We start from the raw sequence: 57,671 nt of genomic DNA on the forward strand, positions 1-57,671 counted from the left end.
CCGTTGTCACAACGAATAGAGTGCGGCTTACCACGCCATTCAATGATCTGGTCTAGCGCCCGGATAACTCGTTCAGTAGGCAACGAGATGTCTACTTCGATACCAAGACCTTCTCGGTTAAAGTCGTCGATCACATTCAGTAGACGGTAGCGACGACCGTCGCTCAGTTGGTCATGCATAAAATCCATAGACCAGCTGTCATTAATCGTTTCAGGCACCGCTAAAGGTTCAGGCTTCTCGCGGATTAACCGTTTCTTCGGTTTGATCCGAAGATTCAGCTCCAACTCTCGGTAAATCCGGTAGACCCGCTTATGGTTCCAACGAAAGCCTTTCACATTACGTAGGTGCAGGAAGCACAAGCCAAAGCCCCAGTTTCTCTGGTTATGCGTCAGCGTGATCAACCAGTCGGCGATTTGATCGTTCTCGCCGCGGAGCTTCGCTTGGTATCGATAGCAATTTTCACTGATGCTAAACATCCAGCAGGCTAGGCGGATGCTGACGTGCTTTTCCATGACGGCTTTCTGCGCCATCTCACGGCGACGAGACGGCTTCACCACTTTTTTTCGATGGCTTCCTTGAGGATATCCGCTTTCAATCGTTCCTCGGCATACATCTTCTTGAGCCGTCGGTTTTCATCCTCTAGCTCTTTTAGCCGTGCCATCATGGACGCATCCATACCACCGAATTTAGCTCGCCACTTATAGAAGGTCGCGCTGCTCATACCGTGCTCACGACATAGCTCCGGAACCGGGGCACCGCCTTCGGCTTGCTTGAGGATTGACAGTATTTGGCTGTCAGAAAAACGTGATTTTTTCATGCAGAATCTCCCTGCGTTTAGCTTACGGAAAATTCTACTTTTGAGCACCCTGGTTTTTCGGGGGGATTACCCCAATTCCTTGTAACATTCGCCATATCCTCATAATCCTTAATGAACGTCTAAAGAGTGATATCCGGCATGTCGTGCTCGGCGCCGTTGTCCTTGGCCTGTTTTCTAGTATCACCGGTTGGCGGGAAAATCGCCCCCTGGAGATAGTAAATAATGTTGGCAGAAATTGGGCTTTAAGTTTCCTGACTATAATGTCCTCCTGTTCTTGGTAGGAGCAGCAGGCTACTCACTGACAATAGGAGCCAGCCCCTATTCCTGCAAGCGTAGCCGTGTCGACGGCTCTCAGAATCAACGCCCCCTACCGTTCTGCGTCTGCTTACGATGATAAAGCTTGGCAAACGGCGCCGCCGTCACACCGTGAGTAAGAATCGAGGTAAAGACGATCAGGCTGCCGACCACCCAGGCGATATCATGTCCGGTGCGGCTCGAGATCAGGACGGCATAGAACAGGGCCGACACGCCGATCGGCCCAAACCAGCCCATGACAAATGAAATCCGCTTTTCTCTGACCGGTGGCAAGAGTGGTCTTAGCAGCAGGATTACCGGCAAACGACGCAGCAACAACACAAGAACGGCCAGCAGCACTCCGCTCCAGCCAAGCGCTACCCACTCGGACCAAGGGGCAATCAACCCGAACAGCACGAAAACAGGCAAGGTAAAGAAGAGGTTTACCGCCTCCTGAACATTCTCCTCCTCACTACGTTCCTGGCCGCCAACCACTTGGTCAAAGGCCAGCCCGGCGACAAATACTGCTAGGATACTATTGGTGCCCAGTAGCTTGCCTACACCAAGCACAAGAATCGTCAGCGCCAATGTAATCGCAAGAAAAGAGGGCTGATCGAGATAACTCCTGGCTTCGGCCCACTCCAGCGCACGACCGCTTGCCCAGCCAAGCAGGCCGCCGATAACGATGCTGCCGCCCACCTCCCATAACCAGGTCTTGACGAACCATTCAGACCAGGCCGTTTCCATAGGCACGGTCAGCAATAAAATGGGTAACAGCACCAGCGGATAAGCCAAGCCATCGTTGGCGCCGGACTCAGTAGACAGCAGGTGCCTGAATGGGTCGGGCAGATTTTCCTTTGCCACACCCCCAGTCACGATGGACGAGGCAATGACAGGGTCCGTGGCGCAGATACTGGCCCCAACCAACATCGCTATCAGCCAGGGTAACCCCAGCGTCCAGTAGGTCAGCAATGCACTGATCAGGAACATGGCAGGCATGGCGATCGCCAGCAATACCATCACCGAGCGCCAGTGGGTCAGAGGGAATTTCGAGGGCAGACGCAGAGCAATCCCCATCAGGCTAATTCCCAGCGTCAAGCGCGCTACCTCTTCAAGTATCGCCTGGGTATTGCCCCACTCTTGAGGATGCAACCACCCCAAGCCATCGGGGCTTAGTAGTACGCCCAGCAAGAATGCCAGCAAGGGAGGAGAAAGCCAGGAGCGATCAACGGGACGCGACAACAGGCCCAGCAAGACAATTAACCCTCCCACCGCTGCCAGGGCGACGTTGATATCCTTCATGCTCCGACTCCATATTGTTGTATTGGCTGTCCTCCGTACACCATAGACAAAAGACTCCTAGCCTGCCTTCCCGTTTTCAAAAGGCATGTTAATTACTCAGTGGGCTCTTATAGAGCGCAGTCAGATAAGGCGACCTATACAAGGAAGCGCTAGCGGGCTATTTCCCAAGAGCTAAGTGCCTGCACTGCTAAGCGGCCGTTATGAGTAGTACCACTATAAAAACGACTAAATAACTATTAATTCGTGCAACTTTGTCCGCTGTCACCTACGTTAGAATTTAGAATTCAACTAGAAAATAAAAGACATCAGATTTACTAACGAGATTAAACAGCTGTTCGATAAAATACCGTATCGAGCGTAAACATTGATCTAGTCGACTGGGTAAGCTGGCCTCGTTATTAGTATTGAATAAGCCATGATAGTAGCCCTAATGGGGCTTCTAACACGGCTACGTTAGATAATAAATTTTCTTTTAAATACAAACATAGAGAAATGTGAAAACGCGTTAATGCAAAACGGGCTGCTAATCTAGGAATGAGGTGATACTCATGTACAACAAGGCCTAAATCTTTAGCTTTGGTATATAAGGCTTACTTATGTGGTTTCAGATAATTTTTGTAATTGGATTGGCTATCGTCCACCTTACTGCAGGCAATATTCGCTTTCTTCAAGCCTGGCCGCGCAGTGCCTGGCTCTCATTTGCCGGTGGGATAGCGGTTTCGTATGTGTTCGTGCATGTCTTTCCCGAACTTGAAGAAGCACAGCAAGCCATTGGTGGGCACGGTACTGTGGCTTTTTTGGAGCACCACGCTTATTTAATAGCTCTAGTGGGCCTGATCTTATTTTATGGTCTCGAACATTGGGTCTCGCAGAATAAAGCGCAAACTAGCCCACCTAATACAGAAGCCCATGCCTTGCCGGGCAAACGTATGTTCTGGCTACACATTGGAACATTTGCGCTTTATAACGCTCTAGTTGGCTATCTTTTGGTCTATCGAGAGTCATCATTACATGAATTGGCCTTATATGCTCTGGCCATGGCCTTCCACTTTCTCGTCAATGATTACGGGTTAGTGGCCCGTCATCGCGAGTATTATCTGCGTAAGGGACGTTGGGTGTTGGCGGTAGCGGTCATCATTGGCTGGTGTGCTGGGCAGTGGATTGAAGTAGAAGAGGCTGCGACGAGCATGCTATTCGCCTTCTTGGCAGGAGGAGTCGTACTTAACGTTCTTAAGGAGGAATTACCTGAGGAGCGACAGAGTCGACTATGGCCTTTTGTTCTAGGCGCGGTCCTTTACTCTTTACTCTTACTGGTAATTTAAGTAGAGATTTAGCCCGCAAGGAGGTACTGCATGGTAAACCAAGGTGAGGCTGAGAAGCTGGCGCTATCGCACTAAACAATTCTGTCTTAACGGCACCTGGTTGGTAGGCTGTAGGATGGGAAAATAAAAAAAACCAGCCATAAGGGCTGGTTTTTTAAATTCTGTGGCGGAGAGGGAGGGATTCGAACCCTCGAAGCCTTTCGACTTACACACTTTCCAGGCGTGCTCCTTCGACCACTCGGACACCTCTCCACATTTTGGTTCAATCACATAGGCTGTGCCTTTCGCGACAGAACGGCGCATATACTAGGGTTTAAGCGGCCAAATAGCAAGCCTTTTTCAGAATCAGTGGCTTGCTGATGCTAATCGCTGCCTGGCAGTACGGCATAACTGCCGTGAGCTTCCAGGCAAAGCGCATCACCACAGTAGAGCTGCTGGGTTAGCGCAATGCGGCCTTTGCCGCGTTCGGCAAGTTTTTGGGTGAGTTGTTCAATGCCATCAGGCTCTTCTGGCGTGCATATCAGGCGGTAGTCGCCAGTTACTGGGGCCAGGAAGCGCTGAGTGGCTTGGGCCACTACCACATCACGCGCCATGCCCTGCCCGCGCAGCCAGAGCGTTACCCAGCACCAGCCTTGTAGCGTGGTTTGCGCACTTAGCGCGCCACCAAAGCCGGTGCCTTTGTCATTCAAGTTAGGCATCAAGGCTAGCTGCCAGGTGAGCGACTGGTTATGCAGCGACATGCTTTCAATTCCCAGTGAGCCCACCATGGGAATTGCTTCGCCTAGCCACTTTTGAAAGGCGACCAAATCTTCCTGGCCTTCAGGGAGTGGCAAACGTGGATGCGGCACACCGGGCTGTCGCATGACTATTGCCCCCTTACGTCCAACGTTCTACAAAATCGGCCACGTTGTGCTGGGGCAGCGGCTTATGGCGTCCGCCCAGGTTACCCAGATAGATAAAGGCGACCACTTCATCGTCTTCATCCAGGGAAAGCCCTTTGCGCACAACGGGGTCAAAGGCGTACTTACCGCTACGCCACATGGCACCTAACTCCTGCGCGTGGGCCGCCAGCAAAATGCCGTGGGCGGCGCAGCCTGCGGAAATTACCTGCTCCATCTTGGGAACTTTGGGAAGATCCGGCGTTACCTTGGCGATCACGGCGATAATCATCGGTGCGCGCAGCGGCTTTTTACGCGCTGAATTCAACGTGTCGTCGTCGGCACTGGGGTCTTCCTGGAACTCAGCTTCGGCAAACAGCTCACCCAAGCGCGTACGCCCTTCCCCGGTGAACTCAATAAACCGCCAGGGGCGCAGCTCTTTGTGGTCTGGGGCCCGCAGGGCCGCCTGGTAAATGGCGTCCATCTGCTCGGCAGTGGGTGCAGGATCAGTGAGCTTGCCCATTGAGCTGCGTTCATGAAGAAGCGTGAGTGCATCCATTTGGGTTCCATCCAATCAATCAGTTAGGCACTACTGTAGCGCAGTCGCTTACTGCCTTGCCAGACGCAGCGGGCTTGGCGGCGTAAAGCCTGGCGTAGCGCGCCAGGGGCTGATGTCCAGCCCGCCCCGGCGCACGTAGCGTGCGAGCACCAAAAGCTCGCTGGGTTGGGCGTGCTGCATCAGGTCAGTGAAGATATGCTCAACGCAGTGCTCATGAAAATCCTGGTGCTGGCGATAGCCGATCAGGTAGCGCAGCAGGCCTTCGCGATCAAGCTTCGGGCCTTTATAGCGAATCATTACGCTGCCCCAGTCGGGCTGGCCGGTGACCGGGCAATTGGATTTGAGCAGATGCGAGTGCAGGGTTTCTTCGACCACCTCGTCGCTTACCGCTAGATGGGCGGCACTGGGTGTGTAATCGCTTACTTCGATATCCAGGTCGTCCAGGCAATCACCGGGTAGCGGCTGAGGGGTAAGCTCGGTGTCTTCTACACCTAACAGCTCAACGCTGACCGGGGCACCGGCAGCCGCGCTCAAGTCACGCTTCAATGTTTCAATCACTTCCTCGCGGCTTTCCATACGTGTCTGGTTAAAGCTATTGAGGTAGAGCTTCCAGGATTTGGACTCGATCAGGCTGGGTGACTCAGCGGGCAGGCGAAAACGGGCCACGGCCACGATGGGCTTGCCACGGGCGTTAAGCCAGGAAACCTCAAAGGCGTGCCATTCATCCTCACCCACGAAAGGCAGCTTGCCCTCTTCAATCCCCAGCGGCGCCCGATTGGCGGCGCGGGGGATGGGGAACAAAAGCCCCGCATCGTACTGCTCGGGATAGGCGGAATCGCGCCCCAGGGGCGCGTGCTCTAAGGTATCGGGGCGATGTGCCATAAGGCGGTGCTCTCTTTATAAACGGTATCTTGATAAATGGTAATACGGTTAACTGCGAATGCCTTTGCCACGCTCCAGCATGGTAAGCGCAACGAAAAATAGCACAATGATAAACGCAAAGATGGCCGTCAGCGCCCAACCTACTGGAATATCCGATACGCCCAGGAACCCGTAACGGAAGACGTTAACCATGTATAGGATGGGGTTGAGCATCGATACGCCCTGCCAGAAATTGGGCAGCATGGAGATGGAGTAGAACACGCCTCCCAGGTAGGTCAGCGGGGTCAGAATAAACGTCGGCACGATGGAAATATCGTCGAACTTGTTGGCCATCAGTGCATTGATAAAGCCCCCAAGGGAGAACAGTGCCGAGGTTAATACCACTACCAGCACGGTCAACAAGGGGTGCTCAACGGTTAATCGCGTGAAGAACAGCGATACAATCGTGACGATCAGTCCCACGCCCAAACCACGCGCCATGCCGCCTAGAATAAACCCGGATAGAATTACCCAGTTCGGCATGGGCGATACCATCAGCTCTTCCACCGAGCGCTGAAACTTGTTAGAGAAAAAGCTTGAGGCCACGTTGGAGTAGCTGTTAGTTATCACCGACATCATGATCAGGCCGGGGACGATAAAGTCCATGTAGGAGAAACCGTCCATATCCCCAATGCGCGAGCCGATAAGGTTACCAAAGATGATGAAGTACATCGCCATGGTGATAGACGGCGGCAGCAGCGTTTGCGGCCAGATGCGCGTAAAGCGCTTGATCTCTTTAAGCACCAGCGTCCATAGTGCAACGAGTGTTTGCGTCGCATTCATGCCTGCGCCTCCTTATTCAGTTCGGCGCGCTTATCTATAGCGTTGTTGCCTGCCTCTACCATTGATACGAACATCTCTTCCAGCCGGTTGGCGCGGTTGCGCATGGAAACCACCTGCATCCCCTGCTCGCTTAATACACTGAACACATCGTTCAACTGCTGGCCGCGATGAATCACCAGCGCCAGCTGCGAAGGCTCAACCTGGGTAATTTCAAACCCTTCGATGACGGGTGGTTGGCTAACCGGCTCCGCCAGGTCGAGCAGAAAGGTTTCTGTATCAAGCTCGGCGAGCAGTTCACGTACGCTGGTGTTCCGAACAATTTCGCCATGATTGATGATGGCGATATTGCGGCACAGGCTTTCCGCTTCTTCCAGATAGTGGGTAGTCAGAATGATCGTGGTGCCTTCATCCTGATTGATGCGGCGCATGTATTCCCACATGCTGCGGCGCAGTTCAATATCCACACCTGCCGTGGGCTCATCCAGAATTAACAGCTTGGGGCGATGCATCAGCGCCCGGGCAATCATCAGGCGGCGTTTCATCCCGCCGGAAAGCATGCGCGCGTTGCCATTGCGCTTGTCCCACAGGCCAAGGTCGCGCAGTAGCTGCTCAGCACGTGGCAGCGCTTCGCGGCGGGTCATGCCGTAGTAGCCCGCCTGCGCCAGCACGATATCGAGCACCTTCTCGAACTGGTTAAAGTTGAATTCTTGGGGCACCACGCCCAACTGATACTTGGCCTTGGCGAAGTCTTTATCGATGTCGATACCAAAAATTGACACCTTGCCTTCCGACTTCTGCACCAGTGAACACACAACACCCAAGGTGGTAGATTTACCCGCACCGTTAGGGCCCAGCAACGCAAAAAAATCGCCCTGCTGGACGTCAAGATCGATACCTTTTAACGCTTGAAAGCCGTTGCCATACACCTTGGTAAGGCCACGGATAGACAATGCCGGTTCGGCCATAAAGATGTCCTGTCAGCAAAATAGGGGCACAAAAAATGCGTGAGAAGCAATGATATCGGGGCGTTTACGTAATTTTTCAAGCCAGGTCTGCAAGGCGGAAAAACTTACCTTCTTATCCCCTACGATATTTAGATTCCATGTATTTCTTCAGTAGCATTAGATAATACATAGGCATACATATAGTACTTTAGTATTATCTGTATGCCTTAGTGTTATCAACACTTTGGCATACAAGGGAACAAACACTTATAAATGAGAAAATCACTTAATGAGCACGATCACGCCCTACACTCCAGTCGCTTTAACGAAGCAACCTGTTACCGAAAGCCCACCCACCCAGCCCAAGCGAGGCTTGGCAGCCCTGTCCTTACGCCGCCAACGGCTTATTGGCGTTGCCGTTTTATGGCTCATACTCGCGATTATGATTGCAGTAAACGCCTGGCAAAGCCGAGCGCTGCTTTATCACGAGCGTGAGCAACGTATGGTCACTGCTGTGGATATTGCGATTTCCACTCTGGAGCATTTCGATGAACTCGCCCAACAAGGCGAAATGACCCAGGAAGAAGCGCAAACCCTTGCTTTCGATTCCATTCGTAATGTCCGTTTTGGCAAAGATGATAACTACTTGTTCGCGCTGACGGGTGACTTAAAGATGCTTGCTCACCCAAGCCGCGCAAGAGGTGACGATTTATCAAACGTCACCGACCCACAAGGAACCCTTATCTTCCAGTCCATTCTAGATAGTGCCCAGGCGACAGGCCAAGGCTTTACAGAGTATTACTCCAACTTCGCCCGGGGTAACGATGCAATGCCTTTGGTGCGCACTTATACCGAAGCCTATGCCCCCTGGAATGTATACGTTGCCAGCGGCGTATTTATAGGGGACGTAAGCCAAGCCATCATGAGTCAGCTGATTAAAACCATCATGGTTGGCTTGCTGGCAGGTGCATTAGTCACTCTGGCGTTCTGGGGAATGATTTCCCTGATATTGCGTCGCCTAGGCGGCGAGCCTAGCTATGCAGCGAGCGTTGTCGGGCGTATTGCTCAGGGCGATCTAACCGCGGAGGTCAAGCTAAGCACCAACGATACCAGCAGCCTGCTTTACGATATCCAGCAGATGCGTGACAAACTGCATGCAACGATGCAGGAAATTCATACAACTAGCGCAGCGGTAGATCAAAACTCTGGCGATATTGCGGCAGGTAATCAGGAGCTTTCATCACGCACCGAGCAACAGGCCGCCGCCCTTCAACAAACTTCCGCCAGCATGGAAGAAGTCACCGCTACCGTGCGCCAAAATGCTGAGAACGTTGAACAAGCCAAGGAACTGGTGCGAAGCGCCGGTGACACCTCACAAGTTGGCCAGCAGGCCATTGGCGAGGCCGTTACTTCCATGCAGGAAATCAGTGCCGAAGCGGCCAAAATTTCCGATATTGTTACGCTGATCGACAGTATTGCCTTCCAGACCAACATTCTGGCGCTCAATGCGTCTGTCGAAGCCGCACGAGCCGGTGAGCATGGCCGAGGCTTTGCCGTGGTAGCAGGTGAAGTGCGCCAGCTGGCTAACCGTTCGGCAACGGCCGCTCACGAGATTAAAACGCTAATCAACACATCCAATGCGCAAGTAGATAACGGCGCCTCGCTAGTAACCACCGCCAAAGAGCGCATGCAGCATATCGACCAGCAGATTCAGCGCATCAACGACCTGTTTGCGGACATTACGGCCGCAACCCACGAGCAAACCCAGGGTATCGAGCAGATCAATGTGGCTATCGCCCAGCTTGATCAGTCCACCCAAGATAACGCATCCATGGTTCAGCAGACCGCCAACTCCGCGCACGATCTAAAACAGCGCTCCCAATCGCTTAACAGCATCGTCAATCACTTCACGCTTAATTAAAAGTCAAGCATCACTCCCTACGTTCAGGCAGTTGGGCTGCCTGAACGTAGGCACCCATCAACACATGCATATAAAACACACGCACAGCAAAATGCCGTCAACATGGACGGTAGATAGCGATATATTTTAAATAGAAGGATAAAACGAGAAGAATAACGGAATGAAGCTGTTTACTTGGGCGGGAAAATAGAGCTAACGGGGTTGCCTTGAGACGGGCTGGCGTTCCAACTGTCGACCCTTGCCATACTGGCTAACGCTGTTTACGTGGAGCGGGAAAAGAGATTCGAACTCTCGACCCTCGCCTTGGCAAGGCGATGCTCTACCACTGAGCTATTCCCGCACTCCGATACCCTAACGATGTAATTGGCGTCCCATAAGGGGTTCGAACCCTTGTTACCGCCGTGAAAGGGCGGTGTCCTAGACCACTAGACGAATGGGACGTTTCGTTGCCTCGTCGAGGTGGCGCGTATATTACTCAACGCCTACTTTCATGTCAAGCATCTCTGATTCGATTTAACTCTTTGATAATACCCTACCTTCGATATTGGTTTTGTATATTCACAATGCTCCATAACGGGGCAAATCTAGAACACCCCGCCCTACCACGGTGCAAGGAGCAATTCTTCGCCCCAAAGCTAACGGCTAATTTAATTCATTTTCTTGAAAGCTTGCTTATATAAACGCTCACTTAAGAGAGCTCAATAATTGGCACACTTATTGCTTAACTCCGGCATTCAAACTTTTAAGGATGAATTCATGCCCCTTACACGCCGCTCATTTTTAACCACCGCCGCCACGTCTGCGGCGGGTTTAACGCTTGGCATGCCAAACATTGCCAGCGCCCAGAATACGACCACGTCAAACAACCAAACAACCGGCGCATCGGCTACTCCTTTTCAACCGGGTGATGGCTTCAATACCCAACGCAGTTATGGCGGTGGCAGCTGCGTGGCTCCCCACCATTTAGCGGCCAACGCCGGGCGCGACATTCTCAAGCAAGGCGGCAATGCGGTAGAGGCGATGGTTGCCGCCGCAGCGGCGATTGCGGTGGTCTACCCACATATGAACTCTATAGGCGGCGACGGCTTCTGGTTGATTCACGAGCCCGGCAAGGCCCCGGTGGCGATCGACGCCTGCGGCCCCGCCGCGCGCATGGCTACCCCCGCCTTCTATGAAGGGCAAACGCAGATTCCCGAACGCGGCCCCACTGCGGCCTTAACGATGGCGGGAACAATCGGCGGCTGGCAGGAAGCCCTTAATGTTGCCAAATCGTGGGGCACAGCGCTTCCGCTTTCTACTCTTTTTGAAGATGCCATTCGCTATGGCGAGCAGGGTGTTGCCATCTCGCGCAGTCAGGAGGCCCTAACCCGCCAGCATCTAGAACGCCTTTCTCAAAGCCCAGGCTTCAGCGATACCTTTCTGAGAAACGGCGAAGTCCCTCAGCAAGGCACACGCCTGCAACAGCCACGTCTGGCCGCCACCCTACGTCGCCTGGCCGATGCAGGCCTGGACGATTTTTACCGCGGCGAACTGGCTCAGAGCATGGCGCGAGATTTAAGTACGCTGGGTAGTCCGCTGCGCCTAGAAGATTTCAATGCCTATCGTGCCCAGCGTGTCACTCCGCTTGAAGTCGCCCTGCAAGACGTCACGCTCTATAACCTACCCGCGCCGACCCAAGGCATGGCCTCGCTGATGATTCTTGGTCTTTACGAGCGCTTGGGAGTGGGCGAAGGTGAAAGTTTTGCCCATCTGCACGGCTTGATAGAGGCTACCAAGCGCGCCTTTTTACTGCGTGACCGCTATATCACCGACCCCAACCGGGTCAATATCGACCTTCAAGAACTGCTCAGCGCGGCGCGCCTTGACCGCGAGGCAGCACAGATCAACCCCGCTCGCGCCCTACCCTGGCCACATACCCCTGAGCCCGGGGATACTATCTGGATGGGCACGGTTGATAGCCAGGGCCGTTCGGTAAGCTTTATTCAGAGCGTCTACTGGGAGTTTGGTAGCGGCGTAGTACTGCCTGAAAGCGGCGTGTTGTGGCAAAACCGTGGGATTAGCTTCTCGTTGGACGAGAACAGCCTACGCGGCCTGGCCCCTGGGCGTAAACCGTTTCATACCCTTAACCCGGCACTTGCCAACTTCAACGATGGCCGCACCATGGTCTACGGCACCATGGGCGGGGAAGGTCAGCCGCAAACCCAGGCGGCGCTCTTTTCGCGCTACGCCTTCCACGGTATGCCATTGCAGCACGCGGTGGCCGCCCCGCGCTGGCTTTTGGGCCGCACCTGGGGGGAAAACAGCACCAATTTAAAGCTAGAGTCGCGTATAGACCCAACCATAGCGGCAGAGCTGCGCGCGGCGGGTCACGATGTTGAAGTGCTGGACGCTGCCTACAGCGACACCATGGGCCACGCTGGCGCCATTGTGCGTCACCCAGATGGCCTGATCGAGAGCGCCCACGACCCACGAAGCGACGGCGGCGCGGCCAGCGTATAATTGCCCGTTTGGGTACCGGGCGCTTATGGCCTAAACTGAACCTCATACCGCCGCAGGTGGTCTTTAATGAGCCTTGCCCGAGCGGCAGGGTCTGCTGTCAAACACCATTTAAGGAGGCGCCCATGGCCAAAATCGAAAAATCGCCCGAGCAGTGGCGTGAACAGCTTACCCCCGAGCAGTACCGGGTAGCGCGCGAGAAAGGCACCGAACGCCCCTTCACCGGCGATTATCAGGTTCGCGACGAGCAGGGTATTTACCACTGCATTTGCTGCCATGCGCCACTGTTTGAGAACGAGCACAAGTTTGATGCCGGCTGCGGCTGGCCAAGCTTTGACAGGCCGCTTGGCCGCCACAGTGTCGAAGAGCATCAGGACACCTCCCACGGCATGGTGCGCACGGAAGTGGTGTGCTCCCATTGCGATGCCCATTTAGGGCACGTGTTTCCTGACGGGCCGCCGGAATCTACAGGGCTACGTTACTGCATCAACTCCGTGTCGCTTGAGTTCCATCCTGACGAGTAAGCGATACGGCATAAACGTATAACGAACCCCGGCAAGGCGAGCACCATCTGGTAGAATGGTTGCTCGCTTTTTTATGCCCGTTTTTTTGTGCTTGTAGGAGAAACTCATGCTCGGCTGGTTCCCCGGACATATGAACAAGGCCCGCCGCCAGATAAAGGATGCGCTGCCGGAAATTGACGTGGTCATTGAAGTATTGGACGCACGCCTGCCCTATTCCAGCGCCAACCCGATGCTGGCCGAGCTGACCCGGCACAAGCCGGTGCTGAAAATTCTTTCCCGGGCGGACCTGGCAGACCCCGAGCGCACCGCCGAATGGGTAGCCTTTTTCGATGCCCAGGAAGATACCCGGGCGCTCGCCATCACCACAACCAATACCCGTGAGCTAAAGAAGATCCCCAAGCTTTGTCATGAGTTGGCCGGTGCCGTGCGTGCCGACCGCGACGTTCGGGTGATGGTGATGGGCATTCCCAACGTGGGCAAATCTACCCTGATCAATGGCCTGGCCGGGCGCAAGATTGCCAAAACCGGCAACGAGCCGGCCGTTACCAAGCGCCAGCAAAAGGTGCGTATTGATGGCCGTGTGGCGCTGATCGACACACCCGGGGTGCTGTGGCCCAAGATTGAAGATCAGGCAAGTGCCTACCGGCTGGCGGCAAGCGGCGCAATTCGCGATACCGCCATTGAATACACCGATGTGGGGATTGTTGCCAGTGCTGAACTTGCCAAGCGCTACCCGGCCGAACTTACCGCTCGCTATAAGCTGAAGGCGCTACCCACCTATGAAGCACCTGTGAATACGGATGTTGACGCCGACGGGCCGCAGAGGCCGGATTTCCTTGCCATTGCCGGATTTGACGGTCACGCCATCTTGAAAGAGATTGCCAGTAAACGGGGCGGTCTTCGCCCTGGCGGCGAGGTGGATTTGCACCGCGGCGCAGAAGTGCTGCTTCACGAGCTTCGTGATGGCAAGCTTGGCCGCCTGACACTAGAAACGCCTGACGATATTCCGCCGCCAATTATGCATGATGACGAAGACAATCAAACGCTTTCCGACGCATAATGGATTCATCACCCGGCGCCGTCGTACGGCCATTGGACATCTTTGGATAAATCACTCATGGAAACCTCTCAGCTTCAAACGCCCACTGAGCTTCAGGGTGCACAGCAAGACACTCAGCTTCAACGTCCTGAGCTCAGGAAATCCCATAAGCTGCATAACGTGTGTTATGACATTCGCGGCCCGGTACTCGATCACGCCAAGCGCCTGGAAGATGAAGGCCAGCGAATTCTAAAGCTGAATATTGGCAACCCCGCACCGTTTGGGTTTGAAGCACCTGAAGAGATTTTGCAGGATGTGATGCGCAACTTGCCCACGGCGCAAGGCTACTGCGATTCAAAGGGCCTTTACTCGGCGCGCAAAGCCATTATGCAGGAGTGCCAGCGCAAGGAGATCCCGGGCGTTGGCATTGAGGATATCTATATCGGCAACGGCGTATCAGAGCTGATCGTGATGTGCATGCAGGCGTTATTGAACGATGGCGACGAAGTGCTGATTCCCGCCCCCGACTATCCGCTCTGGACGGCAGCGGCGCATCTTTCCGGCGGCCACGGGGTGCATTACCTGTGCGACGAGCAGGCGGACTGGACCCCGGACATTGCCGATATCCGCACCAAGATCACCAGCCGCACTCGCGCGATTGTATTGATCAACCCCAACAACCCGACCGGAGCAGTGTACCCCCCCGCCGTGGTGCGCGATGTGCTGGCGGTAGCCAAAGAGCACAACCTGGTGGTGTTCTCGGATGAGATCTACGACAAGATTCTTTATGACGGCGTAGAACATACCGCCACCGGCGCGTTAGCAGACGATGACCAGTTAGTGATCACCATGAACGGGCTGTCCAAGAGCTACCGCTGTGCGGGCTTTCGTTCAGGCTGGATGACCATTTCCGGCACGATTGCCAAACAGCGCGCCAAGGATTTCATTCAGGGGCTGACCATGCTGGCCTCCATGCGCTTGTGCGCCAATGTTCCCGCGCAGCACGCCATTCAAACGGCCTTGGGCGGTTATCAGTCGATTAATGATTTAATTCTGCCTGGCGGTCGCCTGCTAGCCCAGCGCGATATCACGGTAGAGAAACTCAACGCCATTCCCGGGGTATCCTGCGTCAAGCCTAAAGGCGCGCTCTATGCGTTTCCACGCCTGGACCCCAGGGTATTCAATATCCAGGACGACCAGAAGTTGGTGCTTGACCTGCTCCTCCAAGAGAAAATCCTGCTGGTTCAGGGCACCGCGTTCAACTGGCCGGAGCCGGATCACGTGCGTATCGTGACGCTCCCCTGGGCAGACCAGTTGGGTGATGCCTTGGACCGGTTTGCCAACTTTCTGTCGCGCTACCGTCAATAACGCGCGAGGCGGCTTGAAACTGCTTTTATGCGTACGTATCTAACCCGTATTCCAGTAACGCATTGATGACCTCTTAGGGAGAACCTGCAACATGATGCGAATAGTGCTGTTTTTAGCCACCAACCTGGCGGTGCTGCTTGTCGCCAGTATTACACTGCGCCTGTTTGGCGTTGAGGGTTACTTACGCAGCCAAGGGATCAACTTTACTAGCCTGTTGATCTTCTGTTTTATCTTCGGCATGGTTGGCTCGCTGATCTCGCTGTTTATCTCCAAGTGGATGGCCAAGCGCAGCACCGGCACGGTGATTATCGAAGTGCCCTCCAACTCCACTGAGCAGTGGCTGGTTGATACGGTGGCCGAACTTTCCCGCGAGGCTGGTATTAAAACGCCCGAAGTGGGCATTTTTCCCGCCCAACAGTCAAACGCCTTTGCTACAGGCTGGAACAAAGATGACGCGCTGGTGGCGGTTTCTGCCGGGCTTTTAAACCGCATGCGCCCTGAAGAAGTGCGCGCTGTCCTGGCTCACGAAATTGGCCACGTGGCGAATGGCGACATGGTAACGCTGGCGCTGATTCAAGGCGTGGTGAATACTTTTGTCATGTTCTTTGCCCGCGTAGTGGCGCACTTGGTGGATGGTTTTCTCAAGAGCCGCAGTGATGGTGAAGGCGGCCTGGGTTTTATGGGTTATTTCGCGGTAGTGATGGTTGCGGAAATCGTCTTCGGCATTGTGGCCTCGGCCATTGTGGCGTGGTTCTCACGCTACCGTGAATATCGCGCCGATGAAGCAGGCGCCCGGCTTGCAGGAACAGGTGCGATGGTCAATGCTCTGGCCCGCCTGAAGGCCGAAACCGAAATGCCGGATCAAATGCCTGACACCTTGCGCGCCATGGCGATCACTAAAGGCCAAACGCGCTCGCTGGTAGAGCAGCTGTTTGCCAGCCACCCGCCGCTGGATGACCGTATCCGCGCACTAAAAGAAGCCGCCTACCGTCAGTAAGTAACACCTCGCGGCATATCAAACCGATCAGGCCCGCGCAAGCGGGCCTGATCGTATCTATAGGCATGTAGGCGTATGGTGCGTCATGACACTCGCGAGACGCAAAAGCCCGCCGCGCTTAGCGGCGCTTCAAGCGCCACCGCATTGCCCGATAGCTGTACATTCAGCGTGGCAAACTCGCGGCGCAAGGGGTAATTCGCCCGGCAGTCGTCAAACCCCTGACGGATGCCCTGCAGAAGCACCTGGCGCTGCAGGCTGTCGTGATCGCGACGTACATCATAAACCGCACGCATACACAGGCGCAGCGCATCCTCAACCGGCAGTGCCTCCTGCACATGAAGCGACGCCAGCACCGGTAACGGGCAAATATCGGCAAACGTGTTTTGTATGGGTCGTTCAGCGTGGCGTGCCAGTGCCTGCTGGATCATCCAAGTGCCGCGCAGCTTGCCATCCAAGCTGTGCCCGGCAATATGCGGCGTAGCCAGGGCGACCAGGTCACGCAAGCTGGCATCGATACCCGGCTCGTTCTCCCACACATCCAACACGGCGGTAATGTCGCCCTTACCCATCAGACGCCCGCGCAGGGCCATTTCATCAATACAGTCACCCCGGCCAGCGTTGAGCAACACAGTGCCTGGCGCAAGCTCATTGATTCGTTGGGCATTAAGCAGTTGATAAGTGGCATGAGGGCCATCCTTCACCAGCGGCGTATGCAGGCAGAGAATATCGCAGCGGTCAATCAGCGTATCCAGCGCTACAAAGCCCTGCCCACCCTCCTGCTCGGCTCTAGGCGGGTCGCACACAAGCGCATTCACCCCCAGCGCGTTCAAGCGAGCCAGCAAGCGGCTGCCCACATTTCCCGCTCCAACCACCCCTACCGTTCGCGAAAGAAGCGGCCAACCAGCGCGCTCAGCCAGCGTTAACAGGCTGCTCAATACGTAATCCACTACGGCTTCAGCGTTGCAGCCAGGGGCACTGGCAAACGCAATATTGCGTGCCGCCAGCGCCGCGTGGTCAATGTGGTCGGTGCCAATGGTGCAAGTACCCACAAAGCGTATCGAACTATTGGCCAGCAGCGCTTCATTGACCTGCGTGATGGAGCGCACAATCAGGGCATCGGCATCCTTGACGTGCTCTGCGTTTATCTCGCGCCCGGGTAGGCGGGTAATCGAGCCAAAATCACCAAAGCAACGCTCGGCGGCGGGTATATTGGCGTCCACAATCAGCTTCACAGCGGTATCCTTTTAGCGATAATGAGCTTTACAATACCGCTCGCCGAGCAGAATTGGAAAAGGCTATTCAAGGCTTTGAAGGGTGGCATCAAAGCGCCTGTACATGAGTAGACCGGCAACAGGACAAATCGTGGGAGTAGGCTTGTGATCGTAAGGTGGGAAACTGACCACGACTATGTGTTGGTCCATATTCATCAGGACATGTTCGGCGACTGGATATTTAGCCGCGCCTGGGGACAAATCGGCACACAGTTTGGCGGACTAAAGCATCAGTTGGCCGACACCCTTGAGCAGGCGCAGATGTGGCTTGAAGACGAAACGACCATTCAGGCATCACGCGGGTTTCGCAAGGTACTGGATGTGGCCGACAACACGCCGGAAGGCCAAGAAGCCATGCGGCAGCTTTCACTGCTTGACCTTTTGTAGGGCTAGGCAGGTAAAGCTCGACAAGCATGCGCTACCCCAGAAAACGCCGCCCGTTGCGCTGATAGGCGTCCTTCGGCGGCGACTCCAGCGCTTCTTCTACTAGCGCTGCAAGCGCGTGCTCATCAAGCCAGCCGCGCTCTCGCAGCCAACCCGCAAGGCGCTCAATTTCAAAGCCCTGCGCAAGCTGGCTGCCCTGGCTATCCACCACAACCGGTATGTATCTGCCGTAACGCTCGATTAATTCATCGTTCTCGCTGATTTCGATGCGCTCGAGCGCGACGTCCTGGTTGGCAAGCGCCGTCAGCAGCGCCTCCACCTGGGTGCACAAGTGACAACCCAGGGTAGTGTAAAGCACCAGCGAAATCACACCGACAGCACCAGGCGCCTAGCCACGATGGCGCAGCAGGAACACGTGGTGCATGTTGGTGCGCCGCTGGAAGTCGGGGTCAAAGGTGCGTGAGGTAATTTCCTCGACCGCATAGCGCTCGCTCAATGTCTCATCAAGCTTGAAGCGCCGCTGATTGTTGGAAAATACCAGTGTCCCGCCAGGAGCAAGCCGGGCCATAGCGAGTTCCACTAGGCGCGAATGGTCGCGCTGCACGTCGAGCGTATCGCGCATCTTCTTGGAGTTAGAGAACGTCGGCGGGTCCATGAAGATCAGGTCAAACTCGGCGCTGGCGGTTTCCAGCCAACGGAAGCAATCATCGCGGGTAACGCGGTGAAGTCTGGGGTCGAGCTTGTTCAAAGCAAAGTTGTCCTTTGCCCACTCAAGATAGGTGTTGGACATATCTACGCTAACGCTGTCGCTGGCCCCGCCCAAGGCGGCCTGAACGGTAGCCGTGGCGGTATAGCAGAACAGGTTCAAGAAGCGCTTGCCACGGGCCATTTCCCCCAGCATACGGCGTACCGGACGGTGGTCCAGAAAGAGCCCGGTATCCAGATAGTCGCGCAGGTTCACCCATAGCCGCGCCTCCCCTTCACGCACTTCAAAGCGCTCGCCACTGGCCTCGCGCTTCTGATACTGGGCGCTGCCCACTTGACGCTCACGGCGTTTGATGTAGACCTTGCTGGCATCGACGCCCAGCGCTTCAGGCAGTACTTCAAGCGCATCGAACAAACGCTTTTGTGCCTGGGCGGGGTTAACAGAGCTAGGGGCGGCGTACTCCTGCACGTGCACGCGGTCGCCATAGCGGTCTACCGCCAAGGCGAATTCGGGCATGTCGGCGTCATACACCCGATAGCAGCTCTCACCGCTCTGTTTCAACCATTTTTTAAGACGTTTCTGGTTTTTAGCCAGCCGGTTGGCAAACATCTGTGCGTTTTCAGATACGTTGGAAGACGCCTTTTGGGGCGCTCCGGCGTCCTGCGTATCCGCCTGCTTCTCAGGCGTGGCATTCTGAACGCCGATATCCATAAGCAGTAGCTTGGCATCCAGGGCGCCGTTCTTGAGCGCGTACTGCTTGTGCGCCCGCAGCCCCAACCGGTGACCCAGATCCGGGTTGCCGGTAAATAGTGCCAACGTCCAGCCAGGGAACAACGCCTTGGCCTTTTCACCTAGCTGTGAATAAAGGCGCACAAGCTCGGGAAGCTCACCCAAACGCTCACCGTAGGGCGGGTTGGTAATCAGCAGCCCGTTCGTTTCCGTAAGCGTTTCTGGCCGGGTTAGCTGGCCAAGGCTCTGGCCGTGCAGGGTAATCAGTGCTGGAATTCCCGCCCGCATGGCATTGGTCTTGGCCGCTGATAACGCTGCCGGGCTTTGATCAAACCCGAGCAGTTGATTCTTGCACCGCTTGCGGCCAATGGAGGCACGTGCTTGTGCCTCGCGCCTCAGCTCAAGCCAAATTGCCTCATCGTGCCCACTCCATCCCTTGAAGCCAAACCGCTCGCGGTCCAGGTTCGGCGCTTGGTCGGCGGCCATTAACGCGGCTTCAATCAGCAGCGTGCCCGCCCCGCATAGCGGGTCAATCAATGGCTCCCCGGCCTTGGCGCGTTCTGGCCAGCCCGCGCGCACCAGCAGTGCGGCCGCCAGGTTCTCCTTGAGCGGCGCGTGCCCTACATCTCGTCGATAACCGCGCCGGTGCAGGCTATCACCTGAAAGATCAATACCCAGTGTCAGGTTGGCGCGGTGCAAATGGGCGTACAGGCGCAGATCCGGCAGCTTGGTATCAATAGAAGGGCGCTCCTGCCCGGCAAGCTGCAGGGAGTCCACCACCCCATCCTTCACCGTTTGTGCACCAAACCGGGTGTGGCGGATATGGTCGCTTCGGCCATGGAAATCCACCGCCAGCGTCTTGCCAACGCTCAAATGCTGTGTCCAGGCAATGCGGGCGACGGCGTCGCGCAACTGCTCGGGGGTTTCGATCATTGATTCCCGGGCTAATAGCAGAATCACGCGGTTGGCAAGGCGCGACCACAGACATACACGGTAGGCAGTGGCTTGGCTTGCGGTGAAATACACACCGGCTACGGTGGTTTTTCCTGGGGTGGCGCCTAACGCTGCCAGCTCATCAGCCAATAGGCCTTCGATGCCCTTCGGGCAGGTGGCCAGCAAGTTCAGGGGGGCATTTTGACTCGTTTCGGTCATAGTCATGGCAGCGCGTAACCGCGCAATATTCCTATATATGGCAAATGTATTTACATCTTATGACAATTTGGGGGTCGACAAGTGCCCCCATCATGATCTAAGAATAAAAGGGTAGCTACATAAAAACGCATGCGTTGCTTGTCTAGGTCATTACTTGACCTAAGGCTTGTTAAGGTTACCACCCGACCGGTTCAGCACGTGAGTGCTAAACATGAGCGTCTGGCGGTTGACCTGCTCTTGAAGTCAGCTCTCGAAGTAGGGCTTATCCATGTCGATTACGCTATGAAGCCATGGATAAAGCGTTCTATTTCTTTTTAAAGGCTTTCATGAAAAGAGGTTAGCCAATGAAACGACAAAAGCGTGACCGCTTCCAGCGGGCCTATGTCCACGGGTACAAGGCAGGTGTTACAGGCCGCTCCCGTGATGATTGTCCCAGTCAAGATATCAATTTACGCGAATACTGGATGAGCGGTTGGCGTGAAGGTCGCGGAGACCAATGGGATGGAATGACCGGCGTTTCCGGTATTCATAAAAACCCATCGGTTATGACCTAACCAGTTATATATTCCTTAATTTTACATTTTGGAACATGAAGCCCGCTTTTTAGCGGGCTTTTTAGTTTTCAAGCCTACTCGCTTTTAAATCCGGCTTAGCGTGCCTTTAATGCGTTGGCACATACATTGACCAGCTTGGGCCCTTGGTAGATAAGCCCTGAATAGAGCTGAACCAGATTTGCACCTGCCGCTATCTTGGCCTTGGCGGTTTCTGCGCTATCAATACCGCCTACACCGATAATCGGAAGCTCAGGCAGGTGCTGGCGTAACAGGCGTATTATCACATTGGAAGGCTCAAACACCGGCTTGCCGGAAAGCCCGCCCGCTTCTTTAGCCTGAGAGTCACTCTGCACCGCATCGCGGGAGACCGTGGTGTTGGTGGCAATCACACCATCGAGCTCGTTGCGGGCAATGCTTTGGGCCACGAGCGCTACTTCGTGCTCGCTCATATCCGGAGCAATTTTGATCAGCAAAGGCACTTTGCGCCTCGCCTCGGTATCCAATCTCCGGCTCTGCGCGCGAATGGGACCAAGCAGGGCATCCAGCTGTTCGCCAAACTGCAGCGTGCGTAGCCCTGGCGTATTGGGCGAAGAAATATTGACGGTGATATAGTCCGCCACTGGATGAACTTCATCTAGGCAGGCCAGGTAATCATCCAGGGCATTGTCTACCGAGGTCGTCAGGTTCTTGCCAATATTGATACCCACGATGCCGTTATAGTGGCGTTTTTTTACCTGAGCCACTAAATGTTTCACCCCTTTGTTATTGAACCCAAAGCGGTTAATGATGGCCTCGTGCCCCGCCAAGCGAAACAGTCGCGGCTTGGGGTTACCCGGCTGGGCCTTGGGGGTTACCGTGCCCACCTCCACAAACCCGAAGCCCAGTGCGCCCAGCGCATCCAGGTGGTCGGCATTTTTATCCAGCCCCGCCGCCAAGCCCACCCGGTTGGCAAACCGCAGCCCCATCAACTCGACAGGATCATCGACGGCTTTACCTACCAAAGGCGTTACGCCCCCTACCCGATGCAACGCATCTAACGTGCCCAAGGCCATGCCGTGCGAGGCTTCGGGGTCAATACGAAAGAGCAGCGAGCGGGCAAGTGAGTACATCAACGAGGTCTCTCTTAAAAGGTGGGCAGTGCTGAGCGGCGCAAAGTATAGCGCAAACTCCCTACCCAACGCACCGCAACAGACGCTTATCAGTAGTTCGCCTATACCAAACGACAGCCCGCCTGTATAAAAAACCGCGCCTGGCAGGCTCCAGGCGCGGTTATCTTTAGCAACGCTTTGGTTAAAACAGAGCGCGTCAGGCTTCGCTATCACTCTCCGCCAAGTCAACCAGTTCACGTACAGCCACCGCGAACAGCGCAAATCCACCTTCGCTACCGCCGCGCACTTCGTTGATCAAATGACACCAGCGGCGGTGTAACTGGTTATGCTGTTCAAGCCACTGGTCAACGCGTTCCGGCGTATCACGGCTACCGGCTTCCAGCTTGAGTACGCTGGTGGTCAGCGCCAGTTGCTGGCGATCGATATCGTCCCGGAAGGTTTCCCGTGCCTGCACTTGCCAGCCATCGCGCACTTCAAGCTGGGTAACCTGCTGGATCATCCAGGGTAACTCGAGGCGACTGCCGATTTCGTAGAACACTTCGGCCACGCGCTGGGGCTTCTCGTTGGTGGCACGTGCGGCCTGGATAATCCCAAGACCGGCATACAGGCTGGGTGCTGCGGCAACGGTAGAGGCCAGCGCCTCCGGCACGCCAGCCTGTTGCAACTCATCACGCCGCTGCGTCCAGGCATCAAGTTCTTCACCGCTTAACAGCTCACCCATCTCCTCCTGCAGCTGGGCCAAGCGCGGGGCAAAGTACTCAATCGTATCCTGGGTGGAAAGATTTAAATGCTGACGCAGGAACCAGCGCGTGGCCCGGCGGATCAGGCGCATCAGATCAAGCATCATCGTGTGCTGTACTTCGCTGGATACCTGATTGTCCAGCGCTTCGATCTGCGCCCACAACGAGGGTAGATTAAAGCTATCCCGCGCGATCACGTAGTTACGTGCGATAGCCGCCCGTCCGGCGCCGGTTGAATCCATCAAGCGGCGTATAAATACGATGCCCATGTGATCGACCAGATCGTTGGCGACCTGGGTAGCCACGATTTCACGCTTCAGGCGGTGCTCGTACATCTCGGTCTGATAGCGCTCGGTCAATACCGAGGGGAAAAGGCGCTCCAAGTGGCGATGAACGTAGGTATCATCGGGCACGTCAGAGTTAATCAAATCGCCTTTCAGGGTGCTCTTGGCGTATGAAATGAGTACGGAAAGCTCAGGTAAGCGCATGCCCTGCTGGTTACTTGCCCGCTCTTTCAGCACCTCATCAGAAGGCAGGAACTCAAGCTCGCGGTCAATCTGCCCGGCTGATTCCAGCTCGCTGATAAACCGGCGGTAAGGACCAATTCCCTGGTGAGAGAGAATTTCTGAAAGATCCAGCGCTTGCGCCTGACGGTAGTTATCCAGGATAACCAGATCAGCCACTTCGTCGGTCATTTCCGCCAGCAGCTCATTGCGCTGCTTGTCGGTCATGTCACCGCGCTTGACCACGTCGTCGATCAATATCTTGATATTGACCTCGTGGTCAGAGCAGTTAACTCCGCCTGCGTTATCGATAAAGTCGGTATAAACGCGCACGCCCTTGGCGGCCGCTTCCATCCGTCCACGCTGGGTCAGGCCCAGGTTACCGCCCTCGCCTACCACTCGGCAGTTAAGGTCAGCACCGTTAATGCGCAGCGCATCGTTGGCTTTGTCGCCAACGTCGGCATCGGTTTCCTCGGAGCTTTTCACGTAGGTGCCGATACCGCCGTTCCAGATCAGATCCACGTGGGATTGCAGCATGGCGCGAATCAGTTCGTTGGGCGATAGGCGCTCTTCCTGAATGCCAAACACCTGCTGCATTTCCGGCGTAATCGAGATCGATTTGGCGCTACGGCTAAAGATGCCACCGCCCTGGGAAATCAGCTCGCGGCTGTAGTCTTCCCAGCTGGAACGCGGCAGGTCAAACAGCCGCTTACGCTCGGCAAAGGCCGCCTCGGCATCTGGGTTTGGGTCAATAAAGATATGTAGGTGGTTGAAAGCTCCCACCAGTTGAATCTTGTCGGACAGCAGCATGCCATTACCGAACACGTCGCCGGCCATGTCACCAATGCCCACCACGCTGAACAGATCTTGCTGAGTGTCCACGCCCAGGTTCTTGAAGTGGCGCTTGACCGACTGCCAGGCACCGCGTGCGGTAATGCCCATTTTCTTGTGGTCGTAACCGTTAGCCCCGCCGGAAGCAAACGCATCGCCCAGCCAGTGGCCGTATTCAATGGAAATCTCGTTGGCGATATCCGAGAACGTGGCCGTGCCTTTATCGGCTGCTACCACCAGGTAGACATCGTCTTCATCATGACGTACCACATTTACTGGCGGCACGACGTCGCCGCCATCCAGATTATCCGTCACGTCTAACAGCGCTCGGATAAAGATTTTATAGCAGGCGATGCCTTCTTTTTGCTGCGTTTCACGGTCGGCATTTTCCGGCATGCGTTTGCATACAAAGCCGCCCTTGGCGCCTACCGGTACGATAACCGCATTCTTGACCTGCTGTGCTTTTACCAGCCCCAGCACTTCGGTGCGGAAGTCTTCATGACGGTCAGACCAGCGCAGACCACCGCGTGCGACCTTGCCACCACGCAGGTGAACGCCCTCCACCCGCGGCGAGCAGACAAAAATCTCGAACATGGGCCGTGGTTTGGGCATGCCCGTTACTTTGGAAGGTTCAAGTTTAAAGGCGATATAGTCTTTAAAACGACCGTTGTCGGCACGCTGGTAGTAGTTGGTTCGCAGCGTCGCTTGAATAAGCTCCATAAAGCGGCGCAGCAGCTGGTCGTCGTTCAGGCTCGCGACCGCTTCCAGATGCTCGTTGATCCGCGCCACACACTCATCCGTGTCATGAGACCCAAGCGCAGGATCAAAGCGCAGGCGGAACATTTCCACCAGCTCCTGGGTGATGGCCGGATAGTTGGCGAGTGTCGCGGCGATATAGTCTTGCGACATGCCAAAGCGGATCTGCTTTAAGTAGCGTGCATAGCCACGCAGCATGGCCACTTCACGCCAATCAAGACCGGCTGCGATAATCAGTCGGTTGAAAGAGTCGTTATCGGCCTCGCCCGCCCAGATACGCTTGAAGGCTTCGCCAAAGGTGTCGCGCATTTCGCCCAGGCTGACATCCTTGTTACTGTGTTCAAGCTCAAAGTCATGTATCCAGTAACGCTGATGGTGGGCATTGATTTCGTAGGGATGCTCGCCGATAACCCGCAGCCCCAGGTTTTCCATCATGGGCAGCACATCGGAAAGCGGTATCTGGGCGGCGCGATGGTAAAGTTTGAGGTTAACGCCGCTACCCTGCTCTTCAAGAGGCCGGTAAAGCGACAACGACAGGTCATCGCCATTATCCAGTGTCAGCAGGTGCTGCACATCAAATACGGCGGTGCGCGCGTTAAACTCGTCACGATAGCTTGCCGAGAACGCGTCCTGGAACCGCTCCATCTGATGGTTGGCGCGCTCTTCTCCAAAGCCTTCAATCATCGCGGCCATCAGGTCATCGCGCCAGCTCCGTGATAGGCGGGCCACTTTGCTTTCCAGCCGCTTGAGATCGAACTGGCTCGGCGCATCGCCGTTAAAGCGCAGAATCAGCTGAATGCGCGCCAGCACTGACTCAGACAGATAGGTGTTGAAGTCACCAAAATGGGCATCAAGCTCGTCGCATAGCAGGTTCTGAATGCGCTGGCGCAGGTCGGTCGAGAACACATCGCGCGGTACGAATACCAGACAGGAGTAGAACTTGCCGCTAACATCGGCACGGATAAACAGGCGCACCTGACGGCGCTCACGAATATTGAGAATACCCAGCGCGGTCTGGGCCAGTGAATCTGTACTGATCTGGAACAGATCGTCACGAGGATAGACTTCAAGTACCTGCAACAGCTGCTTGCCGTTATGGCCTTGCGGGTTGAACCCGGCAATGTCCATGATCGCTTTGAGCTTGCGACGCAGCACTGGAATATTACGCGGCGACTCGTTATACACCGTTGAGGTAAACAAGCCGAAGAAGCGGCGCTCACCAATCACATTGCCGTCATCGTCATAGCGGTCTACGGTAATGTAGTCAGGGTAGGTGGGGCGATGCACACGCGAGTGATGGGCACTTTTGGCAAACGAGAGCAGCTGAGGCACGAGCTCATAGTTGCCCTGCTCGTTGATGCCTTCCTCGGTGCGGATGCGCTCATCGTAGCGCGGATCATCGAGACGAAATACGCCCAGCAGGCTGTTGGGATCGCGCTGCAGCTCATTGCCTTCAAGCAGGTATTCGTCGTAGCCCAAGAAGGTGAAGTTATCCTTCACCAGCCACTCTAGAAAGGCGATAGCCTCTTCGTGGTCGTCGGGATCAATCTGAGGCGGGCAGTTCTTTTCAAGCTCCTGAATGGCGGCGGTGATCCGGCCACAGATAGCATCGTAATCGTCAACGGCGGTGCGCACATCACGCAACACCTGATGAAGTTTTTTCTCAATATTGGAAAGCGCTTCGGGGTCGGTGTGGCGGTCAACCTCGATCACAATCAGCGACTCGCGCGCTTCAGGCGCATCAGCATCACGCGGTGAGACCAATGTCTGCAGCAGGTGCTGGTCGTTGCGGGCTACGGCAAATACCGAGTTCTGGATTGCATGTACGGTGAGGCCTCGGCGATTAAGCTCGATGCGCACCGAGTCGACCAGAAACGGCATATCTTCATGCAGCACGGCCACGAAGGTATGGGTGGACTGCCAACCGTGCTCTTCAAAATCTGGATTAAAGACGCGCACCTTGGGACGCTTGGTGTCGTGGTGCTGAAGGAACTGCCAAATGGATAGCGTGGCGCCATATAGATCATCCAAACGACGGTCTATTAAATCCTCTACCGGCACGGTCGCATAAAAGCGTCGTGCAAACGCTTCTATCGCCGTTGCTCGGTCCGGTTCCAGCCGCGCCTCCAAGCGCTCAAACAGCTGCTTCAAAAGGTCTTGCCGACTCTCTTCACTCGCAACGTAATGCATCCATCACCTCGACTGCCGGGGCCACATTTGGCCAAAAAAACGTAGGACAATAGGCCTTTAGGCCACTATGACGACTAGCTTACGCTACCCATAATCGCCACTCTATTCATCTGACATGTTCTTCATGGAGTATGCCGCTTTCGCATCATGCGCCCTATTGACCAATCTCGCGCCGCGTGAGCCATACACCACACTCACAATGGTCGGTGAACGGGAACTGGTCAAATAACGCGAAACGCTCTATCTGATGCGTCTTGGTAAGTTGAAGCAAATTTTCGGCAAGCGTTGCCGGGTTGCATGAAATATAGACGATCTGGTCATATTCACTGATTTGCTGGCAGCTCTGCTCATCCAGCCCCGCCCGGGGCGGGTCAACCAGCACCGTGGAGAAGCGGTAATCATCCAGCGCCATTTCGGCGACGCGCCGCCCGCCCTTTTCGCCTTTAAGCGCCAGGGCAAACTCCTCGGCGGACATCCGCGCAATATGGGCATTGGTTACCTTATTGGCTTCTAGGTTCACGTTGGCGCTGGCAACTGACGTGCGCGATATTTCTGTGGCCAGCACACGGCGAAAGTTATCCGCCAGAGCGATGGTGAAATTGCCATTGCCGCAGTAAAGCTCTACCAGATCCTCTGCCTGACGGCCGGCGGTAACTTCGCGTGCCCAGCCCAGCATTTTCTGGCAGATATGCGCATTCGGCTGGGTAAAGCTGTTTTCAACCTGCTGGTAATCGAGCGTTTTTCCGTCGACCGTGAGCTGCTCCCACACGTGGTCGCGGGTAAGCACCAGCCGTTGCTTTCGCGAGCGGCCAATGATCATGATGCCAAGTTCGGCTTCCAAGGCACGCGCCTCTTGCTCCCAGGCTTCACCTAACGGGCGGTGATAGATCAGCGTGACCAGCGCCTCACCTGAAAGCGTGGTCAGAAACTCGACCTGAAACAGTCGCCGACGCAGCTCGTCACTTTTCAGAAAAGCCTCACGCAGGCGCGGCATCAGCGCATTGATCGATTCGCTGGCCACGGCAAACTGGTCCAGGCGCACTACCTGCTTTTCTTTAGGGTTGGCGGGGTTCACCTCAAACATTGCATAGAACAGGTCGTCGCCTTCATGCCAAATGCGAAACTCGCAGCGCTGGCGATAGTGGCTCGGCGGCGACTCGAACACTTCAAGCGCTGGCGGATTGAACGGCGCAAAGGTGCTTTCCAGGTAAGCGCGTTTTTGGGCCAGCTGCTCGTCATAACGTTCGGGTTGAATATCAGGAATAGCCAAGTCGGCTCCTCTCTCAATAAAGGTATCAATAGCGGTATCAATATGAGTATCAGTTTAGTCTGGAAAAGGCGGGCACTAGGCGCTTAACTCCAACCGACCAGGTATGCAAAAACCATATTGCACGAAGCCCTCACCCAGCGCATCAGCAGAAGCAGTTGTGAAAAAGCGGCCATCCTGCCCGTTTTTTAACGCCGGCGCGATCTGGCCTACGCGCCGGGCGATGGCATCGCCGGAATCAATCCAGTTCACAGGCATTGGGGAAAGCGCTTCAAGCCAAGGTTTCAGCAAAGGAAAGTGGGTGCAGCCCAGCACAACGGTATCCACGGGAGACTGAGTGCTCGCCATTTGCCAAAGGGGCGTCAGAGCCTGCTGAATATGTTCACTGTTGGGAGAAATACCGCTAAGCAGTGCTTCGGCCTCCAGCACTAGCGCATCTGCTGCGACCCGGGTAATGATGCAGTCGCTGGCAAAGTTCTCGATAAGCTTTTGCGTGTAGGGTCTGCCCACGGTAGCCCGAGTGGCCAGCAGACCAATGTGACGCGTCTGACTGATGGCAGCTGCGGGCTTGATGGCGGGCACCGTGCCGACCACGGGAATCGCAAGCGCCTTTCTCAGGCCATCGAGTGCAAGCGTGCTGGCAGTATTGCAGGCCACGACCAGAATGCTTGGCTGACAGGCCTGAACGGCGGCCTGGCAAACGGCCACGATACGCGCAGAAAGCGTAATGTCATCGCGTAGCCCGTAAGGCATCCACGCGTTATCGCAGGCGTAGCACATGGCTGTATCAGGATAATGCTGGCGCAGCGATCGGGCCACGGAAAGCCCACCCACGCCGGAGTCAAAAATCAGCACGGGGCCTGCCATTACTGCCCCTTCGCCTTTTGCTTTGATAGGTACACCTGTTTCTCCTTCAGCCGCTCATTCACGGGGCGCCAGTTTAACACGCCCCGCTCGACGCTGAAGGAACACGCTCCAGGCTAAACCGCGGGCACCTCCGCCCCGCGCAGCTCGGCGTAAAGCTCCGGGTAAGCCAGCTGCAGGCGCTCAAGCTCCTGCTCGGCGCCTTCCGGCAGTGCTTGCAGCAACTCCTGCATATCTTCCTGGCTGAAATATTGATCGATAAGCGGGAAGAGACCTTCACGCTCCTGGCGAAGATACGCCCGGTGCGCATCCAGATAATCCTTTAAATCTTCGGCAAAGCGATCCATGGGCAGAACACTGTCCATCAAAATCATGTCGATATTGTCTGAAAGCTGCTGAAGGCGCGGCTTGAGTTCCAGGTAGTCGCTGGCCATTTTCTCCATGAGTTCGATATGTTCGGGCGCCTGGGTTTCCAGACGGTCGACACAGATACGTTCCAAAGGCGCGGCAAAACCTTCCATATAGGACAGAATGTAGTCCACAACTTCACGCATCAGCTGAAAATTGGGGCGCTCGCCCTGAGCTAGGGTCTTTTGCTTAAGCTGCAAGACATGGAGCATTCGCGCCATGTTGGCATGATCTAGACGCAGTTGGTTTAACATCGTGCCGTCTCCTTTGTGGGTCGTGCTGGCCGCTTTCCTTAGGATGATGCAAATACGCAATCATATGCGGACATCACTACACTAAAGCCAGATTATGTGATTCAGTTGATGACACTTTATTGACGCCTTTATATGGCGCTATTTTTTGATTCAGCTCTATCACTAAATTTTTTTATCAATTGCCACGGCCGTGTTTCACCATGCCCTTTGATTATTACTCTAGCAAGTCCATGGTGTTTGAAAGGGACTTTTTTTAAGCAACGTTTTTTTGATTCAACGAATTCTGTCAGGTTTTAAATGACTATTTTTTAAAGGCTATGCAAAAGGTAGCCTGACAATACGCCGTTTACCATACACACTTGTGGTTACTTTGTTGCTCAACGTCTCGATTTACAACGGAAGTTTACATGGACCTTTTTGACTCACAGCGGACACCCAGTGACGACGCTCCTCTGGCGTATCGAATGCGTCCGCAAACTCTTGAAGACTACGTTGGCCAGGAGGCATTAGTAGGGCCGGGCAAACCGCTTCGGCGCATGGCGGAGGCGGGTCAGATCCGCTCGATGCTCTTATGGGGGCCTCCCGGAGCTGGCAAAACCACTCTGGCTGAACTGCTTGCCAAGGCATCTAGCGCCCACCTTGAGCACTTGAGCGCGGTAATGGCAGGCGTTAAAGAGATACGCGCAGTTGTCGAGCGTGCTCAGCAGCACACCTCGCAGGTCATTCTTTTTCTGGATGAGATACACCGGTTAAACAAGAGCCAACAGGATGCCCTACTGCCCCACGTAGAGTCTGGTCTACTAACGTTAATCGGTGCCACTACCGAGAACCCTTCGTTTGAGGTTAACTCTGCCCTGCTGTCGCGCGCGCGGGTCTATGTACTCAAAGCGCTTTCTGAAAACGAGCTCATTAGCGTCATGCGCCAAGCGCTTAGGGATGCGCAGCGCGGCCTTGGCAAGCGGAATATCAAGGTAGAAGACGACGTTCTCACCGCGCTGGCTCATGCCAGCGCAGGAGACGCCCGGCGAGCGCTGGGCCTACTGGAAACTGCTTGTGACTTTACCGAGATCGAAAATGGCCAGGAATTGCTGCGCGCGTCCGTTCTTTCAGATGTGATAGGCCATCAGGCGAGCGCGTTTGATAAACAGGGGGACGCCTACTACGATCTGCTCTCTGCCATTCATAAGTCCATCCGCTCATCACGCCCGGATGCCGCTCTGCTGTATATGGCGCGCTTTCTACAGGGTGGCGGCGACCCATTGGATATAGTGCGCAGGCTAACCGCGATTGCCTCGGAAGATGTCGGCAATGCCGACCCTCGTGCCTTGCCACTGGTAATTGCCGCATGGGACGCTTATTTGCGCCTGGGGGATTACGAAGGCCAGCGAGCGATTGCCCATGCGGCCATTCATCTGGCCGTGGCTCCCAAGAGCAACCGGATTGACCGCGCCTGGAATGCCGCCAAGCAGTACGTACGCCAACAGCCCCAGGTGGAGGTGCCCACCTATTTACGCAACGCCCCGACCAAGCTAATGGAGCAGCTAGGTCACGGCGAAGGCTATCGCTACGCGCATAATGAACCCGACGGCTACCCGGCAGGCAGCACTCACGACTGCTGGCCGGAAGAGCTACCCAAGATACGCTTTTTCGAGCCAAGCCAGATAGGCCAGGAGAAACGCTTTGCAGAAATAATGGCATGGCGCGAAAACCGCGACCAGGAAGCAGATCAGGCGCCCTAGGGCGCCTGATTGTTGCGGTGGCGAGCGATTTTACTTGACCGCCACGTTCCATTCACAACTTGCTATTCACTATTTCCTCTTCTCCATTCACCCTTGGCGACTAAAACTCTTCACGAATAACGTCAGTGCCTTCAGGGATATCGAAGTTGAACAGGCTGCGATTAATGGAGCCGTTCTGGGTGATATCGCTAAACGTGATCAACGTTCGCTGGCCGGTGCTATCCATCATCCAAAGCTGCGTCAGTGTGTCGTTATCAAACACCATGTTCAGCTCTTCAAACAGCGTATCGGCCGAGCTGGGAATCAAGGTAAATACGTCTTCGCCATTTTCGTGATTGTAAACTACATCGTAGCTACTGGTCAGATCACCGATGTTGCCCGAAAGCAGCAGCGCAGGTGTATGGGTGACGCGGTCATCCATGGGTTGCACGGTTACCTGCTCAAGATCCGGGTCATAGAGGTAAATATCGCTACCGTCGGATACCACAACCTGGGAGTAAGGCGCCTCCACTTCCCAACGCAGCATGCCAGGGCGTGAAAGCCACATTTCGCCAGTAGCACTTTGCAGACGTTCGCCGCTGCCATCCAGAATTTTTTGCTCAAATGTGGCTTGGTAGCTTTCCAGCGGCTCAAGCCGTTCGGTCAAGCGCTCAGCAGCATCATTGGCCCAGGCAGCAGGCGTTGCAAAGGTTAATCCAAGCGCCGCTGCCGCCAAAGACAGGGGTGAAGAAAGCAGAGTTTGCGAATCGCGCATAGTGTTCTCCCTAGACATACGTTGTCAGATTAAATAGACATACGTTGCCCGAAAAAAAAGCTGAGGATCGTTAACAACGTCCATGTGGTCCTTCAGACGCGAAACACGCCGCGGGGTTTCAACCGCGGCGTGACTTTCACGCTTATTGCATGATTCATACAGGCGTTTAGTGACCCGCTGCCGGCGGTGCCAGCACTTCGCGCGCCCCATTGGTGCCCATTGAAGACACAACCCCTGCCATCTCCATGGCATCCACCAGACGCGCTGCACGGTTGTAGCCGATCTTGAAACGCCGCTGTACCGCCGAAATGGACGCTTTGCGAGTTTCAGTCACAAACTGAACGGCTTCATCGTAGAGCGCGTCCTGTTCGGCATCATCCCCATCGCTACCCTCAGCTTCAAGGCCGGCCAAAGCATCGGCTGATACGCCACCCGAGAGAATTTCCTCGATGTACTCAGGCTCACCGCGACGCTTCCAGTCATCCACAACACGATGCACTTCATCATCATCCACAAAGGCGCCATGCACGCGATTGGGCGGGCCGGAGCCTGCCGGCAGATAGAGCATATCCCCATGGCCCAGCAGGCTTTCCGCGCCGCCCTGATCAAGAATAGTGCGCGAATCGATACGCGATGACACCTGAAACGCCATCCGTGAGGGAATATTGGCCTTGATCAGACCGGTCACGACATCCACCGAGGGCCGCTGTGTAGCTAGGATCAAATGAATACCCGCGGCCCGGGCCTTTTGTGCCAAACGAGCAATCAGCTCTTCCACCTTTTTACCGACAATCATGAACATGTCGGCAAACTCATCGATGACCACCACGATATAGGGCAGTTTTTCGAGGATGGGCGGCGTCTGGTGCATCTCCCAAGGCTGCGGTTCCCATAGCGGGTCAGCCACCTGAGCGCCGGCGCGTTCAGCCTCTTCCAGCCGACCGTTAAAGCCAGCAATATTACGCACGCCCATGGCGGCCATCAGCTTGTAGCGGCGCTCCATTTCAGCCACACACCAGCGCAGGCTGTTAGCGGCCTCCTTCATGTCGGTCACTACCGGCGCCAACAGGTGTGGGATACCGTCGTAGACCGAGAGTTCCAGCATCTTGGGGTCCACCATGATGAGTTTGAGCTCATCGGGCTTGGCCTTAAGCAGCATTGATATCAGCATCGCGTTAACGCCCACTGACTTACCCGACCCGGTGGTACCGGCCACCAAGAGGTGGGGCATCTTGCCCAAATTGGCAATCACCGGGCCACCACCAATATCCTGGCCAAGCGCCATGGTCAGCGGCGAGGTTTCCTGTTGGTAGCGCTCAGAGTCGATGACCTCACGCAAGCGAATCATTGCCCGGTGCGGGTTGGGAATCTCGATCCCGACGGTTGGGCGTCCGGGAATGACCTCAACAACACGCACGCTTTTCACCATCAGCGAGCGTGCCAGGTCTTTTGCCAGATTGCTGATTTTGGATGCCTTGACGCCTGCTGCGGGCTTTATTTCAAAACGCGTAATAACCGGCCCGGGCCAGGTATCCACCACTTCTGCCTTCACGCCATACTCGCGCAGCCGCACTTCAAGAAGCTCGGCCATGTCGGCAAGCTGCTCTTCTGTGTAGTTGGGCTGATGCGGCTCAGCAGGAGTCAACAGCTGTAGACTTGGCACCTCGCCTTCAGGCTCAGGCAGGGTTTCAAATACTGGGCGCTGATTCTGCAGGTGCTCAACGGTCCAGAGCGTGGGCCCGCTGTCGGCTTCCTCAGCCACGTCATCCGCCGAGAAGGTCGGCTCATGGCGAGCCGCACTTACCGGCTGAGGCTGAGGCGGTTGCGGTTGCGGTTGCGGTTGCGGTTGCGACTGAGCGTGAGATTGAACTTGAGCTTGGTGCTGAGATAAAGGCGTAGGCGTTGCCGTCTGCACGGGCAATTCAGCTTCGTCATCTTCCCAAACCGGCTCGGGAACTATTTCGGGTACGCGCTCAGACCTGGGAGCATGACGTGTCTCGGCACCCAGTGAAGGCTCACCCATGGTAGCGGATTCAGCGATGACCGTCGGGCTAAGCGTCGGCTCAGGACGAAGCGGCTTTTCTGCCTGAACGGCGGACGCTTCGCTGTGCCAATCCTGGCGCTCCCACTCGCGCTCATCCTGCCATTCGTCATCCTGTTCGCTGTCTGACTCACCCTGCTCGTCATCAACTTCTTTCCGGGCAAAGAAATGTGATGCCATAGGGAAAGTGGCATCCTCTTCGCGAGAAGCTCGCAGGCTAAGTGGCGCTTCATTCTGCGTGTCTGCCTTTTCATTTTCCGCAGCACTTGGAGCAGATGCTTCAGCGGTAGAGGGTTGCTCCTCGACCGGTTCCGTTGGGGCGTCCTGAGTGTATAGCGGCACAGCAGGCGGCACTTGCTCATCTTCATGAGCACGCGCTGAGAAGGCGTCCGCACGCAGGGCTTTTTCAGGCTCAGGCTCAGGCTCAGGCTCAGGCTCAGGCGCAATCTTCGGTTCAGGCACTATCGGAGCCTGAACCTCGGGCGCTGGTGCGCTAGATGCTGCAGATACCGGCTTGGGTTCTGGGTCAGTTGGCGCAACTGCTACGGCTGGCTGTGCAGATGCTTCATTGAGCGGCACTTTATCGCCGCCTGCGTCACCAACCGGCTTTTTATTAACCGCCGTTTTATCCGCCAACATCTCATCAGGCAGGTTGGTATCTTCCCAGGGAATAGACGTATCGGTAGACTCGACAGCCGATGCAGAGAACTCAGGCTCGCGGCGCGCACGGCTCTTGTCGCGCTTGGGGTTTGGCGCACGGGGAGGCTCTTCCGCCTTGGGAGCAGGCTTTAGAGACGCTCGCAGCGCGGCGCGCTCACGACGTTTCTCACGGCTTTTTTCCCGACGCGCGCTAAACCAGCCGCCCACGCGGCAAAGACGGCGACCAACTTCATCCGCTACCTGTAGCCACGACATGCCGCTAAAAAGGGGAAACCCGATCAGGATCAGGGCCGCCGCAATCAAACCCACCCCGCCGCTACTGACCAGCGGTTTTAAGGTGCCGACCAGCCCTTCGCCCAGAATACCGCCCGAGGCATAGGGCAAGATGCTGTTGGGGTGATAAAAATGCAGCGCCCCTAGCATGGTAGTGCCGAACATCAACAGCACCAGTCCACCGGCGTGCACGGCGATGGCCACCGGGTCGAGTTCAAAACGTACCTGACGCGAGCGCATCAGCCACCAAGCAGCAAAGCCAAACATGCCCGGCCACCAGAGTGCGCTTGCCCCCAAAAGAGAATAGAGAACGTCAGCCAGCCAGGCGCCGACCGGCCCCATCCAGTTACGGACATCGGTTTCTGGCCCCTGATAGGACCAGCCGGGGTCTTCCGGGTGGTAGCTAAATAGTGCTAATAATAAAAATACACACAGCGCCAGCAGTACTACCACTACGCCTTCACGCACCGAGCCCTGTAAACGCAGGCCAAACCGGCGCGCTTTATCTTTCGCGGCTTTTACCCGCGCAGAAGAGGCCGAAGATGGTGCTTGACGCGAATTACGCTGCGTTCGCTTGTCTACTGCCTTGTTCACTTTCAAGCGATTCTCCCTTTACACCTCAATGGCGTCTTTAATCCACTTGCGAGTTTGCATCATACCGAGCATCCTTCCGCCGTCACAGAGCTTCTCATCAAGTGCTCAGTAACAGGAGCAAATAATGCTACCTTGGCTTTCTTCGCCATACCCAACATTTCCGCCTACCGCCGTTGCGCTGGATTCGCCCAATGGCCTGCTGGCCGCCGGTGGCGACCTTTCGCCGCCCTGGTTGATAGAGGCATACCGACGCGGGATTTTCCCATGGTACAGTGACGACGACCCCATTTTATGGTGGAGTCCTGATCCGCGCATGGTACTTCGACCCGAGCAGTTCAAGCTGCGCCGTAGCTTAGCAAAACGGCTACGTAATGGGGGGTTTGACGTTACCCTGAATCAACATTTTGAGCACGTAATTAATGCGTGCGCCGCGCCACGGGCCGAAGACATCGGCACATGGATCACCGATGAGATGTACAATGCCTACGTCGCGCTTAATCGTCTAGGTATTGCACATAGTATCGAGGTACACCAAGCGGGCCAACTGGTGGGTGGGCTCTATGGTCTGGCCATGGGGCCGGTCTTTTTTGGCGAGTCCATGTTCTCAAATGTGCCGGATGCTTCCAAGGTAGCACTTGCCCATCTGGCAGGTGCCATGGAGGCCCATGGCGGCAAGCTGATCGATTGCCAGATGCATACACCGCACCTGGCAAGTCTTGGGGCGACAACAGTCGCTCGCGAGACATTCATCAACTATCTTGAACAGTGGCTGCCTGAAAAGGCATTTGATATTTCATCACCTGATGAAGCCCCTCAGGTGCCGGGATCACCCTGGTTAAGCGCCATACCCAGCCAGGGTAATTCTGTACGCTGGCAGGCTTAGGTTACGTTATTAAGCTACGTTATACGGGAGGAAAGCTGTGAGTAGTAATGCTCCTCGTGGGCCAGTGCGGGATCTGCGCTTTTTTCTTACCGTGCCGCATACCTGCAGCTATCTCCCCGATAAAGAGGCAACAACGCTTTTTCTGGATCCACAGGAGTCACCTGGCCGGGGCGTCTATGATTCGTTATCCCTGCTTGGCTTTAGGCGAAGCGGGCGGCACCTGTATCGTCCGCACTGTGAAAACTGCAGCGCCTGCCGCTCTGTGCGTATTCCGGTTGAGCAATTCACTGCCAACCGCTCCCAGCGCAAGGTATGGCGGCGTAATGCTGATATTACCACTCGTATCGTGCCAGCACGCTATGAGGCACGCCATTACGCGCTTTACGCAGAGTATATTCGTCAACGTCATGCTGACGGCGATATGTACCCACCTAGCCGCGAACAGTACCAGACCTTCTTAACCCTGCCAGAACCCTATGCCTACCTGCTGGAGATGTACCTGGGTGAAGAGCTGGTGGCCGTATCAGCATTCGATCAGTTAGAACACGGCCTTTCCGCCATCTATACCTTCTTTGGAGTTGGCGACATGCTGGATAGACGCTCATTAGGCACACTGGCGGTGCTCAAGCTGATTGAACTTTGTATTGAAAAATCCCTGCCACATCTCTATCTGGGGTACTGGATCGAGGAGTGCCGGAAAATGCGCTACAAGCAGGACTTTTCTCCTATTGAGTTGTTGGATGGGCGCCATTGGCGGCCGCTGATTCGTTAATATGCGTAAATTGGGCCAGCTTTTTTGCCTTGACGACGAGCTTACGGCACAATATAGCGCTGTTTCTTATGGGCCGGTGATCTGGCACTTGAATCCTGAAACGGTTTTGGTTTGCTAACTACGTTAAATAAGTGAGGATCTGCCTATATGGCACGCGAAGATCATATTGAAATGGAAGGCGTAATTGTTGATACCCTTCCCAACACCATGTTCCGTGTTGAGCTTGAAAACGGCCACGTTGTTACCGCGCATATCTCTGGAAAAATGCGCAAGAACTACATCCGCATCCTGACCGGCGATAAGGTGAAAGTGGAACTAACACCGTACGACCTATCCAAAGGCCGCATTGTCTATCGCTCGCGCTAAGCCTTTATAACGCCTATTCAGCTGACCAGCAGTACGGCGCCAGCACCTGTATACGACAACGCCCCGTCGAAGACAGGGCGCTGTGGCAATCTACTGCATGTTTAAGCGCTACGCATCAAGGCGATCTTAGCGCCCTTTTCAGGGCGCGTCCGCCATTTCAGTCTCGGTGGAGAGATGCAACTCCCCCTCCTCCAGACTGACGTGTACGATCCCGCCGTTATCAGCTAGCTCACCAAACAGGATCATTTCAGCAAGCGGCTTCTTGAGCTTCTCCTGAATCAAGCGCGCCATGGGTCGAGCCCCCATGTCCGGATCGTAGCCCTTCTCGGCCAGCCAATTCCGCGCAGTATCGTCTACATCCAACTGTACGCGTTTCTCATCAAGCTGCGCCTGGAGTTCGATCAGGAACTTGTCGACGACGTTGCGCACGACTGAAGCTGGCAAGGCGTGGAACTGAATGATGCCATCCAAGCGGTTGCGGAATTCCGGCGAGAAGGTCCGTCGAATGACCTCCATGGCATCCGTTGAATGATCCTGACTCTGGAAGCCGATCGAGCGACGTGATGCCTGCTCAGCGCCCGCATTGGACGTCATGATCAGGATTACGTGGCGGAAGTCTGCTTCACGACCGTTGTTGTCGGTCAAGCGACCGTGATCCATGACCTGTAGTAACAGGTTAAAGACTTCCGGGTGCGCTTTTTCAATCTCATCCAGCAGTAACACGCAGTGGGGCTGCTTGGTAACAGCTTCAGTCAGCAGGCCGCCCTGATCATAACCAACGTAGCCAGGAGGCGCGCCAATCAAGCGCGACACGGTATGACGCTCCATGTATTCGGACATATCAAAGCGCACAAGCTCGATACCCATGATATGGGCAAGCTGCTTGGCCACTTCGGTTTTACCTACCCCGGTAGGTCCGGCAAACAGGAAGCTACCTACCGGCTTATCCGGCGACTTGAGCCCGGCGCGCGATAGCTTGATAGCTGCTGACAGCGTATCGATTGCTTCGTCCTGCCCGAATACCAGCATCTTGAGATCACGGTCAAGCTTCTCAAGCAACTTGCGGTCTGAGCTTGAAACGCTCTTCGGCGGAATACGCGCAATGGACGCCACAATGGCCTCCACCTGTTCAACATCAATGGTGTTGGCACGCACTTCTGGCGGCAACAGGCGCTGGTGAGCGCCCGCTTCATCGATCACATCAATCGCCTTGTCCGGCAGATGGCGATCATTGATATAACGATCGGCCAGACGCGCCGCGCTCTCAAGCGCTCCATCGGTGTACTTGAGCTCATGATGCTCTTCAAAGCGCGAACGCAGCCCTTTGAGAATCTTGATAGTGTCGTCAACGGACGGCGCCAACACATCAACCTTCTGGAAGCGACGCGCCAGGGCGCGATCCTTTTCAAAAATACCGCGAAATTCCTGGAAGGTGGTAGAACCAATGCAACGAAGCTCACCCGACGAAAGAAGCGGTTTCAGCAGATTGGAAGCATCCATTACCCCACCCGAAGCCGCGCCCGCACCAATAACGGTGTGGATTTCATCAATAAACAGCACCGCATTCGGCTGTTTACGCAGCTCACCCAAAAGGCTTTTCAGGCGCTTTTCAAAATCGCCGCGGTACTTGGTGCCAGCAAGCAAGGCACCCATATCCAGCGAATAAACGACTGCATCCGCAATGACATCGGGCACGTCTTCTTCAACAATACGCTTGGCAAGCCCTTCTGCTACGGCGGTTTTACCTACGCCAGCTTCACCAACCAACAGCGGATTGTTTTTACGCCGCCGAGCAAGAATCTGCACCACGCGCTCAAGCTCATGATCGCGCCCAATCAACGGATCGATCTTGCCTAGCCGTGCCTGTTCATTAAGGTTGGTGGCATACCCATTAAGCGGATGTGTGCCGCTTTCAGCCGCGCCTTCTTCAACATCTTCACCCTCTTGGGAAGAAGTTGATTGTGATGGGCCATGGCCTGCCACTTTGGAAATACCGTGGGCGATGTAGTTGACGGCATCAACTCGGGCAACGCTTTGCTGCTTGAGGAAATAGACCGCCTGGCTTTCCTGTTCAGAAAAGATAGCGACAAGCACGTTGGCGCCGGTAACTTCACTTTTACCCGACGACTGAACATGGAACACCGCACGCTGCAGTACACGCTGAAAACCAAGTGTAGGCTGCGTTTCACGATCCCCATGACCTTCAGGAATCAGCGGTGTGGTTGAGTTGATAAAATCCTGCAGATCGGATCGCAACTTGTCGAGGTTTGCCCCGCACGCCTTTAACACATCCACTGCCGAGGCATTATCCAGCAGCGCTAGCAGCAGATGTTCAACCGTCATGAACTCGTGGCGCTTTGAACGAGCAACGGTAAAGGCCGTGTTCAGGGTCAATTCAAGTTCTTTGCTCAGCATGGCAGTCCCCTTTTAGCTACTACCTAGGGCGTATCGCCCCCTAGGACTTGCGTCGGATCAGTTTAATCGGCCGGTACTTTCAACATCGGGTACAAATGGCAGGGTTGCAAGCCTTCGCTGACAATTTTTTATCAATACTGCTAATTTGCAGCCTCGATATCACTCATTAGCGGATGCTCGCATTCACGGGCATATTCATTTACCTGATGGCTTTTCGTTTCTGCAATATCGCGGGTAAAGATGCCGCAGGTCGCCTTACCCTGGGTGTGTACAGCAAGCATTATTTGAACAGCCTTCTCGCTGTCCATACTGAAAAATTCTTGCAGCACTTCAATGACAAAATCCATGGGCGTGTAATCGTCATTATGTAACACGACCTTATACAGAGGTGGCTGCGCCAGCTCAGGCTTGGCCTGCTGGACAGCAACATCCCCGTCATCGGGCATATCAGGTCGTGTCATACCGGCTACTCCATGGGAAGCCGCTGTTACATCAAACGCTAACTTGGACATAGATTGCACTATTGGTTATCTCAAAGACTCAGGAACGACCCAGCCTGCGCTACTCAGCAATTGCAACCCGCAATAGTGACCAGTCAATAGCTATGACGCTCAAGCTCTACAAGGGTTCACACGGTATTAAAAATAGCATACCGCAAAAGTCAAAAAACCCCCGCCCATTATAGGGGCGAGGGTTATGCTACAACGCTCCGGTAGTCGAGGGCGATGCGACGTTAGCCCTTGGCAACCACGGCCAGGGCTTCATTCAACGTTTTGCTAGGGCGCATTGCCTGACTTACCAGCTCACCGTTCGGGCGGAAATAACCCTGAATATCAACAGCCTTCCCTTGAACATCATTGAGCTCAGCAACGATGGTCTCTTCATTGGCTTTAAGTGTTTCTGCCAAGCGGGCGAACAGCGATTTCAGTTCGGCATCATCATCCTGTGCGGCCAGTGCTTCTGCCCAGTAGAGTGCGAGGTAGAAATGGCTGCCACGGTTATCAAGCTCACCCACCTTGCGTGAAGGCGACTTGTTGCTGTCCAGGAATTTGCCGTTGGCTTCATCCAGCGTCTTGGCAAGCACAGTGGCACGTGCATTGCCGAACGTACTGCCCAGATGCTCAAGAGAAGCCGCAAGCGCCAGGAATTCACCTAGGGAATCCCAACGCAGATGGTTCTCTTCCAGGAACTGCTGAACGTGCTTGGGTGCGCTACCGCCCGCGCCGGTTTCAAACAAGCCACCACCGTTCATCAGCGGAACAATAGACAGCATCTTCGCGCTGGTGCCCAGCTCCATGATCGGGAACAGGTCAGTGAGGTAATCACGCAGCACGTTACCGGTAACCGAGATAGTGTCTTCGCCCTTGCGAATACGCTCCAGAGAGACCGCCATGGCGTCTACCGGCGTCAGAATGCGAATATCCAGACCGCTGGTATCGTGGTCTTTAAGGTACGTTTCTACCTTCTTGATCAGCTGGGCATCGTGGGCGCGGTTGGCATCCAGCCAAAAGATTGCTGGAGTGGCACTTTCACGGGCCCGAGTAACGGCAAGCTTCACCCAGTCCTGAATTGGCGCGTCTTTGGTCTGGCACATACGCCAGATATCGCCCGCTTCAACATCATGACTGAACAGCGTATTGCCGTTTTCGTCACTTACTACCACGGTACCGTCGGCAGCGATCTGGAAGGTTTTGTCGTGGGAGCCATACTCTTCTGCTTTCTGCGCCATCAGGCCCACGTTAGGAACGCTGCCCATGGTGGTCGGATCAAAGGCGCCGTGTTTCTTGCAGTCTTCGATTACCGCCTGGTAAATAGTGGCATAGCAGCGGTCTGGAATAACGGCCTTGGTATCGTGAAGCTGGTCGTCGGCGCCCCACATCTTGCCTGAGTCACGAATCATCGCCGGCATGGAGGCATCGATGATCACATCACTTGGCACGTGCAGGTTGGTGATTCCCTTATGGGAGTTGACCATCGCCATGGGCGGTCGCTCTTGGTAAAGCGCCTCGATATCGTTCTTGATCGCTTCCTGCTGATCACTCGGCAGCGACTCAATCGCGCTGTAGAGATCACCGATACCGCTATTGGGGTTGAAACCAGCGGTTTTAAGCGCATCTGCATGCTTTTCAAGCGCGCTCTTGTAGAATTCTTCAACCACAATTCCGAACATGATGGGATCAGAAACCTTCATCATGGTCGCTTTTAGATGCAGGGAAAACAGTACATTACGCGCCTTGGCATCGCTGATCTCGCTATCGATAAAGCTACGCAGACGACGGCTGCTCATGCAGGCGGCATCAACCACTTCGCCTTCGAGAACCACCAGACCTTCTTTCAAAACGGTAGTGGTGCCGTCTTTTTGCTGAAGCTCAATCTTTAGCTTGCCGGCTTTCTCGATAACGGTGGACTGCTCGCTGCCGTAAAAGTCGCCTTCGCTCATGTGAGCCACGTGGGACTGGGAGTCGCTGCTCCACTCGCCCATGCGGTGCGGGTATTTACGGGCGTAGTTCTTGACCGACTTTGGCGCACGGCGGTCAGAGTTACCCTCACGCAGTACCGGGTTAACAGCGCTGCCTTTGGCCTTGTCGTAAGCCGCCTTGATGGCTTTTTCTTCGTCGTTTTTAGGCTCTTCCGGGTAGTCAGGCAGCGGGTAGCCCTGGCCTTGAAGCTCTTTGATTGCGGCCTTCAACTGCGGGCCGGAGGCACTGATATTGGGCAATTTAATAATGTTGGCTTCAGGCGTGGTGGCAAGCTTGCCAAGTTCGGCCAGGTCATCGCTGACACGCTGCTCGTCGTTGAGCAGGTCAGGGAACTGGGCCAGCACGCGCGCCGCCAGGGAAATGTCGCGAGTCTCGACTTCAATACCGGCAGAGTCTGTAAAGGCATCAATAATCGGTAACAGGGAATATGTCGCGAGCGCAGGGGCTTCGTCGGTAAGCGTGTAAATGATCTTCGGCGTTTGGGACATTTTTGCGTTAACCTCTTTTCTAGTCGCTTTCGTTATAAAATCCTAAGCTACGCGGCTCATTCGACGATAGCCCGTGCCGCGAAGCGCACTAAGCAGCTTAACGCGCTGCTCTACTATCATTTCGGTGGTGTTGACGACGACTCCAGCGGTCACGCAGGAGTATACCAGCGCTGCACTTTAACCGCATGAGAGATTGTCGACAAATCCGGCGCAAGATGTAAGAGACTTTATGAGCAGCTTATATTTACTACACAAACCCTACCGCATGCTCTCCCAATTCACGGATACCGAGGGGCGGGCCACCCTGGCCAGCGTTATTGATGTACCCGGGGTTTATGCGGCTGGCCGGCTTGATTATGACTCTGAAGGCCTTCTGTTACTCAGCGATGACGGCGCGCTCATTCACCGGATTGCTCACCCGCGTCACAAGCAGCCCAAAACTTACTGGGTGCAGCTGGAAGGCCAGGTTGATGACAAAGCGCTCAACGCGCTGCGCGCCGGTATTACCTTGAAAGACGGCCCTACCCGCCCTGCCAAGGCACGGCTGATAGCACCGCCGGCGCTCGCCCCTCGTGAGCCTGCCATTGACCCTAAACGCCACCCCTCTACTTCATGGCTTGAAATTACCATCAGCGAGGGACGCAACCGCCAAGTACGCCGCATGACCGCCCACGTGGGGTTTCCCACGCTCAGGTTAATCCGTGCCTCGATCGGACCCTGGCAACTGGGTGACCTGCAACCCGGAGAGTGGCGTAAGGAAACCCTGCACGCCCCGCGTCAAGCGCAGAGCACCAAGCGCTCGGGCAAACCGAGCGCTTCCCGGCATAGGAAATCCTCATGAGCGCCACCCGAAGCATCGCCATTCACAGTACAGCCGCCTGCGTCATTCAGCGGGATAACCGGTATCTAGTGGTAGAAGAAGCAAAGGGTGGCCCCAAAACGGTATTCAACCAGCCAGCCGGTCATGTGGAAGCAGGCGAAGGGCCCATTGCCGCGGTTCTTCGTGAGGTAGAGGAAGAAACCGCCTGGCGTGTCACGCTCACCGGCTACCTGGGGCTTTATGTTTTTCACGCCCTAGATGGTCAGACATTTCACAGCCACGGGTTTCTTGCCAAGCCGCTTACCCAGCTTGGCACCCCATTAGACTGCGATATTGTGGCTACCCACTGGCTGACGCTTGACGAAATTCGCGCCCTGAATGACGAAAACCGCTTAAGGAGTCCACTGGTACTCAAGCGCATTGAGGACGCTGTCAGCGAACGCTGCTATCCATTGAGCGTCATTCAAGAGTGAAGCACTCGAAGCACCAACCCCCCATCGTGTATAATCACCGCCCAATTGCATACCACATCAACCGAGGATGCCAATGACATCCACCAATGGCTCACCCACCACCGAGTCATCCGCAGCTGGCAAAGTGATTGTCGGTATGTCGGGTGGCGTCGATTCGTCTGTTTCCGCCTTGATCCTGCAGCAGCAAGGATACGAGGTAGAAGGCCTGTTCATGAAGAACTGGGACGAAGACGACGGCACTGAGTACTGCACGGCTAAGGAAGATCTTGCCGACGCCGAGGCAGTATGTGCCAAGCTGGGTATCAAGCTGCATACAGCCAACTTTGCCGCCGAGTACTGGGATAATGTATTCGAGCATTTCCTGGAAGAGTACAAGGCTGGGCGCACGCCCAATCCCGACATTCTGTGTAACCGGGAAATCAAGTTTAAGGTGTTCCTTGAGTACGCGGAAATGCTGGGCGCCGAGAAAATCGCCACCGGCCACTACGTCCGTCAAGGACAGGTTCGCCAAGGCGACGGCGATGTCCGCCCACGCCTGCTTAAAGGACTAGATGGCAACAAGGACCAGAGCTACTTTCTGCACGCAGTGCCCGAAGCGGCTATTGCTCGGACGCTATTCCCTGTTGGCGAGCTGGAAAAGCCTGCAGTACGCGCTCTGGCTGAAGAGCACGACCTGATTACCGCCAAGAAAAAAGATTCTACCGGTATCTGTTTTATCGGTGAGCGCCGTTTCCGCGATTTTCTGCAGCAGTACCTGCCCGCCCAGCCCGGCACGATCGAAACGCCTGAAGGCGACACCATCGGCGAGCATATAGGGCTGATGTACTACACCCTGGGCCAGCGTCAGGGGCTGGGGATTGGCGGGCTTGCCAACTACTCGGAAGAGCCCTGGTACGTGGCGGCCAAAGATCTTGAACGCAATGTATTGATCGTTGTCCAGGGCAAGCATCATCCGCTGCTCTATTCCGACACGCTGGCTACCGAAGCCATGGACTGGGTCGCGGGCGAGCCACCGGTTCAGTCAGGCCGGTTCACCGCCAAGACCCGCTACCGGCAAAGCGACTGCCCTTGCGAAATGCGTACCCTGCCCGATGGCGGGGTTGAAGTCACTTTCGACGATCCGCAGTGGGCGGTCACGCCCGGCCAGTCGCTGGTGCTTTACGATGGTGATATCTGCTTGGGTGGCGGCGTTATTCGCGCTACTTGGAACGCCGCGGAGGCAGGCGCATGAATACACCAACGCCGATTCATCGCGCCCCGGACTCACCCTCCATGCGCCAGGCTTTGGCCTTGGCGGGTGTGTTTCAAGCTGCAAGCCTGGTGGATGAATTGGCCCGCACCGGTCAGGTAGATACCCGCGCCTGGGATACCCTGATTGAAGCGACCGTGGATACCAACCCGGAAAGCTTTGAAGCGATTTATGGCGGCCATCCCAATAACCTGCGGCGGGGTCTTGAAACCCTCGAAGCCCTGGTGGGCCGCAAACAGGCAAACCCGGTGGTGCTGCGCTATGGTTTCACGATTTTGCTGGTCATGAACAAGCTGCGCACCAACAACGCCATGATGGACGCCCTTGGCCAGCATCTGACCCGTATTCAGGGGCAAGCCGAGCACTTTGGCACCACGCATGAAAACGTGATTGCAAGCCTGGGTGAAGCTTACCAGGAGACTATCTCAACGTTTAAAACGCGCATTGTGGTACAGGGTGACCCCTCTTTACTGCAAAGCCGCATGATGCCCGAGCGCGTACGGGCCTGCCTGTTGGCAGGTATCCGTTTTGGGCTTTTATGGCACCAGCAAGGGGGCCGCCGCTGGAAGCTGGTTTTTCAGCGCAAGGCGCTGCGCCGCGCGCTGGACAGCCTCGGCTAGGCCACTTAGCGTTACGCCGCTATGCCGCTTCAAACTTCTCACTGCTTTTGCTCTTGAATCACTTACTCTCGAACTACTTGGAAACGACGCCATGCAACTCTCCGCCTTGACTGCTCTCTCCCCCGTTGACGGCCGCTACGGCTCCAAAGCCGCAGCCCTGCGCGAACATTTCAGCGAGTTTGGTCTGATCCGCGCCCGTGTCATTGTGGAAGTCCGCTGGCTACAGCGTCTGGCCGAGCACGACCAGATCGTCGAAGTGCCGTCTCTTTCCGCCGAGGCAGGCGCTTTTCTTGAGCAGCTGATTCGTGACTTCTCACTTGAAGACGCCGAGCGCATCAAGGAGATTGAGCGCACCACCAATCACGATGTAAAAGCCGTTGAGTATTTCCTGAAGGAAAAGATTGCCAGTAACGCCGAACTGAATGCGGTAACCGAGTTCATTCACTTCGCATGCACAAGCGAGGACATCAACAACCTCTCTTACGGCGTTATGCTGGCCGATGGTCTCAAGGCGCTGCTGCCCACCATGCACGAAGTGGCCGATGAAGTGGCCAAGCTTGCCATTGCCCATGCGGCACAGCCGATGCTCTCGCGCACCCATGGTCAAACCGCAAGCCCCACGACGCTGGGTAAAGAGATGGCCAACGTGGCGTATCGCTTGAAGCGCCAGCTCAAGCAGATCGAGCGCGTTGAAATTTTGGGCAAGATCAACGGTGCAGTAGGCAACTACAACGCCCACCTGGCCACCTACCCGGACATCGACTGGGAAGCCAACGCGCGTACCTTTGTTGAAGGCCTGGGTTTGAGCTTCAACCCCTACACGACCCAAATCGAGCCGCATGACTATATTGCCGAGCTTTTTGATGCCGTCTGCCGCTTCAATACCATCCTGATCGATTATGACCGCGACGTATGGGGCTATATTTCGCTAGGCTACTTCAAACAGCGCACGGTAGAGGGTGAAATCGGCTCCTCCACCATGCCGCACAAGGTCAACCCGATCGATTTTGAAAATTCTGAAGGCAACCTGGGCTTGGCCAACGCGGTACTGGGACATCTGGCACAAAAACTACCAATTTCCCGCTGGCAACGTGATTTAACCGATTCCACCGTGCTACGTAATCTGGGCGTAGGCCTGGCCTACGGCCTGATTGGCTATCACGCCAGCCTCAAGGGCATCAGCAAACTGGAAGCCAACCCTGAACGCCTGGCCGAAGACCTGGATAACAGCTGGGAAGTGCTCGCCGAGCCGATCCAGACCGTGATGCGCCGTTACGGTATTGAAAAGCCCTACGAGAAACTCAAGGAACTGACACGCGGTAAGCGGATCGATCAGGTAGGCTTTGCTACCTTTATCGACACCCTTGAGCTGCCGGATGACGTTAAAGCAGAGCTTAAAGAGCTTTCACCGGCAAGCTATATTGGTAATGCACAAGCGCAGGCTGAAGCGCTTACCCAACGCATTGGCAGCTTGTCATAAGCGTTTTCACAAGCGCTACGGCCACTCAATTAGGATATCACCATGAGCCAACACGATAAGCCACTCACCCTGCTGGGCGATCTCACGCCCGCAGACTTTTTGGCCAACTACTGGCAACAGAGACCGCTGCTGATTCGTGGTGCTATCCCCGACTTCGTCAGCCCCATTGAGCCTGACGAGCTTGCCGGACTTGCCTGCGAGCCGGGGGTGGAAGCGCGCCTGGTGGAAGAGAAAGGCCCGGACAGCGCCTGGCAGGTTTCCCACGGCCCGTTTGATGAGGCAACATTTGAACGCCTGCCCGAGGGCCACTGGAGCCTGCTCGTTCAGGCCGTGGATCACTATGTACCCTCCATCGCCGCGCTAATGGACGAGTTTGACTTCCTGCCACGCTGGCGGCTGGACGATATCATGATCAGCTACGCCCCGCCTGGCGGTAGCGTGGGTCCACATATCGATCAGTACGATGTCTTTTTACTACAAGCCAGTGGTCACCGCCGCTGGCAGCTGGGTGGCAAACAACCGGACAATGCCCCAATCATTCAAGGCATTGACCTGCGCATTCTGGAAACCTTTGAGATCGAGCCTGATTCCGACTGGACGCTGGCGCCTGGCGACATGCTGTACCTGCCGCCGGGTTGGGCGCATCACGGCGTTAGCCAGACCGATGATTGCATGACCATTTCGGTAGGCTTCAGGGCACCATCTGCGGACGAGTCGATTACCTCTTACGCAGACTACCTGGGCGAGCAGCTGCCTGCCTCTCAACGCTACAGCGATGCGGGAATGGCGCCTGCCAGCCAGGCCGGTGAGCTTGACGATGCGGCCATTGAGCGTATGCGTCAGTTCATGCTGGCCACACTTGACAACCCTGAGCAGATCGCCCAGTGGTTTGGCCGTGTGATGACTCAGCCCAAGTACATGGATCAGGTCGTGCCGCTGGATCCACCTATGGAAGAAGCCGCAGTAGTAGCGCATCTACAGGAGGGCGAACCGCTTTTCCACATGCCCGGTTCGCGCTTTGCCTGGCGCAGCGATACAAGCGGCACCACGCTGTTTGTCGATGGCGATGGTCATGCCTGCTCAGAGGCACTTGCAAAGCGTCTGGCAGACACCGAGCCGATGTACGAAGAGGTGCTTGAGCTTGAAGGCGCCGCCTCTTTGCTTACCCAGCTGATCAATTCAGGCAGTTTGGGCTTCATGAGTGAGGAAGACCCAGAGTAGTCGGCCTTGAGTTATCTTGTGACCTAGCTGACTGACTATGCCAGAGCGCCGCCTTAGAGCGGCGTTTTTTTGTCTTCTGTTTATATAGTTGACGAAAAACGACTACATAAACCCGCCGTTTTACTAAGCCGCTGTCGTCGAGCTACAACCCCGCCTGCCCCCAAGTGTCAATTGTTGGATCCTCCTTTGTCGTCAATAGTTATTGCACTGCAGCGCCAACGGGGCTGCTCATAACACCGCCAACTATCAGCCTTATGTTGGCACCTGCTGAAAACATCTTCGCAAGCGCAGCAAACCTGTTAACCCACTTGCGAGTCGCTATTACAACCTTGGAGGTATCTCATGACCGGACTGCTCAACGATATTAAAGCCATGGCCCAGTTACGCGAAGCACAAGGTGGAAAATGGGAGGCTATCAAACCTGAATATGCAGCTCGTATGCGCGCCCAGAACCGCTTTCATACGGGATTGGATATTGCGCGGTATACCGCCACCATCATGCGCAACGATATGGCCGCCTATGATACTGACACCTCGCAATACACCCAATCATTGGGCTGCTGGCATGGCTTTATTGGTCAACAGAAGCTTATCTCAATTAAAAAGCACTTTGGCACTACCCAGCGCCGCTATCTTTACCTGTCAGGCTGGATGGTCGCCGCACTGCGCTCCGAGTTTGGGCCTTTGCCCGATCAGTCCATGCATGAAAAAACCTCGGTCGCCAATTTAATCGAAGAGCTTTACACCTTTCTGAAACAGGCCGACTCTTGGGAACTTAACCACCTGTTCCGCGCGCTGGATGATGCCAAGGCCGCTGGCGACAGGGTCAAAGAGCAGGAGATCATCGACAAGATCGATAATCATGAAACCCATATAGTACCGATTATTGCCGATATTGACGCAGGCTTTGGTAACGCTGAAGCCACTTACCTGCTCGCTAAGAAATTCATTCAGGCAGGCGCCTGCTGTATCCAATTGGAAAACCAGGTGTCCGACGAGAAGCAGTGCGGTCATCAGGATGGCAAGGTGACCGTTCCTCACGAGGACTTTTTAGCCAAGATCAACGCTGTGCGCTACGCCTTTCTTGAACTCGGCGTGGAGGACGGCGTAATTGTTGCACGCACCGACTCACTAGGCGCCGGACTGACCCAGAAAATCGCGGTGACTCACCAGCCGGGCGACCTGGGCGATCAGTACAACAGCTTTCTGGATGGCGACGCGATCGAGAACGCCACCGATATCAACAATGGCGATGTGGTGATAAAGCAGAACGGCAAGCTGGTTAAACCGAAGCGCCTGGCCTCCGGCCTTTACCAGTTCAAGCCCGGCACCGGTGAAGACCGCGTTATCCTTGACTGCATTACCAGCCTGCAAAACGGTGCTGACCTTTTGTGGATCGAGACAGAAAAACCCCATGTGGGACAGATTGCCAGCATGGTCAACCGTATCCGTGAAGTAGTCCCGGACGCCAAGCTTGTGTATAACAACTCGCCCTCCTTCAACTGGACACTGAATTTCCGCCAACAGGTGTTTGATACTTGGGAGCAGGAAGGTAAAGACGTGTCGGCCTACCAGCGCGATAAGCTGATGAGTGTCGAATACGACAAGACCGAGCTTGGCCAGTTGGCAGATGAGTGGACCCGCAACTTCCAGCGTGACGCATCTCGCGAGGCGGGCATTTTCCATCACCTGATTACTCTGCCTACCTACCATACAGCAGCGCTCTCCACTGATAACCTGGCAAAAGGCTACTTTGGCGAAGAAGGCATGCTGGCCTACGTGCGTGGCGTTCAGCGAGAAGAAATTCGCCAGGGAATTGCCACGGTGAAGCACCAAGATATGGCAGGTTCCAATATCGGCGATGATCATAAAGAGTTCTTCCATGGCGAGGCAGCACTTAAGGCAGGCGGCAAAGATAATACGATGAACCAGTTTGGCTAACGCCCTGCACAGTTAACGAAAACCCCCAGCTACCAGGAGCTTTAAGCTCCTGGTTTTTTTGTCGTTATACGTGCACACTGTTTTCTTATTCCCTGTCTACACTACTATTATGTCCTTTGATTCATGACCTTTTTAATCAAACACTGGTCAAAGCGCAGAGCTTCAGTTATCTTTTAGCGAACACTGTTTTGTAATTGAAGCGTCCTGCCACTGCTGCTTTAAGTTGCCATACCCTGGAGGTTTTAATGAAACGTTTACTACCTGTTGCTGCGTTAAGCATCCTGACCTTAGCTGGGTGTGCCAACACAGCGCCCTATTCAGGTGATGTGTATCGCGGTAATCAAGCGCAAACCGGCCAAAGCGTTGCTTACGGCACAATTGTCGCTATTCGCCCAGTTCAGATCCAGGCTGACAGCCGTGCGGGAGGCCTATTGGGTACCGGCGGCGGCGCCATTATCGGCGGCCTTTTAGGTAGCCAGGTAGGGGGCGGTTCAGGCCGCCAGTTGGCAACCGTTGCAGGCGCCTTGGGTGGCTCAGTGGCCGGTTCGGCTGCGGAAGATCGCGCCAACCGCGTGAGCGCTCTGGAAATGGAAATTCGACGTGATGACGGCACCGATGTAGTCGTTGTACAACGGGCTGACCATCAATACCAAGCTGGTCAGCGCGTGCGCCTGATTGGTAGCGGCGGCAACTTGAGCGTTGCACCCTATTAATTTAATGCTGTAGCGTATTTTATTGATGTGATCTATATCAAAAAGCCCGGCCATCTTGCGATGGCCGGGCTTTTTAACAAGTATTCAAACGCGCTTAATGGCTAAGACTGCTGGCCCAATTGGCAAGCTTTACTACCAGAAGACCAATTAATACCAACAGAATAACGACCAGCAACATTTCTACCGGGAAAACCAATGTAGTCGCGCCTAACACAGCGAGTGTCGCAACCCATAGATACCGGTTTTCACCATTACTTTTCAACATGTTAGGCAAGAAGCGGTCAAGCCCTTGGCTGACGCCCCGGCTCCAGCGTTGATCGACAAAATAGGCAATCAGACCAAACGCGATCAGCCAAATAAGAAAGATTGTCATAGAAAACTCCGGTGAATAAGGGTCGTAAAAGGGGAAAATGGGTGGACTTAGAGTATCCCCAGTCACCTTGAGGTGCAATACCGCGAAAGGCTGGTGAGCGTAAAAACCCCGTTTACCCCCTGACAAGCCACGCCTCACGCGTTACCATGTTGGGACATGCACTCACCGAAAGGTTATTCAATGCAAATTGCACAAAACTCGGTTGTCGCGTTCCACTACACTCTGACCAACGATGCAGGTGAAGTGCTAGACAGTTCTGAAGGCCGCGAGCCGCTAACCTATCTCCATGGCGCGGGTAACATCATCCCAGGTCTGGAAAAGGAACTGGAAGGCCGCGAAGCCGGTGACAAGCTGAACGTCAAAGTAACGCCTGAAGAGGGTTACGGCGAAGTTCAGGAACAGCTGGTTCAAGAAGTACCGCGTGATGCCTTTCAGGGCGTTGAAGGCATTGAGCCGGGCATGCAGTTCCAGGCTCAGACGCAAGGCGGCCCGCTCATGGTTACAGTAAAAAGTGTTGAAGGCGATACGGTTATCGTTGACGGCAACCATCCGCTGGCAGGTCAGCACCTCAACTTCGATGTTGAAATTGCGACCGTTCGCGAAGCGAGCCAGGAAGAGACTGAGCACGGCCACGTGCACGGTGAAGGTGGCGTTGAGCACTAATTGCTAAAAAAGAGGCGGCCTTTTGGCTACTTCAGATGTCAAACGAACCCCACAACTTGTGGGGTTCGTTCGTTTCAAGGAGCATTAACAATGTACTTAGCCCAGATACGACCTTCATCACACGGCGTTATCACAGCGCTCAAAGCGGCGCATGCCAAGTGCAATCATTAGCGTGATACTCAGCAAAATCCACGAGCCCCAGGTAATACCCGACCAACCGGCGCCCTGCCAAAAAGGCTCCAGCCAGAACCCGCCCAGGCTCGCCCCCACGTAGTAAAACACCAGATATAGCGCAGATGCGCTGCCACGTGCGCCTTGGGCGTAGCGCCCTACCCAGCTAGAGGCCAGCGAGTGGGTAAGGAAAAAGCCAAACGCATTAATGGTCAGCCCGACAATAATCAGGGCTAATGAATCATTCAAGGTAACGGCGGTACCCACCATCAGAATCACGACGCCCGCCATCATGCACATGGCTGGCGAAAAGCGCTGAGCCAAGCGCCCGGATACGGTAGAACCAAACGTGCCGCCCAGATAGGTCAGGAAAATCAATCCGAGACCGGTTGCCGCCAACTGGTAGGGTGCAGCGGCCAAACGAAAGGTAATATAACTATACTGATTGATAAAAATCAGGAAGTTGATGCCACCCAGGCAATAAGCAGCGAGCAGCACCGGCGTGCGCAGGTGACCGACAAGATCCGTAAGCGCGCGGCGTAGCTGAAAACGCTTGGGCATAAAGGTATGGCTATTAGGCAGCAGACGCCAGAACAGCGCGCAGCCAATTAACGTCATTACGCCAACGGCGATGAACGCCGCCTGCGGCCCGCCAATCTCAGCGGCGGCTCCACCTACGATACGCCCACTGATACCGCCCAAGGAGTTTGCACCAATATATAGCCCCACAGCGCTCAGCAAGGCCGGCTTCTCAAATGCATCACCCATCCAGGCGATCGCCACGGCGGGCAGGCCTCCCAGCACAAACCCTTGAATCAGACGCAGCAGTAACAGGCCTTCAAAATTCGGCGCAAACGCCAGTGCAAGCGACAACCCCCCGGCGAGTAACAGGGTGATACGCATGATGCCTTCACGGCCAATGGCATCGGAAAGCGGCCCAAATACTAGCAAGGCCAACGCCAGCGACAGAGTAGCCACTGACATCAGCAGGCTGACGCCTAAGGTCGACACACCGTAGATGGCCTTGAGCTCAGGTAGCAACGGTTGAGGAACATACAGATTAATAAAAACCAAAAATGACCCTAGGCATAGGGCCATCGTGGCTCGCCACCAGGCGCGTGTCTTGTCTTCAATCATACCATTCCTAATAGCGGGCCCTCTGGCCCACCAGCCATCACGGCGTGAAGTTACTGCCTAAATATGCCAGATTGGTTGGCTCCAGCGCGCGGCGCGATTGCCAGTAATAACGCTGCCAATAGCTGTTATCCAAACTGGACATGATCACGCCTTGGGAAGTTGAGGCATGGAGAAAATAACCATCCCCTACGTAAATCCCTACATGGTTGTAGCGCCCTGGGGGCCGGAAGAAGACCAGATCGCCCGCCTGCAGCTCTTGGCGGTCGATCGGGCGTCCCTCATGTACCTGATCATAAGTGGAACGGGGCAATTCTAAATTAAACGTCTCTCGGAAAACATTGCGTACCAGGGCTGAGCAGTCGATCCCTTGCGCTGTTGTACCGCCAATCCGATAAGGTGTTCCTGACCATCGTTGATGCTGTTCCAGTAGCGCCTGACGTACCAACGTCGGTGGTGGTGTCTGAAAACTACGCAATTGGTCAATTGTATTACTAATGGGCGACATCTGCGGACTAAACCCATTGTTCATTCCTGGCAGTGTCATCGAGAAGTAATCCTCGGGTGGCTCTATGGGTTGATTAGAAGAGCCTGCACAGCCAGAAAGAAAAGAGACAACAATACAAGCACTTACAACACGGACAGCGGTCACAGCAGGGTGTGGCAACGCAACCATGCGCTTAACCTCTTAATATTTTTAGGGAAGTAAAATAGACAACAAATGTCAGACTATAAGCTAGATAAGACATGCTTGGCGAGCCTCAATGTAATGTTCGTTGATCGCCCGGCAGGGTATCGATATGGAGCGGTGCAAAATGGCGCGGCTTGTTGCCGGGAAAATCCAGACTAGCCCAAGGACCGGAAAGAATGGGCGCCCCGCAGACCCAAGCCACCATTGATTGACGGAACCCGGCTAAAAAACTTTCACGCTCAGGTGTTTCTCCCATGAAAAAGGAGAATCCGGCATACATGCCCGCAGCATACTCCTGCCAACCGGCATAGTGATCAGCGGCCAGTTGATAAGCGCGGTCGAGCACATCGGCAAACGCCTCGCTTTCCAGCCAGCCAAGCTGGCGAGCGGCAATCGCCAGATCTACCAGCTGGGCAATATCCCACGCGGCCATGTCGACATCATTACAGTGATCTTCATTGCTCTGCACGCGGCGCAAGCGGAGCAGATGATGGCGCTCCTCTTCGGTGCAGTCACCCGACTCCAGAATGGCAATTTCAGCCTCCAGACGCTCAGGGTTGAGCGTATAGGGTGCGTAATTGATCTGGTACTCCTGCCGGTCGCCTGCCTCCAGCATGAAGGTTAAAAATTCCTGCATGTCTGTGGCATTTGTCAGGTGGTAGTGGCTTTCTACCCACTCCCGGATATCAGCACACTCACGCGGGCTTTCCGGCTGAGGCTCGCTCCACACGGCACTATTGAGCGGCCCCACCAGCGACATGGCAGTAAAGTGCGTCAACGTAGGCCGCCCGCCCGGCTCGCACCAGGCATCAGGGCGCCAATCCAGCCAGTAAAAAAGGCTCCCCGGGTCTTCAAGGTGCCAGGCAATTTCATTGATCAACGAGGCATGTTCAGGTTCGGGCAAGCAACTTTCCCAGGCGAACCACGCCTCCAGCAGGCGTTTGGGGCTAGGGTAGAAACGGCATAGGCAGCTACGCAGCGAGCTGGCGTATGCTAGCAGCGGTTCGCGTTCAAATAGACCGCTGTCCAGCGCCATATGCAGGTAGAAGGCGAATTTTTCTGCCATATGAATAGTGGCCGCATGTCGGCTTACGCCCTTGACTGCATTACGCTGCTTCAATTCATCAGTCGTTGGCTGGCCAAACAGCGTTTGCGAGGGCGGCAGCACACCGTGCACCGCATCGGCGGCCAACTGATTCAGATGATGCGCCTGGGCAGGCAGCCAGTAGCGGGCCATGACCTGTGGGCCTTCATCGGCATGCAGGCCAAGAGACTCCTGCAGATAAAGTGCAGCATCAGCGCGGCGCTCCTCGGCAACGGGTGCGGCGGGGTCATACTGGCGAAGCATTACGTCCGGCTCACGGACGCCAGCCATCGCCAGCAGCCAATGGTGTGGGGTATTGCGCCACTGGCGAATGCGCTGTTGGGAGGCCTTGCGCGTCGTGTCATCAAGCAGGTTGGCAGGCGCCAGCCTCCATGGGCTATGCGAGGCATTAATGAGTAATACATGATGCGCGTTTGGCGTCATATTGCGCCGATCCACACCTTCGAAAAGGCTTTGCCCGCGCATGTATGCCTTCAATATGGCGCGCCAATCATGGTAGCGGTGGCTAACAAGGTCTGCCGCATGGCACGCCAGGTCATCCGCTTCAGCCTGGCTCAGCCAGCCGCAACAGGCTCCCGCCCAGGCAATTTCAACCAGCCGAAGCCAGTCCCAGGCAGCCCACTCAAGCGGTTCGCCCTGGCTTACAAAGGCGTTCAAAACCCCGGCATAGGGCGAGTCCTGGATTGAGTCGTGCTGCCAGGCAATCCGCTGGGCGTTATCCATTGTCAGTAGTTCACGAGCCTCAATATCCCAACGCTGACGCTCACCCTGGGCACTTAGCCATAACGCTACTTCCAAAAGCTGCTCGCGGTCGTTGATCTGCCAGATACGTTCAAGCCACTGGCTGGCATCCGGCCAGTCGGCATGGCCTGCCGGATAGCTGATGACCGGACGAAACAGAGCACACAAGCGCCACGCCTGCGCTTGCGCCACCTCAGGCCATAAAGCGGCCGGAGCTGGCAGTTGTGCAAGTGTCTCCTCAAGCAGTGCCCACGTGATTCCTTCGCCTTCGCTTTCTAGAGTCGACAGCGCCTGACAGGCGTCAATAAAACGATCATCCGCGCCCATCTCCCAACCCTTGGCACCTAGCACCCGACGCAGATCTGAAAGCCAGGCACGCAAATCGCCATAATCGGTAGCGATACGCCGAATCACATGGTGCGCCCAGGTGTTAGCCTGCTTGGTGTCAAGCCACCCGGCAGCGCCCGCAAGCGCGGTCCACTCAAGTGCCCCTAGCAAGAGGTCAGCGTGACCTGCTGAGCTCCCTAGCGCATGAAAAAGCTGTTCAGCCAGCTCATTTCGACTGGTAATACCCAATTGCAAAAGGCGCTGTTCCGCCGCTTTTGTATCCACTGAAAGAGGATGAGGGGTAAATGCCCAATCGCATAGCACCAGCTGTTGGGCCCACCAGGCATTTAACGCGTCGACCAAGAGACACCTCGAAAGCAAAAATCCACCAGCAATGCGCTAGAATAAAGCGGCTTAGTGTAACGGAAAGTAGGGCCAAGACCGATAGCTAAACTGATCTAATGGCGTAAGACGACGCTGCCCGGCACAAGGCCGGGCAGCAATTAATACGTAAGCTAGGAAATACTAAGCTTTTTTAACTTTACTTATTATCCAGAGCAGGACAACAGCACCCACGGTCGCGGTAACCAGTGAGCCGATA

The 57,671-nt window shown here is 55.3% G+C and carries 46 protein-coding genes, 3 tRNA genes and 1 pseudogene (1 of these 50 running past the window's edge); 22 read left to right on the forward strand and 28 right to left on the reverse strand.

Translation table 11 applies throughout. From position 1 onward, the window contains the following. Positions 1-817 (reverse strand): annotated as a pseudogene (locus tag ELY38_RS03615) (IS3 family transposase); the annotation flags it as partial. 357 nt (positions 818-1,174) lie between these two features. Beyond that, positions 1,175-2,413: a putative sulfate exporter family transporter gene (locus ELY38_RS03620; RefSeq protein ID WP_127060153.1), complete on the reverse strand. Its 1,239-nt coding sequence runs from the start codon at positions 2,411-2,413 to the stop codon at positions 1,175-1,177. A 596-nt stretch (positions 2,414-3,009) separates the two neighbouring features. Between ELY38_RS03620 and ELY38_RS03625 the strand changes: the two genes are divergently transcribed. Next, a complete protein-coding gene (locus tag ELY38_RS03625; RefSeq protein ID WP_127060154.1) occupies positions 3,010-3,735 on the forward strand; it encodes a ZIP family transporter in 726 nt (241 codons plus the stop codon). Positions 3,736-3,899: 164 nt separating this feature from the next. On the opposite strand, the gene ELY38_RS03630 is transcribed toward ELY38_RS03625, so the two are convergent. The 6 genes from ELY38_RS03630 to ELY38_RS03655 form a co-directional block, all read right to left on the reverse strand. Beyond that, a tRNA-Ser gene (locus ELY38_RS03630) sits at positions 3,900-3,987 on the reverse strand. A 110-nt stretch (positions 3,988-4,097) separates the two neighbouring features. Next, positions 4,098-4,598 (reverse strand): YiiD C-terminal domain-containing protein, encoded by a 501-nt coding sequence (locus ELY38_RS03635; protein ID WP_127060155.1) that lies wholly within the window; start codon positions 4,596-4,598, stop codon positions 4,098-4,100. Positions 4,599-4,611: 13 nt separating this feature from the next. After that, on the reverse strand, positions 4,612-5,172 hold the full coding sequence (locus ELY38_RS03640; RefSeq protein WP_127060156.1) for a nitroreductase family protein: 561 nt from the start codon (positions 5,170-5,172) through the stop codon (positions 4,612-4,614). A gap of 48 nt (positions 5,173-5,220) precedes the next feature. Beyond that, positions 5,221-6,054 carry an NADPH-dependent 7-cyano-7-deazaguanine reductase QueF gene (gene queF / locus ELY38_RS03645; RefSeq protein ID WP_127060157.1) on the reverse strand — a complete coding sequence of 278 codons (834 nt, stop codon included), beginning with the start codon at positions 6,052-6,054 and terminating at the stop codon, positions 5,221-5,223. Between the two features lie 48 nt (positions 6,055-6,102). Further along, positions 6,103-6,876 carry an ABC transporter permease gene (locus tag ELY38_RS03650; RefSeq protein ID WP_127060158.1) on the reverse strand — a complete coding sequence of 258 codons (774 nt, stop codon included), beginning with the start codon at positions 6,874-6,876 and terminating at the stop codon, positions 6,103-6,105. Then, positions 6,873-7,841, reverse strand: a complete 969-nt coding sequence (locus tag ELY38_RS03655) for an ABC transporter ATP-binding protein (protein ID WP_127060159.1) — start codon at positions 7,839-7,841, stop codon at positions 6,873-6,875. Before ELY38_RS03655 ends, ELY38_RS03650 begins: the two co-directional genes overlap by 4 nt. A gap of 268 nt (positions 7,842-8,109) precedes the next feature. On the opposite strand from ELY38_RS03655, the gene ELY38_RS03660 reads away from it, so the two are divergent. Continuing rightward, positions 8,110-9,741 carry a methyl-accepting chemotaxis protein gene (locus ELY38_RS03660; protein ID WP_127060160.1) on the forward strand — a complete coding sequence of 544 codons (1,632 nt, stop codon included), beginning with the start codon at positions 8,110-8,112 and terminating at the stop codon, positions 9,739-9,741. A gap of 265 nt (positions 9,742-10,006) precedes the next feature. Here ELY38_RS03660 and ELY38_RS03665 read toward each other — a convergent pair. Next, a tRNA-Gly gene (locus tag ELY38_RS03665) sits at positions 10,007-10,081 on the reverse strand. 24 nt (positions 10,082-10,105) lie between these two features. Next, a tRNA-Glu gene (locus ELY38_RS03670) sits at positions 10,106-10,181 on the reverse strand. Between the two features lie 316 nt (positions 10,182-10,497). Here ELY38_RS03670 and ELY38_RS03675 point away from each other — a divergent pair. From ELY38_RS03675 to htpX, 5 genes are all read left to right on the forward strand, one after another. After that, complete coding sequence (locus tag ELY38_RS03675; RefSeq protein WP_127060161.1) at positions 10,498-12,240, forward strand: gamma-glutamyltransferase family protein; 1,743 nt, start codon at positions 10,498-10,500, stop codon at positions 12,238-12,240. A 122-nt stretch (positions 12,241-12,362) separates the two neighbouring features. Further along, positions 12,363-12,761 (forward strand): peptide-methionine (R)-S-oxide reductase MsrB, encoded by a 399-nt coding sequence (gene msrB / locus ELY38_RS03680; protein WP_127060162.1) that lies wholly within the window; start codon positions 12,363-12,365, stop codon positions 12,759-12,761. Positions 12,762-12,867: 106 nt separating this feature from the next. Continuing rightward, positions 12,868-13,821, forward strand: coding sequence for a ribosome biogenesis GTPase YlqF (ylqF, locus tag ELY38_RS03685; protein WP_127060163.1), 954 nt, complete (start codon positions 12,868-12,870; stop codon positions 13,819-13,821). A gap of 57 nt (positions 13,822-13,878) precedes the next feature. Further along, positions 13,879-15,168, forward strand: coding sequence for a pyridoxal phosphate-dependent aminotransferase (locus ELY38_RS03690; protein ID WP_246009063.1), 1,290 nt, complete (start codon positions 13,879-13,881; stop codon positions 15,166-15,168). Positions 15,169-15,259: 91 nt separating this feature from the next. Beyond that, a complete protein-coding gene (gene htpX, locus ELY38_RS03695; protein WP_127060164.1) occupies positions 15,260-16,165 on the forward strand; it encodes a protease HtpX in 906 nt (301 codons plus the stop codon). 83 nt (positions 16,166-16,248) lie between these two features. Here the strand turns inward: htpX and pdxB are convergent, their stop codons facing one another. Then, positions 16,249-17,397 carry a 4-phosphoerythronate dehydrogenase PdxB gene (gene pdxB / locus ELY38_RS03700; protein ID WP_127060165.1) on the reverse strand — a complete coding sequence of 383 codons (1,149 nt, stop codon included), beginning with the start codon at positions 17,395-17,397 and terminating at the stop codon, positions 16,249-16,251. Between the two features lie 144 nt (positions 17,398-17,541). On the opposite strand from pdxB, the gene ELY38_RS03705 reads away from it, so the two are divergent. Continuing rightward, on the forward strand, positions 17,542-17,823 hold the full coding sequence (locus tag ELY38_RS03705) for a hypothetical protein (RefSeq protein WP_126951371.1): 282 nt from the start codon (positions 17,542-17,544) through the stop codon (positions 17,821-17,823). A 31-nt stretch (positions 17,824-17,854) separates the two neighbouring features. Here the strand turns inward: ELY38_RS03705 and ELY38_RS03710 are convergent, their stop codons facing one another. Beyond that, a complete protein-coding gene (locus ELY38_RS03710) occupies positions 17,855-18,190 on the reverse strand; it encodes a glutaredoxin family protein (protein WP_127060166.1) in 336 nt (111 codons plus the stop codon). An 18-nt stretch (positions 18,191-18,208) separates the two neighbouring features. Then, positions 18,209-20,407, reverse strand: a complete 2,199-nt coding sequence (gene rlmKL, locus ELY38_RS03715; protein WP_127060450.1) for a bifunctional 23S rRNA (guanine(2069)-N(7))-methyltransferase RlmK/23S rRNA (guanine(2445)-N(2))-methyltransferase RlmL — start codon at positions 20,405-20,407, stop codon at positions 18,209-18,211. Positions 20,408-20,751: 344 nt separating this feature from the next. Between rlmKL and rmf the strand changes: the two genes are divergently transcribed. After that, the gene (gene rmf, locus ELY38_RS03720) at positions 20,752-20,961 is read left to right on the forward strand and encodes a ribosome modulation factor (protein ID WP_127060167.1); all 210 of its coding nucleotides are present in this window, start codon (positions 20,752-20,754) and stop codon (positions 20,959-20,961) included. 95 nt (positions 20,962-21,056) lie between these two features. On the opposite strand, the gene ELY38_RS03725 is transcribed toward rmf, so the two are convergent. From ELY38_RS03725 to ELY38_RS03745, 5 genes are all read right to left on the reverse strand, one after another. Continuing rightward, a complete protein-coding gene (locus ELY38_RS03725) occupies positions 21,057-22,070 on the reverse strand; it encodes a quinone-dependent dihydroorotate dehydrogenase (protein ID WP_127060451.1) in 1,014 nt (337 codons plus the stop codon). A 196-nt stretch (positions 22,071-22,266) separates the two neighbouring features. Continuing rightward, the gene (locus ELY38_RS03730; RefSeq protein WP_127060168.1) at positions 22,267-27,090 is read right to left on the reverse strand and encodes an NAD-glutamate dehydrogenase; all 4,824 of its coding nucleotides are present in this window, start codon (positions 27,088-27,090) and stop codon (positions 22,267-22,269) included. Between the two features lie 154 nt (positions 27,091-27,244). Then, entirely contained in the window at positions 27,245-28,360 is a 1,116-nt protein-coding gene (gene trmA / locus ELY38_RS03735) for a tRNA (uridine(54)-C5)-methyltransferase TrmA (RefSeq protein WP_127060169.1), read from the reverse strand. 75 nt (positions 28,361-28,435) lie between these two features. Continuing rightward, positions 28,436-29,224, reverse strand: a complete 789-nt coding sequence (murI, locus tag ELY38_RS03740; protein ID WP_127060170.1) for a glutamate racemase — start codon at positions 29,222-29,224, stop codon at positions 28,436-28,438. Positions 29,225-29,337: 113 nt separating this feature from the next. After that, complete coding sequence (locus tag ELY38_RS03745) at positions 29,338-29,883, reverse strand: hemerythrin domain-containing protein (RefSeq protein WP_127060171.1); 546 nt, start codon at positions 29,881-29,883, stop codon at positions 29,338-29,340. Positions 29,884-30,290: 407 nt separating this feature from the next. Here ELY38_RS03745 and ELY38_RS03750 point away from each other — a divergent pair, with 407 nt between their 5' ends. Then, positions 30,291-31,622 (forward strand): replication-associated recombination protein A, encoded by a 1,332-nt coding sequence (locus ELY38_RS03750; protein WP_127060172.1) that lies wholly within the window; start codon positions 30,291-30,293, stop codon positions 31,620-31,622. 100 nt (positions 31,623-31,722) lie between these two features. Here ELY38_RS03750 and lolA read toward each other — a convergent pair whose 3' ends face one another. Then, complete coding sequence (gene lolA / locus ELY38_RS03755) at positions 31,723-32,376, reverse strand: outer membrane lipoprotein periplasmic chaperone LolA (protein ID WP_127060173.1); 654 nt, start codon at positions 32,374-32,376, stop codon at positions 31,723-31,725. Between the two features lie 166 nt (positions 32,377-32,542). After that, on the reverse strand, positions 32,543-35,950 hold the full coding sequence (locus tag ELY38_RS03760) for a DNA translocase FtsK (protein WP_127060174.1): 3,408 nt from the start codon (positions 35,948-35,950) through the stop codon (positions 32,543-32,545). A 118-nt stretch (positions 35,951-36,068) separates the two neighbouring features. Here ELY38_RS03760 and aat point away from each other — a divergent pair, with 118 nt between their 5' ends. The 3 genes from aat (at position 36,069) to infA (ending at position 37,965) form a co-directional block, all read left to right on the forward strand. Then, positions 36,069-36,827: a leucyl/phenylalanyl-tRNA--protein transferase gene (aat, locus tag ELY38_RS03765; protein WP_127060175.1), complete on the forward strand. Its 759-nt coding sequence runs from the start codon at positions 36,069-36,071 to the stop codon at positions 36,825-36,827. Positions 36,828-36,864: 37 nt separating this feature from the next. Further along, on the forward strand, positions 36,865-37,599 hold the full coding sequence (locus tag ELY38_RS03770; RefSeq protein ID WP_127060176.1) for an arginyltransferase: 735 nt from the start codon (positions 36,865-36,867) through the stop codon (positions 37,597-37,599). Between the two features lie 147 nt (positions 37,600-37,746). Then, positions 37,747-37,965, forward strand: coding sequence for a translation initiation factor IF-1 (gene infA, locus ELY38_RS03775; protein WP_007111068.1), 219 nt, complete (start codon positions 37,747-37,749; stop codon positions 37,963-37,965). 138 nt (positions 37,966-38,103) lie between these two features. On the opposite strand, the gene clpA is transcribed toward infA, so the two are convergent. The 3 genes from clpA to ELY38_RS03790 form a co-directional block, all read right to left on the reverse strand. Continuing rightward, on the reverse strand, positions 38,104-40,380 hold the full coding sequence (clpA, locus tag ELY38_RS03780; protein WP_127060177.1) for an ATP-dependent Clp protease ATP-binding subunit ClpA: 2,277 nt from the start codon (positions 40,378-40,380) through the stop codon (positions 38,104-38,106). A 140-nt stretch (positions 40,381-40,520) separates the two neighbouring features. Continuing rightward, positions 40,521-40,826, reverse strand: coding sequence for an ATP-dependent Clp protease adapter ClpS (gene clpS / locus ELY38_RS03785; protein WP_127060452.1), 306 nt, complete (start codon positions 40,824-40,826; stop codon positions 40,521-40,523). 287 nt (positions 40,827-41,113) lie between these two features. After that, complete coding sequence (locus ELY38_RS03790; RefSeq protein WP_127060178.1) at positions 41,114-43,348, reverse strand: NADP-dependent isocitrate dehydrogenase; 2,235 nt, start codon at positions 43,346-43,348, stop codon at positions 41,114-41,116. Between the two features lie 229 nt (positions 43,349-43,577). On the opposite strand from ELY38_RS03790, the gene ELY38_RS03795 reads away from it, so the two are divergent. The 8 genes from ELY38_RS03795 to ELY38_RS03830 all read left to right on the forward strand — a co-directional run bounded on the left by ELY38_RS03795 (position 43,578) and on the right by ELY38_RS03830 (position 51,865). Beyond that, a complete protein-coding gene (locus tag ELY38_RS03795) occupies positions 43,578-44,189 on the forward strand; it encodes a pseudouridine synthase (protein ID WP_127060179.1) in 612 nt (203 codons plus the stop codon). Then, positions 44,186-44,641, forward strand: a complete 456-nt coding sequence (locus ELY38_RS03800) for an NUDIX hydrolase (RefSeq protein ID WP_127060180.1) — start codon at positions 44,186-44,188, stop codon at positions 44,639-44,641. Before ELY38_RS03795 ends, ELY38_RS03800 begins: the two co-directional genes overlap by 4 nt. Positions 44,642-44,714: 73 nt before the next feature. Further along, positions 44,715-45,872, forward strand: coding sequence for a tRNA 2-thiouridine(34) synthase MnmA (mnmA, locus tag ELY38_RS03805; RefSeq protein WP_127060181.1), 1,158 nt, complete (start codon positions 44,715-44,717; stop codon positions 45,870-45,872). After that, entirely contained in the window at positions 45,869-46,510 is a 642-nt protein-coding gene (gene hflD, locus ELY38_RS03810; protein ID WP_127060182.1) for a high frequency lysogenization protein HflD, read from the forward strand. The genes mnmA and hflD overlap by 4 nt, the downstream gene beginning before the upstream one ends. A gap of 91 nt (positions 46,511-46,601) precedes the next feature. Further along, positions 46,602-47,990, forward strand: coding sequence for an adenylosuccinate lyase (gene purB, locus ELY38_RS03815; protein ID WP_127060183.1), 1,389 nt, complete (start codon positions 46,602-46,604; stop codon positions 47,988-47,990). A 42-nt stretch (positions 47,991-48,032) separates the two neighbouring features. Beyond that, positions 48,033-49,211 carry a cupin domain-containing protein gene (locus ELY38_RS03820; RefSeq protein ID WP_127060184.1) on the forward strand — a complete coding sequence of 393 codons (1,179 nt, stop codon included), beginning with the start codon at positions 48,033-48,035 and terminating at the stop codon, positions 49,209-49,211. A 342-nt stretch (positions 49,212-49,553) separates the two neighbouring features. After that, positions 49,554-51,152 (forward strand): isocitrate lyase, encoded by a 1,599-nt coding sequence (locus ELY38_RS03825; RefSeq protein ID WP_127060185.1) that lies wholly within the window; start codon positions 49,554-49,556, stop codon positions 51,150-51,152. Positions 51,153-51,397: 245 nt separating this feature from the next. Next, entirely contained in the window at positions 51,398-51,865 is a 468-nt protein-coding gene (locus ELY38_RS03830) for an outer membrane lipoprotein (protein ID WP_127060186.1), read from the forward strand. Between the two features lie 94 nt (positions 51,866-51,959). On the opposite strand, the gene ELY38_RS03835 is transcribed toward ELY38_RS03830, so the two are convergent. Further along, positions 51,960-52,238: a hypothetical protein gene (locus ELY38_RS03835; protein ID WP_127060187.1), complete on the reverse strand. Its 279-nt coding sequence runs from the start codon at positions 52,236-52,238 to the stop codon at positions 51,960-51,962. A gap of 180 nt (positions 52,239-52,418) precedes the next feature. Between ELY38_RS03835 and ELY38_RS03840 the strand changes: the two genes are divergently transcribed. Then, entirely contained in the window at positions 52,419-52,901 is a 483-nt protein-coding gene (locus ELY38_RS03840; protein WP_127060188.1) for an FKBP-type peptidyl-prolyl cis-trans isomerase, read from the forward strand. A gap of 117 nt (positions 52,902-53,018) precedes the next feature. Here ELY38_RS03840 and ELY38_RS03845 read toward each other — a convergent pair whose 3' ends face one another. The 4 genes from ELY38_RS03845 to ELY38_RS03860 form a co-directional block, all read right to left on the reverse strand. Continuing rightward, entirely contained in the window at positions 53,019-54,209 is a 1,191-nt protein-coding gene (locus tag ELY38_RS03845) for an MFS transporter (RefSeq protein WP_127060189.1), read from the reverse strand. Between the two features lie 37 nt (positions 54,210-54,246). Further along, positions 54,247-54,882, reverse strand: coding sequence for an NlpC/P60 family protein (locus tag ELY38_RS03850; protein WP_127060190.1), 636 nt, complete (start codon positions 54,880-54,882; stop codon positions 54,247-54,249). Between the two features lie 85 nt (positions 54,883-54,967). Continuing rightward, a complete protein-coding gene (locus ELY38_RS03855) occupies positions 54,968-57,433 on the reverse strand; it encodes a DUF1266 domain-containing protein (protein ID WP_127060191.1) in 2,466 nt (821 codons plus the stop codon). A gap of 162 nt (positions 57,434-57,595) precedes the next feature. Next, positions 57,596-57,671 carry the final stretch of a GlsB/YeaQ/YmgE family stress response membrane protein gene (locus tag ELY38_RS03860; RefSeq protein WP_126951338.1) on the reverse strand. The gene runs 167 nt beyond the window's last position, so the window shows 76 of its 243 coding nt (coding positions 168-243); its start codon lies off the right edge, out of view; the stop codon is at positions 57,596-57,598.

Source organism: Vreelandella nanhaiensis (assembly GCF_003990185.1).
GTDB lineage: Bacteria > Pseudomonadota > Gammaproteobacteria > Pseudomonadales > Halomonadaceae > Vreelandella > Vreelandella nanhaiensis.

Coding starts and splice junctions, on each gene's coding strand:
- ELY38_RS03620 (WP_127060153.1), bottom strand. CDS start 2,413: ATGAAGGATATCAACGTCGCCCTGGCAGCGGTGGGAGGGTTAATTGTC.
- ELY38_RS03625 (WP_127060154.1), top strand. CDS start 3,010: ATGTGGTTTCAGATAATTTTTGTAATTGGATTGGCTATCGTCCACCTT.
- ELY38_RS03635 (WP_127060155.1), bottom strand. CDS start 4,598: ATGCGACAGCCCGGTGTGCCGCATCCACGTTTGCCACTCCCTGAAGGC.
- ELY38_RS03640 (WP_127060156.1), bottom strand. CDS start 5,172: ATGGATGCACTCACGCTTCTTCATGAACGCAGCTCAATGGGCAAGCTC.
- queF (WP_127060157.1), bottom strand. CDS start 6,054: ATGGCACATCGCCCCGATACCTTAGAGCACGCGCCCCTGGGGCGCGAT.
- ELY38_RS03650 (WP_127060158.1), bottom strand. CDS start 6,876: ATGAATGCGACGCAAACACTCGTTGCACTATGGACGCTGGTGCTTAAA.
- ELY38_RS03655 (WP_127060159.1), bottom strand. CDS start 7,841: ATGGCCGAACCGGCATTGTCTATCCGTGGCCTTACCAAGGTGTATGGC.
- ELY38_RS03660 (WP_127060160.1), top strand. CDS start 8,110: ATGAGCACGATCACGCCCTACACTCCAGTCGCTTTAACGAAGCAACCT.
- ELY38_RS03675 (WP_127060161.1), top strand. CDS start 10,498: ATGCCCCTTACACGCCGCTCATTTTTAACCACCGCCGCCACGTCTGCG.
- msrB (WP_127060162.1), top strand. CDS start 12,363: ATGGCCAAAATCGAAAAATCGCCCGAGCAGTGGCGTGAACAGCTTACC.
- ylqF (WP_127060163.1), top strand. CDS start 12,868: ATGCTCGGCTGGTTCCCCGGACATATGAACAAGGCCCGCCGCCAGATA.
- ELY38_RS03690 (WP_246009063.1), top strand. CDS start 13,879: ATGGAAACCTCTCAGCTTCAAACGCCCACTGAGCTTCAGGGTGCACAG.
- htpX (WP_127060164.1), top strand. CDS start 15,260: ATGATGCGAATAGTGCTGTTTTTAGCCACCAACCTGGCGGTGCTGCTT.
- rlmKL (WP_127060450.1), bottom strand. CDS start 20,407: ATGACCGAAACGAGTCAAAATGCCCCCCTGAACTTGCTGGCCACCTGC.
- rmf (WP_127060167.1), top strand. CDS start 20,752: ATGAAACGACAAAAGCGTGACCGCTTCCAGCGGGCCTATGTCCACGGG.
- ELY38_RS03725 (WP_127060451.1), bottom strand. CDS start 22,070: ATGTACTCACTTGCCCGCTCGCTGCTCTTTCGTATTGACCCCGAAGCC.
- ELY38_RS03730 (WP_127060168.1), bottom strand. CDS start 27,090: ATGCATTACGTTGCGAGTGAAGAGAGTCGGCAAGACCTTTTGAAGCAG.
- murI (WP_127060170.1), bottom strand. CDS start 29,224: ATGGCAGGCCCCGTGCTGATTTTTGACTCCGGCGTGGGTGGGCTTTCC.
- ELY38_RS03745 (WP_127060171.1), bottom strand. CDS start 29,883: ATGTTAAACCAACTGCGTCTAGATCATGCCAACATGGCGCGAATGCTC.
- ELY38_RS03750 (WP_127060172.1), top strand. CDS start 30,291: ATGGACCTTTTTGACTCACAGCGGACACCCAGTGACGACGCTCCTCTG.
- lolA (WP_127060173.1), bottom strand. CDS start 32,376: ATGCGCGATTCGCAAACTCTGCTTTCTTCACCCCTGTCTTTGGCGGCA.
- aat (WP_127060175.1), top strand. CDS start 36,069: ATGCTACCTTGGCTTTCTTCGCCATACCCAACATTTCCGCCTACCGCC.
- infA (WP_007111068.1), top strand. CDS start 37,747: ATGGCACGCGAAGATCATATTGAAATGGAAGGCGTAATTGTTGATACC.
- clpA (WP_127060177.1), bottom strand. CDS start 40,380: ATGCTGAGCAAAGAACTTGAATTGACCCTGAACACGGCCTTTACCGTT.
- clpS (WP_127060452.1), bottom strand. CDS start 40,826: ATGCCCGATGACGGGGATGTTGCTGTCCAGCAGGCCAAGCCTGAGCTG.
- ELY38_RS03790 (WP_127060178.1), bottom strand. CDS start 43,348: ATGTCCCAAACGCCGAAGATCATTTACACGCTTACCGACGAAGCCCCT.
- ELY38_RS03795 (WP_127060179.1), top strand. CDS start 43,578: ATGAGCAGCTTATATTTACTACACAAACCCTACCGCATGCTCTCCCAA.
- ELY38_RS03800 (WP_127060180.1), top strand. CDS start 44,186: ATGAGCGCCACCCGAAGCATCGCCATTCACAGTACAGCCGCCTGCGTC.
- mnmA (WP_127060181.1), top strand. CDS start 44,715: ATGACATCCACCAATGGCTCACCCACCACCGAGTCATCCGCAGCTGGC.
- hflD (WP_127060182.1), top strand. CDS start 45,869: ATGAATACACCAACGCCGATTCATCGCGCCCCGGACTCACCCTCCATG.
- purB (WP_127060183.1), top strand. CDS start 46,602: ATGCAACTCTCCGCCTTGACTGCTCTCTCCCCCGTTGACGGCCGCTAC.
- ELY38_RS03820 (WP_127060184.1), top strand. CDS start 48,033: ATGAGCCAACACGATAAGCCACTCACCCTGCTGGGCGATCTCACGCCC.
- ELY38_RS03825 (WP_127060185.1), top strand. CDS start 49,554: ATGACCGGACTGCTCAACGATATTAAAGCCATGGCCCAGTTACGCGAA.
- ELY38_RS03830 (WP_127060186.1), top strand. CDS start 51,398: ATGAAACGTTTACTACCTGTTGCTGCGTTAAGCATCCTGACCTTAGCT.
- ELY38_RS03835 (WP_127060187.1), bottom strand. CDS start 52,238: ATGACAATCTTTCTTATTTGGCTGATCGCGTTTGGTCTGATTGCCTAT.
- ELY38_RS03840 (WP_127060188.1), top strand. CDS start 52,419: ATGCAAATTGCACAAAACTCGGTTGTCGCGTTCCACTACACTCTGACC.
- ELY38_RS03845 (WP_127060189.1), bottom strand. CDS start 54,209: ATGATTGAAGACAAGACACGCGCCTGGTGGCGAGCCACGATGGCCCTA.
- ELY38_RS03850 (WP_127060190.1), bottom strand. CDS start 54,882: ATGGTTGCGTTGCCACACCCTGCTGTGACCGCTGTCCGTGTTGTAAGT.